Source organism: Frisingicoccus sp., from assembly GCF_048388605.1.
Taxonomy (GTDB): domain Bacteria; phylum Bacillota; class Clostridia; order Lachnospirales; family Lachnospiraceae; genus Frisingicoccus.
In genome coordinates, this window is the sequence record NZ_DBGCTU010000008.1 from 57672 (window position 1) to 106434 (window position 48763).

General features: G+C 45.6%; 47 protein-coding genes and 1 tRNA gene (1 of these 48 running past the window's edge). 42 read left to right on the forward strand and 6 right to left on the reverse strand.

The genetic code is table 11. The annotated features are described in order from the left end of the window. The 5 genes from ACMN7X_RS01910 to xerD form a co-directional block, all read left to right on the forward strand. Positions 1 to 467, forward strand: the 3' portion of a protein-coding gene (locus ACMN7X_RS01910) for a YebC/PmpR family DNA-binding transcriptional regulator (protein WP_418745815.1). 262 nt of this gene lie to the left of the window's left edge; 467 of the gene's 729 nt are visible here — the last part of the coding sequence; its start codon lies beyond the left edge, outside the window; the stop codon is at positions 465 to 467. Positions 468 to 568: 101 nt separating this feature from the next. Next, entirely contained in the window at positions 569 to 1363 is a 795-nt protein-coding gene (proC, locus tag ACMN7X_RS01915; RefSeq protein ID WP_418745816.1) for a pyrroline-5-carboxylate reductase, read from the forward strand. 57 nt (positions 1364 to 1420) lie between these two features. Further along, positions 1421 to 1957: an NUDIX hydrolase gene (locus ACMN7X_RS01920; RefSeq protein WP_418745817.1), complete on the forward strand. Its 537-nt coding sequence runs from the start codon at positions 1421 to 1423 to the stop codon at positions 1955 to 1957. Between the two features lie 100 nt (positions 1958 to 2057). After that, a complete protein-coding gene (locus ACMN7X_RS01925) occupies positions 2058 to 2582 on the forward strand; it encodes a hypothetical protein (RefSeq protein WP_418745818.1) in 525 nt (174 codons plus the stop codon). A gap of 162 nt (positions 2583 to 2744) precedes the next feature. Further along, positions 2745 to 3629 (forward strand): site-specific tyrosine recombinase XerD, encoded by an 885-nt coding sequence (xerD, locus tag ACMN7X_RS01930; protein ID WP_418745819.1) that lies wholly within the window; start codon positions 2745 to 2747, stop codon positions 3627 to 3629. Between the two features lie 101 nt (positions 3630 to 3730). Here the strand turns inward: xerD and ACMN7X_RS01935 are convergent, their stop codons facing one another. After that, positions 3731 to 4765, reverse strand: coding sequence for a 3-deoxy-7-phosphoheptulonate synthase (locus ACMN7X_RS01935; protein WP_418745820.1), 1035 nt, complete (start codon positions 4763 to 4765; stop codon positions 3731 to 3733). Positions 4766 to 4891: 126 nt separating this feature from the next. Here ACMN7X_RS01935 and ACMN7X_RS01940 point away from each other — a divergent pair, with 126 nt between their 5' ends. Genes ACMN7X_RS01940 through scpB form a run of 3 tightly spaced genes read left to right on the forward strand, consistent with a single transcriptional unit; the run spans position 4892 to position 6909 of the window. Beyond that, positions 4892 to 5539: a hypothetical protein gene (locus tag ACMN7X_RS01940; protein WP_418745821.1), complete on the forward strand. Its 648-nt coding sequence runs from the start codon at positions 4892 to 4894 to the stop codon at positions 5537 to 5539. Positions 5540 to 5547: 8 nt separating this feature from the next. After that, entirely contained in the window at positions 5548 to 6330 is a 783-nt protein-coding gene (locus ACMN7X_RS01945; protein ID WP_418745822.1) for a segregation and condensation protein A, read from the forward strand. A 3-nt stretch (positions 6331 to 6333) separates the two neighbouring features. Further along, the gene (scpB, locus tag ACMN7X_RS01950) at positions 6334 to 6909 is read left to right on the forward strand and encodes an SMC-Scp complex subunit ScpB (protein WP_418745823.1); all 576 of its coding nucleotides are present in this window, start codon (positions 6334 to 6336) and stop codon (positions 6907 to 6909) included. A 50-nt stretch (positions 6910 to 6959) separates the two neighbouring features. Here scpB and ACMN7X_RS01955 read toward each other — a convergent pair whose 3' ends face one another. Next, positions 6960 to 7757, reverse strand: coding sequence for an HAD family hydrolase (locus ACMN7X_RS01955; protein ID WP_418745824.1), 798 nt, complete (start codon positions 7755 to 7757; stop codon positions 6960 to 6962). A 155-nt stretch (positions 7758 to 7912) separates the two neighbouring features. Here ACMN7X_RS01955 and ACMN7X_RS01960 point away from each other — a divergent pair, with 155 nt between their 5' ends. From ACMN7X_RS01960 to ACMN7X_RS01985, 6 genes are all read left to right on the forward strand, one after another. Further along, positions 7913 to 9085 (forward strand): D-alanyl-D-alanine carboxypeptidase family protein, encoded by a 1173-nt coding sequence (locus tag ACMN7X_RS01960; protein WP_418745825.1) that lies wholly within the window; start codon positions 7913 to 7915, stop codon positions 9083 to 9085. A 65-nt stretch (positions 9086 to 9150) separates the two neighbouring features. Then, a complete protein-coding gene (locus ACMN7X_RS01965) occupies positions 9151 to 10608 on the forward strand; it encodes an acyl-CoA carboxylase subunit beta (protein WP_418745826.1) in 1458 nt (485 codons plus the stop codon). A 14-nt stretch (positions 10609 to 10622) separates the two neighbouring features. After that, on the forward strand, positions 10623 to 11039 hold the full coding sequence (locus ACMN7X_RS01970) for an OadG family transporter subunit (protein ID WP_418745827.1): 417 nt from the start codon (positions 10623 to 10625) through the stop codon (positions 11037 to 11039). A gap of 19 nt (positions 11040 to 11058) precedes the next feature. After that, a complete protein-coding gene (locus tag ACMN7X_RS01975; RefSeq protein ID WP_418745828.1) occupies positions 11059 to 11439 on the forward strand; it encodes a biotin/lipoyl-containing protein in 381 nt (126 codons plus the stop codon). 23 nt (positions 11440 to 11462) lie between these two features. Continuing rightward, complete coding sequence (locus tag ACMN7X_RS01980; RefSeq protein WP_418745829.1) at positions 11463 to 12614, forward strand: sodium ion-translocating decarboxylase subunit beta; 1152 nt, start codon at positions 11463 to 11465, stop codon at positions 12612 to 12614. A 30-nt stretch (positions 12615 to 12644) separates the two neighbouring features. Further along, the gene (locus ACMN7X_RS01985; protein WP_418745830.1) at positions 12645 to 14057 is read left to right on the forward strand and encodes an oxaloacetate decarboxylase subunit alpha; all 1413 of its coding nucleotides are present in this window, start codon (positions 12645 to 12647) and stop codon (positions 14055 to 14057) included. Positions 14058 to 14133: 76 nt separating this feature from the next. Here the strand turns inward: ACMN7X_RS01985 and ACMN7X_RS01990 are convergent, their stop codons facing one another. Continuing rightward, positions 14134 to 16503, reverse strand: a complete 2370-nt coding sequence (locus ACMN7X_RS01990; RefSeq protein WP_418745831.1) for a ribonucleoside triphosphate reductase — start codon at positions 16501 to 16503, stop codon at positions 14134 to 14136. Positions 16504 to 16964: 461 nt separating this feature from the next. On the opposite strand from ACMN7X_RS01990, the gene ACMN7X_RS01995 reads away from it, so the two are divergent. From ACMN7X_RS01995 to ACMN7X_RS02015, 5 genes are all read left to right on the forward strand, one after another. Continuing rightward, on the forward strand, positions 16965 to 18143 hold the full coding sequence (locus ACMN7X_RS01995; RefSeq protein WP_418745832.1) for an acetyl-CoA C-acetyltransferase: 1179 nt from the start codon (positions 16965 to 16967) through the stop codon (positions 18141 to 18143). Positions 18144 to 18271: 128 nt separating this feature from the next. Next, entirely contained in the window at positions 18272 to 19522 is a 1251-nt protein-coding gene (locus ACMN7X_RS02000) for an NAD(P)/FAD-dependent oxidoreductase (RefSeq protein ID WP_418745833.1), read from the forward strand. Beyond that, the gene (gene cmk / locus ACMN7X_RS02005) at positions 19512 to 20189 is read left to right on the forward strand and encodes a (d)CMP kinase (protein ID WP_418745834.1); all 678 of its coding nucleotides are present in this window, start codon (positions 19512 to 19514) and stop codon (positions 20187 to 20189) included. Before ACMN7X_RS02000 ends, cmk begins: the two co-directional genes overlap by 11 nt. Before the next feature lie 7 nt (positions 20190 to 20196). Beyond that, on the forward strand, positions 20197 to 22119 hold the full coding sequence (locus ACMN7X_RS02010) for a bifunctional 4-hydroxy-3-methylbut-2-enyl diphosphate reductase/30S ribosomal protein S1 (RefSeq protein WP_418745835.1): 1923 nt from the start codon (positions 20197 to 20199) through the stop codon (positions 22117 to 22119). 79 nt (positions 22120 to 22198) lie between these two features. Then, a complete protein-coding gene (locus tag ACMN7X_RS02015) occupies positions 22199 to 22975 on the forward strand; it encodes a hypothetical protein (protein ID WP_418745836.1) in 777 nt (258 codons plus the stop codon). On the opposite strand, the gene ACMN7X_RS02020 is transcribed toward ACMN7X_RS02015, so the two are convergent. After that, the gene (locus tag ACMN7X_RS02020) at positions 22955 to 23974 is read right to left on the reverse strand and encodes a ribonuclease H-like domain-containing protein (RefSeq protein WP_418745837.1); all 1020 of its coding nucleotides are present in this window, start codon (positions 23972 to 23974) and stop codon (positions 22955 to 22957) included. The genes ACMN7X_RS02015 and ACMN7X_RS02020 overlap by 21 nt on opposite strands. Before the next feature lie 131 nt (positions 23975 to 24105). Here ACMN7X_RS02020 and ACMN7X_RS02025 point away from each other — a divergent pair, with 131 nt between their 5' ends. The 12 genes from ACMN7X_RS02025 to ACMN7X_RS02080 all read left to right on the forward strand — a co-directional run bounded on the left by ACMN7X_RS02025 (position 24106) and on the right by ACMN7X_RS02080 (position 36454). Further along, on the forward strand, positions 24106 to 24987 hold the full coding sequence (locus ACMN7X_RS02025) for a putative ABC transporter permease (RefSeq protein WP_418745838.1): 882 nt from the start codon (positions 24106 to 24108) through the stop codon (positions 24985 to 24987). A gap of 1 nt (position 24988) precedes the next feature. Further along, positions 24989 to 25597 (forward strand): Holliday junction branch migration protein RuvA, encoded by a 609-nt coding sequence (gene ruvA / locus ACMN7X_RS02030; protein ID WP_418745839.1) that lies wholly within the window; start codon positions 24989 to 24991, stop codon positions 25595 to 25597. Positions 25598 to 25609: 12 nt separating this feature from the next. After that, complete coding sequence (gene ruvB, locus ACMN7X_RS02035) at positions 25610 to 26611, forward strand: Holliday junction branch migration DNA helicase RuvB (RefSeq protein WP_418745840.1); 1002 nt, start codon at positions 25610 to 25612, stop codon at positions 26609 to 26611. Positions 26612 to 26694: 83 nt separating this feature from the next. Continuing rightward, a complete protein-coding gene (gene zapA, locus ACMN7X_RS02040) occupies positions 26695 to 27099 on the forward strand; it encodes a cell division protein ZapA (protein WP_418745841.1) in 405 nt (134 codons plus the stop codon). Positions 27100 to 27173: 74 nt separating this feature from the next. Then, positions 27174 to 29573 carry a DUF3656 domain-containing U32 family peptidase gene (locus ACMN7X_RS02045; RefSeq protein ID WP_418745842.1) on the forward strand — a complete coding sequence of 800 codons (2400 nt, stop codon included), beginning with the start codon at positions 27174 to 27176 and terminating at the stop codon, positions 29571 to 29573. A 17-nt stretch (positions 29574 to 29590) separates the two neighbouring features. Continuing rightward, positions 29591 to 30946, forward strand: coding sequence for an FtsW/RodA/SpoVE family cell cycle protein (locus ACMN7X_RS02050; protein ID WP_418745843.1), 1356 nt, complete (start codon positions 29591 to 29593; stop codon positions 30944 to 30946). Continuing rightward, on the forward strand, positions 30900 to 32723 hold the full coding sequence (locus tag ACMN7X_RS02055) for a peptidoglycan D,D-transpeptidase FtsI family protein (protein WP_418745844.1): 1824 nt from the start codon (positions 30900 to 30902) through the stop codon (positions 32721 to 32723). Before ACMN7X_RS02050 ends, ACMN7X_RS02055 begins: the two co-directional genes overlap by 47 nt. Positions 32724 to 32796: 73 nt before the next feature. Beyond that, a complete protein-coding gene (locus ACMN7X_RS02060) occupies positions 32797 to 33249 on the forward strand; it encodes an NUDIX hydrolase (protein ID WP_132087507.1) in 453 nt (150 codons plus the stop codon). Between the two features lie 104 nt (positions 33250 to 33353). Continuing rightward, positions 33354 to 34862, forward strand: a complete 1509-nt coding sequence (gene pap / locus ACMN7X_RS02065; RefSeq protein ID WP_418745845.1) for a polyphosphate:AMP phosphotransferase — start codon at positions 33354 to 33356, stop codon at positions 34860 to 34862. 39 nt (positions 34863 to 34901) lie between these two features. Next, positions 34902 to 35666, forward strand: coding sequence for an N-acetylmuramoyl-L-alanine amidase (locus tag ACMN7X_RS02070; protein ID WP_418745846.1), 765 nt, complete (start codon positions 34902 to 34904; stop codon positions 35664 to 35666). 128 nt (positions 35667 to 35794) lie between these two features. After that, the gene (locus ACMN7X_RS02075; RefSeq protein ID WP_418745847.1) at positions 35795 to 35968 is read left to right on the forward strand and encodes a type II toxin-antitoxin system HicA family toxin; all 174 of its coding nucleotides are present in this window, start codon (positions 35795 to 35797) and stop codon (positions 35966 to 35968) included. 63 nt (positions 35969 to 36031) lie between these two features. Then, complete coding sequence (locus ACMN7X_RS02080) at positions 36032 to 36454, forward strand: type II toxin-antitoxin system HicB family antitoxin (protein WP_418745848.1); 423 nt, start codon at positions 36032 to 36034, stop codon at positions 36452 to 36454. Between the two features lie 170 nt (positions 36455 to 36624). Here ACMN7X_RS02080 and ACMN7X_RS02085 read toward each other — a convergent pair. After that, positions 36625 to 36696: transfer RNA gene (locus tag ACMN7X_RS02085), tRNA-Arg, on the reverse strand. Between the two features lie 140 nt (positions 36697 to 36836). Here ACMN7X_RS02085 and ACMN7X_RS02090 point away from each other — a divergent pair. The 8 genes from ACMN7X_RS02090 to ACMN7X_RS02125 all read left to right on the forward strand — a co-directional run bounded on the left by ACMN7X_RS02090 (position 36837) and on the right by ACMN7X_RS02125 (position 44549). After that, entirely contained in the window at positions 36837 to 37682 is an 846-nt protein-coding gene (locus tag ACMN7X_RS02090) for a hypothetical protein (protein ID WP_418745849.1), read from the forward strand. Positions 37683 to 37760: 78 nt separating this feature from the next. After that, positions 37761 to 38468 (forward strand): pseudouridine synthase, encoded by a 708-nt coding sequence (locus ACMN7X_RS02095; RefSeq protein ID WP_418745850.1) that lies wholly within the window; start codon positions 37761 to 37763, stop codon positions 38466 to 38468. Next, on the forward strand, positions 38461 to 40446 hold the full coding sequence (gene ligA / locus ACMN7X_RS02100; protein ID WP_418745851.1) for an NAD-dependent DNA ligase LigA: 1986 nt from the start codon (positions 38461 to 38463) through the stop codon (positions 40444 to 40446). Before ACMN7X_RS02095 ends, ligA begins: the two co-directional genes overlap by 8 nt. A 52-nt stretch (positions 40447 to 40498) precedes the next feature. Beyond that, entirely contained in the window at positions 40499 to 40948 is a 450-nt protein-coding gene (locus tag ACMN7X_RS02105; RefSeq protein ID WP_418745852.1) for an RrF2 family transcriptional regulator, read from the forward strand. 25 nt (positions 40949 to 40973) lie between these two features. Next, positions 40974 to 42161: a cysteine desulfurase NifS gene (gene nifS / locus ACMN7X_RS02110; RefSeq protein WP_418745853.1), complete on the forward strand. Its 1188-nt coding sequence runs from the start codon at positions 40974 to 40976 to the stop codon at positions 42159 to 42161. Positions 42162 to 42173: 12 nt separating this feature from the next. Continuing rightward, positions 42174 to 42611 (forward strand): Fe-S cluster assembly scaffold protein NifU, encoded by a 438-nt coding sequence (gene nifU / locus ACMN7X_RS02115; RefSeq protein ID WP_418745854.1) that lies wholly within the window; start codon positions 42174 to 42176, stop codon positions 42609 to 42611. A 3-nt stretch (positions 42612 to 42614) separates the two neighbouring features. Further along, entirely contained in the window at positions 42615 to 43706 is a 1092-nt protein-coding gene (gene mnmA, locus ACMN7X_RS02120) for a tRNA 2-thiouridine(34) synthase MnmA (protein ID WP_418745855.1), read from the forward strand. 21 nt (positions 43707 to 43727) lie between these two features. After that, positions 43728 to 44549, forward strand: coding sequence for a DUF975 family protein (locus ACMN7X_RS02125; protein ID WP_418745856.1), 822 nt, complete (start codon positions 43728 to 43730; stop codon positions 44547 to 44549). Here ACMN7X_RS02125 and ACMN7X_RS02130 read toward each other — a convergent pair. Further along, positions 44515 to 45390 (reverse strand): histidinol-phosphatase HisJ family protein, encoded by an 876-nt coding sequence (locus tag ACMN7X_RS02130; RefSeq protein ID WP_418745857.1) that lies wholly within the window; start codon positions 45388 to 45390, stop codon positions 44515 to 44517. The two genes, ACMN7X_RS02125 and ACMN7X_RS02130, sit on opposite strands and share 35 nt — an antisense overlap. Before the next feature lie 164 nt (positions 45391 to 45554). Here ACMN7X_RS02130 and gap point away from each other — a divergent pair, with 164 nt between their 5' ends. The 3 genes from gap to tpiA all read left to right on the forward strand — a co-directional run bounded on the left by gap (position 45555) and on the right by tpiA (position 48625). Continuing rightward, a complete protein-coding gene (gene gap, locus ACMN7X_RS02135) occupies positions 45555 to 46571 on the forward strand; it encodes a type I glyceraldehyde-3-phosphate dehydrogenase (RefSeq protein ID WP_418745858.1) in 1017 nt (338 codons plus the stop codon). Between the two features lie 82 nt (positions 46572 to 46653). Further along, entirely contained in the window at positions 46654 to 47862 is a 1209-nt protein-coding gene (locus tag ACMN7X_RS02140) for a phosphoglycerate kinase (protein WP_418745859.1), read from the forward strand. A 13-nt stretch (positions 47863 to 47875) separates the two neighbouring features. Then, complete coding sequence (tpiA, locus tag ACMN7X_RS02145; RefSeq protein ID WP_418745861.1) at positions 47876 to 48625, forward strand: triose-phosphate isomerase; 750 nt, start codon at positions 47876 to 47878, stop codon at positions 48623 to 48625. Positions 48626 to 48763 lie beyond the last annotated feature (138 nt).

Here is a 48763-nt window from a genome sequence, read left to right on the forward strand (position 1 = left end):
AGGGATATGGACCGGGCGGTATTGCGATCATTGTCGAAACATTGACGGATAACCGTAATCGTACAGCTTCCAATGTTCGTAATGCCTTTACAAAAGGCGGCGGTTCTGTCGGCACGATGGGCTGTGTTTCCTTTATGTTTGATAAAAAAGGTTTGATCATTGTTGATAAAGAAGAATGTGATATGGATGCCGACGATCTGATGATGGTTGCGCTCGATGCCGGCGCGGAAGACTTTGCCGATGAAGAGGACAGCTTTGAGATCACAACGGCACCGGAAGATTTCAGTACCGTGCGTGAAAATCTTGAAAAAGAAGGTATCCCGATGGCTTCCGCAGAGGTGACGATGATTCCGCAGACATGGGGCACCCTGTCCGGTGAAGAAGACATCAAAAAGATGAATCGTATTCTGGATCTGCTGGATGACGATGATGATGTGCAGAATGTATATCATAACTGGGATGAATAATTGTATGGACAAGGCAAAAGGGCATTTGAAGATTTCAAGTGTCCTTTTATGTTATATGCGCCGCCGGGTTCAGCGGTGAAGGACAGATAAGGAGGACAGAGATGAAGACATTAGGATTTATAGGAATGGGCAATATGGGACAGGCCATGCTGAAAGGCTGTCTGAATGTGTTTAAGGCGGATGAGCTTGTGTTTAATGCGCTTTTGGAAGAAGAGTGCCGGGCAGTCAGCGAGAAAACGGGCGTCGGCTATGTGATGGATGCGTCGGCCTGTGCGGCGGATGTGAAATATCTGGTGCTGGCGATCAAACCTCAGGTGTATCCTGAAATCTTTAAAGTGCTTTCGGGAAAGATCCGTGAGGATCAGATCATTATCTCCATTGCTCCGAGTTATTCAATTGCCCAGGTCAAGGAGGGACTTGGGAATAAAGTCCGGGTCGTACGGGCGATGCCGAACACTCCGGCGATGGTCGGCGAGGGTATGAGCGGTATTTGCTTTTCCGGGGATGTTTACAGTGATGAAGAAAAGCAGATGGTTCAAACCTTCTTTTCTTCTTTTGGAAAAGTGGAAGTTGTTCCCGAGCATCTTATCAATGCGGTGACAGTGGCCAGCGGAAGTTCTCCGGCCTTTGTTTATATGTTTATTGAGGCACTGGCGGACGGCGCGGTAAAATATGGTATGCCGAGAAATCAGGCGTATACCTTTGCGGCTCAGGCCGTTTTGGGCTCTGCGAAAATGGTGCTTGAGACGGGTGAACATCCGGGAAGATTAAAAGATAATGTATGCTCTCCGGGAGGAACGACGATAGAAGGTGTCGCGGTGCTTGAGGCCAGAGGAATGAGGAGCGCTGTGATCGAAGCGGCATCGGCGGTTTTTGATAAATGCAATCGGATGTAGACATGGATCGGCAGATATGAATTGATGTCAGAAAAACTTGAGAAAGGCGGAGTATTCATGGAAGAGTGTAAACGGATTCGAAGAGAATTGATGTACCATGGAGTTGTTGTGGATTTTTATAAGGATACGATGCGGATGCCGAATGGGCATGAGGTGGACTGGGATCTGATCTCCCATAAAGGCGCGGCGGCTGTGGTTGCCGTGCGGGATGACGGCAGGCTTTTTATGGTTCGCCAATATCGGAATCCTCTGGAGCGGATGACGTTGGAGCTGCCGGCCGGGGGACTGAATTTCAGAGAGGAACCGCCGGAGGTATGCGCCCGCCGCGAACTGGAAGAGGAGACCGGGTATCTGGCCGGGAAGATGGAACATTTGATCGATATGTTTACGACAGTAGCCTTTTGTGATGAAAAGATTTCCATCTATGTGGCCTCCGATCTGAAACCGACAAGGCAGCATCTGGATGAGGATGAATTTCTGGATGTGTGCGCCTATCCGGTGGAAGAATTGATTCAGATGATTTTTGACGGAAAAATCCAGGACAGCAAAACAATCTGCGGCTTAATGACTTATTATCAGAAATATTGTAAATAAGCCTGTGAGGTATATGTCCTCCGACCGGTTCATATAATGATTTTGGGGATAGAACAGGTCGGGGGATGATTTTATTTTCAGGGACAGATATAAAACAAAAATGTGGGCTTTGCTCATTTTGTCGGGCGTTGTGCTGGGAACGCTGCTTTTAAATGTGACGATGGAATTTTGGGGGACGACCCTGACAGAGCAGGTGGAGCAGTACCACCGTCTTCTTCAGGGGCAGATGGAGCCCTCTGTTGGGCTGTTTTTGAGAATATGCTTTTACCGGTTGGGGATCATGCTGATTTTGATGGCCTGTATCCGGCTGACCGGTAATTATTATATCTTTTATCCGACGGTTTTTTTGATGAGCCTTTCCTTCGGATATACTTTGTCCCTACTCAGCTTTCGTTATGGGCTGAGCGGAATTTTATGTATGCTGGCTTATTTATGTCCACAATATTTGGTCTATATTCCATTGCTTGCTGTTATTCTGAGAGAAATCTCATCCCAAATGGACAGGGCTTTTTCAGCCAGTTTTCGGCGTTCAGTGGTGATCTTTGTTCTGATTATGGGCGGATGTGCCCTGGAAAGCTTTATCAACCCTGTATTTTTAAAAATTGTTTTAAAAATTTTTTTTTAAAAAAAATCAAGATATGGGGCGGATACTATGTAAACAAACCGTATCTTGTATTTTGTTACAAAAAATGAAATTTTGCGTAATATTTTCGTAAAAAATCTATTTGATTTTCTGAACAATTATGATTATAATTAGGATAGTTATAATACAAATGAGGGTGGCGGTATGTACGAAATGGTAGATGAATTTGTGACCTATTTGACGGATGTTAAAAAGTCTTCGATGAATACGGTCGTTTCTTATCGACGGGATTTGATAAAATTTAATAAATTTATGGAGACTCAGGGGGTTACAGATGTGCGGAAGGTTAATCCGACAAATCTGAATTCGTATATGATTCATATGGAGAAAGAGAAGTTCGCCACATCAACTATATCCAGAAATGTTGCCACATTGAAAGCCTATTTCGGATATCTTTATCGCGCCGGTTATATTGGGACAGACCCTACAATTCAGCTGAAGGCGCCAAAGATTGAGAAGAAAATGCCGGAGATATTGACGCCGAAGGAAGTGGATCTTCTCTTAAGCCAGCCGTCTATGAAGACAAATAAAGGGATCCGGGACAGGGCGATGCTGGAACTGCTCTATGCAACGGGAATTCGTGTCAGCGAGCTGATTTCATTAAAACTGTCGGATGTGAATCTCAGCGCGTCTTATATTCATTGCCAGGATGTGAACCGGGAGAGGATCATTCCGTTCGGCAGTATGGCTAAAAATATTTTAAAGATTTATATTCGGGAGGCGCGCCCGGCGATGGTGGATAATGAGGCGGAAGAAGTTTTGTTTACAAACTGTAATGGAACGCCGATGAGCCGTCAGGGCTTCTGGAAATTATTAAAGAAATATGCCAAGAATGCGGGGATTCAGACAGATATTACGCCTCATACCCTGAGACATTCCTTTGCGGCCCATCTGGTGGCCAACGGTGCGGATCTGCGCTCTGTTCAGGAGATGCTCGGCCATTCGGATATATCGACGACTCAGATTTATGCCCGTATGAATAACCGCCGTATTAAAGAGGTTTATTCAAAGGCGCATCCGAGGGCTTAAATTAAAAAAGTGCGTCCAACAGCATTTTAATAAAATACAAAAGATAAAAGGCGAAATCACTCAGATTAAATATCTGTTTGATTTCGCCTGATTTGTTTCTATCAGCATCTCTCTGCAATTTCGTACAACAGGTTTTCTGAATCTTCCCATCCAAGGCAAGGATCAGTGATCGATTTGCCGTATACGTGAGGCTGACAGCCGATTTTCTGATTGCCTTCCACCAGATAGCTTTCAATCATGACGCCTTTTACCAGTTTCTGGATATCTGCGGAGAGGGAACGGCTATGAAGGACTTCCTTCACGATTCGGATCTGTTCCTTAAATTGTTTGTCCGAATTTGAGTGGTTGGCATCCACAATGGTTGCCGGGAATTTCAGATTTCTTTCCCCGTACATATCATGAAGCTTGATCAAATCTTCATAATGGTAATTCGGACGGGAACGGCCGTATTTATTGGTCGAACCGCGCAGGATCGTATGGGCATAAGGGTTGCCTTCTGTGTTCACATCCCAGCCGCGGTAAATAAAGTTGTGAGCGCCCTGGGCGGCTACAACGGAGTTTAACATTACGGAAAAATCGCCGCTGGTAGGATTTTTCATGCCGGCCGGCACATCGAAACCGCTGGTGACAAGCCGGTGCTGCTGATCCTCAACAGAGCGGGCGCCGATGGCAACATAGGAAAGAATATCTGCCAGATACCAGTAGTTTTCCGGATAGAGCATTTCATCCGCGATCGGCATACCATAGGTTTCCAGCGCATGCATGTGTAATTTACGAATGGCGATGATCCCCTGAAGTAAGTCCGGGGCTTTTTCCGGGTCCGGCTGATGGAGCATTCCCTTATAACCTTCGCCTGTGGTTCTCGGCTTATTCGTATAAATACGCGGAATAATAATCACCTTATCTTTGATTTTTTCCTGAACTCGTACCAGGCGTTCAATATATTCGCAGACAGATTCTTCATTATCTGCGGAGCATGGACCGATAATAGCCAGAAATTTGTCGGATTTTCCGGTGATAACGTCAATAAGTTCCGCGTCCAGCTTTTTCTTTTTTTCTGCAAGTGCGGGACTAACCGGATAAAGTTCTTTGATTTCTTTTGGAACAGGTAATTTTTTCTTGAATTTAAAACTCATTTTATAGTCTCCTTATTTTTCCTTTGATCATATAGTGAGAATGTCTTTGATTTTTTATTATAATACAACGCTTTTTGATTGTCAAAATAAAAGCTTGCATTATAAATAGAAAATGGGTACAATGAAATGAGTTTAAAATATAAGGAATTGGGATATATGGAATACATTATTGAAATTGCGGCGGTTTTGGCGGCCTCGGCCCTGGCGATGATCTTACATGAATTGCCGAAATCGATTATTTATGTGCTGACCGGGCGCCATTGTGAGAAAAAGGATAAATACAGGATTTTTAAGCTGTACCGCTATGTTGACCCGGTGGGACTGATTCTTTTTTTGACATGTCATGCCGGATGCAGCCGTCCTTATCCCTACCGGTTGAAGGAGAAGGATACGAATGTGGCGATCGGGATGACGGGCTTTTTATCATTGGGCGTGATGCTGATAGCCGGATACGCTTTTTACCATATGGTACTCCCGCGTCTTCCGATGATTCTTGGAATGAACCCGGGAGACAGCGGAATGATTTTTCTTATTCAGGCCAGCTGGTATTTTATCTATGCAGTGTTTGTACTTTTTATCGTCAATTTATTTCCGATGATCTCATCGGATATCTTTCTTATTATTGTTGCCATATCGCCGAAGCGGCTTATTCCGCTGATGAAAAATGATACCCTGATCAAGGGGCTGCTTATTGTTTGTATCGTACTTGGCGGTATTTCGGCTTTGGCCGTGCAGGGAATGAACGGTATGGAACAGTTTTTGGGCTTTGTGTAGGAGGTATTATGGCACTTGCGGTGAAACTTCAGGTGTTTGAGGGGCCGTTGGACTTGCTGCTGCACCTGATTGATATAAATAAAATCGATATATATGATATTCCCATTTCGCTGATAACAGATCAGTATCTGGAGTATATCCGGCAGATGCAGGCGCAGGATATGGAAGTGATGAGCGAATTCCTTGTTATGGCGGCGACGCTGCTGCGCATTAAGTCGAAAATGCTTCTTCCGGAGGAGCCGAAGGATGAAAATGTTTCGGAGGATCCGAGGGAAGAACTGGTGGAGCGGCTTTTAGAGCATAAAATGTATAAATATATGGCGATGGAATTAAAAGACCGTCAGCTGGATGCATCGAAAGCGATGTTTAAAGGGACCACTCTGCCGGCGGATATGGTTTATGAAGAACCTCCGGTGGATCTGGATGCGCTGGTGGGCGATATGGATTTTCAAAAGCTGCATGAGATTTTTTTGGACGTGCTGAAACGGCAGGAAGATAAGATCGATCCGATCCGAAGCCGTTATGGCCGAATCGAGCAGGAGGAAGTCAGCCTGTCCGATCGGATTGAATATATTTTAGGTTATGGAGAAAAGTATTCCAGATTCCGTTTCAGAGAATTGTTGTCGAAGGGGCAGAGTAAAAATTATGTTATCGTTTCATTTTTAGCCATTCTGGAGTTGATGAAGGGCGGCGTTGTGCGCATATCTCAGGAAAAGATTTTTGGAGATATTGAAATAGAGATGACCGGGCAGGGAACTGTGCCGGAGGAAATAAGTTTTGAAGGAGCGTAATGTATGGAGATTAAGGCCATGGAAGCGGCGGTGGAGGCTTTGCTTTTCGCAATGGGCGAGGCCATACCGGCGGCGGATATTGCTCAGGTTTTAGAGGTGAGCGTGGAAGATGTGCGGAAACTGGTACGGCAAATGATGGCGCGTTATGATGAAGAAAATCGCGGCGTGCAGATCATCGAGCTGGAGGATGCTTTTCAGATGTGTACGAAACCGTCCATGTATGAGTATCTGATTAAAATGACCCATCGGCCAAAGAAACATACTTTGACGGATGTGGCGTTAGAGACTCTTTCAATTATTGCTTATAAGCAGCCGGTAACCCGGGCCGAAATTGAAAAAATCCGCGGTGTAAATTCGGATCATGCCATCAACCGGCTTGTGGAATATAATCTGGTATGCGAGACCGGGCGGCTGGATGCTCCGGGGAAACCGATTCTTTTTGGAACGACCGAAGAATTTTTGAGGACCTTCGGTGTGCGTTCACCGAAGGATCTGCCGGTGCCTGACCCGGAGAAGGTCGAAGAATTCAAAATGGAAGCGGAAGAAGAAATAGAACTTGGAATCGAAGAGGATTCCTGATGAAAAAGAAACCTGGCAGGCGGAATGTCGCTGTGCCAGGTTTTCTGTATTTAATTGACTGCCGGAAAGAAAGTATTTAAAACCTTCAGTACACCATTATTTTCAACCGAATCGCAGGTAAACCGGGCCGCATTTTTCACTGAACAGCCCGCATTTTTCATGGCGTGGCTGAAATAAGCCTGCTTCAGCATTTCGATATCATTCGCCTGGTCGCCAAAGGCGATGGTTTCATGAATGGTGATGCCCAGGCGTTCCTGGAGTCGGGAGAGGGCGCTGCCTTTATTCGTACCCTGGGGAATAAAATCAATCCAATGTGTTCCGGAAATGGAACATTTGCAGATCTTGTTCCACTTTTTAAGCAGATTTTGGTCAAAATTCAAAACATTCTCCGGGTGATAAATGGAAAATTTAATAATATCATTGCCAAAATCCTCGGGAGATGCGCATCGCGTGACATGATAGCCGTAATCTTCAGTCAGAATCCGGGTGAATTCCGGATCCGGGCAGGATGTATAGGCAGCCTCCGGGGCTTCGGCCATAAATGGGTAAGGCTCAAGAGCTTTGAAATCAGAGAAAAGTTTTTGACAGACATCCTTCGGCATATAGGAAACAGACATTTTTTTATGACATGTCCCGGTATAAGCGCCGTTGCTTGTAATATAGAAAATATCTTCTTTTACCGGGGCAAATATTTTTTCAATGCTGCATTTGTGCCGGCCGCTGGCAACGGCAAAATAAATGCCTTCTTTTTTTAAACGGCGGATAAGTTCAAAAAGCTCCGGATTTATATGATTTGTTCCCTCGGGCACGAGGGTTCCGTCCACATCAGATACAATTAATTTAATCATGAGAAACTCCTTTCGGCAAAAGTGTCCGATATTCCTGTTATTTCCTTCAGTCATATCTGAAAATTATATACGAAGAAAGGGGAATACGTCAAGGACAAGCATAAAACTTCTGTCAGAAAAATAAATTAAAATGAAATAAACACTGGAGTGGCGGCGTGGAACGTTTTATAAAAATTTTTTTGACTTTGATATTGTCCTGTGTTATCGGACTGGCGGGGAGTTTATGGGTACATGGGGAAGAAAGCGGAGAGGATGAGGAAAGTCTTTCGGGGCTTTACGCAAGGGCGGCGGTCTTGGCAGATGGGGAGAACGGACGGATTCTCTGGGGAAAAAATGAGGATGAGCCTATGGCTATGGCGAGTACCACAAAAATAATGACCTGCCTGGTTGCTCTTGAGAATGCACAATTATCCGATTTGGTGGAGATATCCGAGTATGCGGCCGGTATGCCGGATGTTCAGCTGAATGCGGTGGCCGGGGACAGTTTTTACCTGGGGGATTTATTGTATGCCCTGATGCTGGAATCGGATAACGATGTGGCGGTTGCCATTGCGGAGCATGTGGGAGGCAGTGTGGAAGCTTTTGCCGAAATGATGAATGTCAGAGCCGAAGAGCTGGGGTGCACTCAAACCTGTTTCGTCACACCCAATGGATTGGACGCGGAGGGGCATTGTACGACGGCGGCCGAGCTGGCTAAAATTGCATCTGAGGCTATAAAAAATGAGACTTTTGTAAAGATTATTAATACGGAGTCCCATAGTTTTTCGAATATTGAAGGAACCAGACAGTATCAGGTGAATAATAAGGATGCCTTTCTGCAGTTGATGGACGGGGCCTTCGGCATTAAGACCGGATTTACCGGGGATGCCGGTTATTGCTTTGTCGGCGCATTAAACAGTGAAGGACGAATCTATATTTCTGTTGTCCTCGGCAGCGGATGGCCCCCGAATAAGAGTTATAAATGGAAAGATACGGTAAGCCTTATGAATTATGGGATAGAAAAATATGAAAAGCAGCGGATCGGAAACGAGGCGTTGGACGTCGGAACAATTACTGTCAACGGCGGCTGCCGCAGGGAGGCGGTGTTGAAGGCGGACTGCCCGGAAAGAGAGTTTTTGATGGGGAAGGATGAAGAGGCTGAGATTTGCATCGTTAAAGATTTATCTGTCGAGGCGCCGCTGGCTGAAAATACCCGGGTCGGATGGGTTTATTATAAAGTGGGAGGGGAAACGGTGGAGCGTTTTCCGATTCAGACGGCCGAGAGAGTGGACACGAAAAGCTTTGGATATTGTCTGAAAACGATGATTCGACAGTGGCTGACCTTTTAGCTTGCAATTCAGGAAAAACTGTCATATAATTAGTGAAGAAATTAACAACGTTTGGAGGAAAACAGATGAGTATGGCTACACAACTGTCTGCCAGAGAGCGGATTGCGGGACTGTTTGACGACCACAGCTTTGTGGAAATCGGTGCGATGGTCCATGCAAGGAATACGGATTTTAATATGGCAGAGCAGGATACACCAGCGGATGGTGTTCTGACCGGTTATGGAACAATTGATGGAAAACTTGCCTATGTTTACAGTCAGGATATCCGTGTCATGGGCGGTTCGGTTGGTGAAATGCACGCAAAGAAAATTGTGCGGATGTATGATATGGCATTGAAAATGGGAGCGCCGGTGATCGGGTTGATCGATTGTGCCGGAATGCGGCTTCAGGAGGCAACGGATGCTTTGGATGCTTTTGGTGCGATTTATTATAAACAGACAATGGCTTCCGGGATGATTCCCCAGATTACGGGGGTATTCGGAACCTGCGGCGGCGGTATGTCCCTGGTTCCGGCACTGTCGGACTTTACTTTTGCGGTGGCGGGAAAAGGAGAGATTTTTGTCAATTCCCCGGATGCTCTGGATGAAAATCGCAGTGAAATATGTAACACGGCGGCATGTGATTTCCGCAGTAAAGTCAGCGGTGATGTGGATGGCGTTTGTGGGGATGATTCGGAAGTCCTTTTAAAGATTCGTCAGCTCGTATCAATTCTGCCGTCCAACAATAAAGAAGATGCTTTTTGTATGAGCGAGGCTTCCGATGATCTGAACCGGGAAAATCCGTCGCTTGGTATGACAAAGGACACGGCATTTATTCTCCGTGATATCTCGGATCATGGCGCTTATTTTGAGGTGAAGCCGGATTATGCCGGTGAGATGGTCACCGCCTTTATTACCCTGAATGGCAATACAGTAGGGGCTGTGGCAAACAGGGAAGAAGTTCTCGGGGAGGACGGCACAGTCGCTGAACGTTATGAACCGGTGCTGACGGTGGCCGGCATCAGAAAAGCGGAAAGCTTTATTCGTTTCTGCGACGCTTTTTCCATTCCGGTGCTGACCCTTGTCAATGTGGCCGGATTTAAGGCGACAGTGGAGGAAGAGCAGTACATGGCTTCGGCGTCGGCAAAATTGACTTATGCCTACGCCAGCGCAACGGTCCCAAAAGTTTCCGTGGTGATCGGCAAAGCTTTCGGCAGCGCTTATCTCTGCATGGGAAGCCGTCATATCGGCGCGGATCTGATGTATGCGTGGCCGGAAGCCAATATTGGAATGATGGCCGCGGAATCGGCGGTGAAGATCATATACTCTGATGAGATTGGAAAAGCCGAAGATCAGAAGGCGTTTATTCAGGAAAAATCGGCGGCATATGACGCTCTTCAGAACAGTCCGGAAAGCGCGGCGGCAAGAGGCTATGTGGATACGGTGATTCTTCCGGCGGCAACGAGAAAACGTGTGATCGCTGCCTTTGATATGCTGGCGACCAAAAGGGAGCCGGGCATGGATAAAAAGCATGGGACCGTATAGGCGAGGTGACTGTTATGATGAAAAAGATAGCATTGATCATATTCACTTTGATGACGATCATCGGATGCACGGCCTGCGGGCAGACACAGCGTGATCTGGGCGACGTAATGAAAAAAGCCGCGATGAATACGGTGATGGGTATGGGAACGGTGTTTCTTGTACTGATACTCATTTCAATCATTATTTATTTTTTAGGCTTCATCGGAAAAGCCGGAAATAAGAATAAGACGGTAAAAATGCCTGAGAAGGCGCCGGAAAAGGAAATCGCTGTGGAAGCTGCAGCGGCAGTACCGGAAGATTTGACAGATGATTTTGAGCTGGTGGCAGTCATCGCGGCGGCAATCGCGGCGTCGGAGGGCGTTCCGGCGGACAGTTTGATTGTTCGTTCGATTCGGCGTAAGACATCGCCAAACCAGTGGAAAAATGTTTAGCGGGAGGATTTAAGTTAGGATGAAAAATTATACAATTACAGTCAATGGCAAAGTTTATGAAGTTACGGTGGAAGAAGGATTCAGCGGACAGACACAAAATGCGGCAGCACCGGTCAGCGCGCCGGCGGCGCCTTCAAGTGCTCCGAAAGCGCCGGCAGCGCCAGCGCCTCAGGCGGCAGCGGCAGGCGCAGTCACAGTTTCAGCGCCGATGCCCGGAAAGATTCTGGATGTCAGAGTCAGCGCGGGACAGGCTGTAAAACGCGGAGATGTTTTAATGATCCTCGAAGCCATGAAGATGGAGAACGAGATCGTGTCTCCTCAGGATGGTACAGTCGCAAGCATCCAGGTGTCTGTCGGAAGCGCAGTGGAAGCGGGAGATACGCTGGCGTCGCTGAATTAATCCGGATGGCAGGAGGTTATTAAATGGAGTACATTATAGAAACGATGGGACATCTCATCCACCAGACAGCCTTTTTTAATTTGACATGGGGCAATTATGTGATGATACTGGTTGCCTGTGTTTTTATCTACCTTGCGATCGGACGGGGCTATGAACCATTGCTTTTGCTGCCGATTTCTTTCGGTATGCTTCTTGTCAATCTGTATCCGGATATCATGATGTCCGTGGAGGAATCCTCCAACGGCATCGGCGGTCTTTTACACTATTTTTATCTGCTGGATGAATGGGCGATTCTTCCTTCGCTGATTTTTTTGGGTGTCGGAGCGATGACGGATTTTGGACCGCTGATAGCCAATCCGATCAGTTTTATTCTGGGAGCGGCGGCTCAGTTTGGTGTTTTCTTTGCATATATTGCAGCAATTTTAATGGGATTTAATGATAAAGCGGCAGCAGCTATTTCCATTATCGGAGGTGCGGACGGGCCGACATCGATTTTCCTGGCAGGAAAACTCGGACAGGGGGATTTGATGGGACCGATTGCCGTGGCGGCTTATTCGTATATGGCCCTTGTGCCGATCATTCAGCCGCCGATCATGCGCCTTTTGACGACAAAAGAAGAGCGGGCTATAAAAATGGAACAGCTTCGCCCGGTTTCCAAACTGGAAAAAATATTGTTCCCGATTGTTGTTACGATTGTTGTTGTTTTGATCCTGCCGACAACGGCGCCGCTGGTCGGCATGCTGATGCTCGGAAATCTTTTCAGGGAATCCGGCGTTGTTAAGCAGCTGACGGAAACGGCGTCCAATGCCCTGATGTATATCGTTGTTATTATTCTTGGGACAAGTGTCGGCGCCACAACCAGTGCGGAGGCATTTATCAATCTTCAGACATTGGGCATTGTAGCCCTCGGCTTGATTGCGTTTGCCATAGGAACCGCATCCGGTGTGCTTTTCGGAAAGCTGCTCTGTAAGCTGACCGGCGGCAAGATTAATCCGCTGATCGGTTCAGCCGGTGTTTCCGCTGTGCCTATGGCAGCCCGAGTATCTCAGAAGGTCGGGGCGGAAGAGGATCCGACAAATTTCCTTTTGATGCATGCTATGGGACCAAATGTGGCCGGCGTTATCGGTACGGCAGTCGCCGCCGGTGTATTTATGGCGATTTTTGGTGTTATGTGATGACAAGCGGTTTATACAGGAGGTAGAAAAATGTCAGAACAAGTGAAAAAACCGGTAAAGATTACCGAAACTGTATTGAGAGATGCACATCAGTCTCTGCTTGCCACCCGGATGACAACAGAACAGATGCTGCCGATCATAGATAAAATGGACAAGGTGGGGTATTATTCCGTTGAATGTTGGGGCGGGGCCACCTTTGATGCGTCCCTTCGGTTTTTAAAAGAAGATCCGTGGGAACGACTCAGAAAACTCCGTGACGGTTTTAAAAACACAAAACTTCAGATGCTGTTCCGGGGACAGAATATTCTTGGATATCGTCATTATGCCGATGATGTGGTCGATTATTTTGTCCGCAAATCGATTGCCAACGGTATTGATATTATTCGAATTTTTGATGCCTTAAATGATCTGAGAAACCTGGAAACATCCGTTAAGGCGACCGTGAGGGAAGGAGGACATGCCCAGGTGGCTTTGTCTTATACCCTTGGCGATGCCTATACGTTGGATTATTGGAAAGATATTGCAAAACGTATTGAGGATATGGGCGCCAACTCCATCTGTATCAAAGATATGGCCGGACTTTTAGTGCCTTATGCGGCAACGGAACTCGTTACTGCGCTGAAAGAATCTACGGATCTGCCGATTCAGCTGCATACCCATTATACGAGCGGCGTGGCCTCGATGACTTATATGAAGGCCGTTGAGGCGGGCTGTGATGTCATCGATACGGCGATGTCGCCGCTGGCGTTGGGAACCAGTCAGCCGGCAACGGAAGTGATGGTGGAAACCTTTAAGGGAACACCGTATGACACGGGGCTTGATCAGAGCCTCTTGTCGGAGATTGCCGAATATTTCCGGCCGATTCGGGAAAATGCATTGGATAGCGGTCTCTTAAATCCGAAGGTACTCGGAGTAAATATCAAGACATTATTATATCAGGTTCCGGGCGGTATGCTCTCGAACCTTGTATCCCAGTTAAAGGATGCCCATGCTGAAGATAAATATTATGAAGTATTGGAAGAAATTCCGAGAGTTCGTAAAGATTTTGGCGAGCCGCCGCTCGTTACACCGTCCAGCCAGATCGTGGGAACCCAGGCGGTGCTGAACGTACTTATGGGCGAGCGGTATAAGATGATCACCAAAGAGAGCAAGGCCCTCTTAAAAGGCGAGTACGGCCAGACAGTCAAACCGTTTAACCCGGAAGTGCAGAAGAAGGCCATCGGTGATGAAGAACCGATCACCTGCCGTCCGGCCGATTTAATTCCGAATGAGCTTGAAAGCCTTGAGAAAGAAATGGCCCGTTACAAATGTCAGGATGAGGATGTATTATCCTACGCTTTATTCCCACAGGTAGCAACAGAATTCTTTAAGTACCGGGAAGCTCAGAAAACAAAAATCGACGCCGCAAAGGCGGACACCGAAAACAAAGTTTATCCGGTGTAAATAATACTAAAAAAGCGGGTGCCCAAAATCCTTAAAGGACGTTGGACACCCGGTTTTTATATTCTAAAACTGTTTTTCAGGCGTGATCCTGAATGAATTTTTTGATGTTGGATGCGTTGGCATATTTTTCCACATTGCCGTCATGGAGAACGACCAGTGTCGGGGCCTGACGGATGTTAAATTTCTGGCTCAGATCCGCATGGGTCTCCGCATCGATTTTTTCAAAATCCACATGGGCTTTCGTCAGCCAACTGTCGGCCATTTTACAGTTCGGGCAGGTTGCCGTTGTGAAAAGAAGAATCTGATCCTTAGAGGCAGCGTTTTCTTCCTTTGGCTGGGCTTCATCATAGAGAATCTCTTTTGGTTTTAAAATAGAAGTTTCTATATTATAAACTTTACGGTCTTTAAATTCCTTTGCCTTACCTTCATTCCAGTTTTGAACCGGGCGGTAGTAGCCGGTGATCCGACTGTATACTTCGGTCTTCCCGCCGCAGATCGGGCAGGTGTACTGTTCGCCGCTGAGGTATCCATGGTCCTTACATACAGAGTAGGTTGGCGATAAAGTATAATATGGAAGCCGGTAATTTTCGGCAATCTTTCGTACCAGATTGGCTGCGGCTTTCCAATCCGGAAGCTTTTCACCGAGGAAGGCGTGGAATACGGTGCCGGAAGTATAAAGCGTCTGCAGTTCATCCTGAATATCCAGAGCTTCAAAAATATCTTCAGTATATCCAACCGGAAGGTGGGAACTGTTTGTGTAATACGGCATTGAGGTATCATCGCTGGCAGTAATAATATCCGGATACTGTTCCAGATCATGTTTGGCAAGACGGTAAGCGGTGGACTCTGCCGGAGTGGCCTCGAGGTTGAACAGATCACCATAGAGCTCCTGATAGTCCGAAAGCCGTTCGCGCATATGATTTAAAACATCTTTGGTGAAATCCTGGGCGGCCTTATGGGTTAAATCCTGCCGGAGCCATTTTGCATTCAGGCAGGCTTCGTTCATGCCGAGAAGGCCGATCGTTGAAAAATGATTTTCAAAGCTGCCGAGATATCTCTGAGTATATGGATAAAGTCCTTCATTCAAAAGCTTGGTGATAATGGTACGCTTTGTGTTCAGAGAACGGGCGGCGATATCCATCATTTTATCCAGCCGTTTATAAAATTCCTTTTCATCTGCGGAAAGATAAGCGATCCGAGGCATATTGATCGTGACAACGCCAACCGAACCGGTGCTTTCACCGCTTCCGAAAAATCCTCCGGATTTCTTACGGAGTTCTCTCAGATCCAGGCGGAGACGGCAGCACATGCTCCGAATATCGCTTGGGGCCATATCACTGTTAATATAATTGGAAAAATACGGTGTTCCGTATTTTGACGTCATTTCAAAGAGAAGACGGTTGTTTTCAGTGTCTGACCAGTCAAAATCCTTTGTGATCGAATAGGTAGGGATCGGATACTGGAATCCGCGGCCGTTGGCATCACCCTCGATCATGACTTCGATAAAGGCTTTATTGATCATATCCATTTCTTTCTGACAATCCTTATATTTAAAATCCATCTCTTTGCCGCCGACAATAGCGTTCAATTCAGCCAGATCATCCGGGACAACCCAGTCCAGCGTAATGTTGGAAAACGGAGACTGAGTTCCCCAACGGCTCGGCGTATTGACGCCGTAGATAAAGGATTCAATACATTTTTTTACAGCATCGTAGCTTAAGTTATCCGTTTTAACAAATGGCGCAAGATATGTATCAAAGGATGAGAAAGCCTGTGCGCCGGCCCATTCGTTCTGCATAATTCCGAGGAAGTTGACCATCTGATTGCAGAGCGTTGCCAGATGTTTGGCCGGAGCCGAAGTGATCTTGCCGCTGACGCCGCCCAGACCTTCCTGGATCAACTGTTTTAAAGACCAGCCGGCACAGTATCCGGTCAGCATGGACAGATCATGCAGATGGATATCCGCATTTCGATGGGCGTTGGCGATTTCTTCATCATAAATTTCAGACAGCCAGTAATTGGCGGTAATCGCGCCGGAGTTGCTTAAGATCAGTCCGCCGACAGAATAAGTAACCGTGGAGTTTTCTTTGACACGCCAGTCAGTGACTTTGACATAGCTGTCCACAACTTCCTTATAATCGAGAATTGTGGATTTCATGTTGCGGATTTTTTCACGCTGCTTTCTATATAAAATATAGGCTTTGGCGACTTCCGTGTAGCCGGCCTGGACAAGCACCTGTTCCACACTGTCCTGAATGTCTTCGACCTGAATCTTATCCTCTTTGATTTTTGGTTCAAAATCTGCTGTTACTTTTAATGTTAAAAAATCAATGATATTCGGATTATAATTTACTTCTTTAGCTTCAAAGGCACGGGTGATTGCCACATTTATTTTAGACAGGTCAAACTCGGCAATTTTTCCGTCCCGCTTAATTACCTGGTACATAATAAAGATCCTCCCTATAACTGAAAATAATCAAGATATTTGATATTGTATAACATAATCTGGCAGATGTCAATCAGAAAAACAATATATTGTGCTTATCAAACAAAAAAATTACAATATATTGTGATAAACTTGAAGAATATCACAATGTTTCGTTAAAACTCTTCAAAGAATAAGATAAATAATTAACAAAGAATACAAAAATTGGATGATAAATAATTAGCACGCAAATAAAAATAGACATAAAGATTTGCCAAAATTTGTATAATTTGCCGAATTGTCAAATAGTACTTTACAGTTTTTAATAAATATGTCATAATAATGTTCATGAGGGATATCGGTTAAAATATTAACACTAAAAGTTATTATTTGATTCCAAAAAGTAATCAATTATCACAATTCTGGCCCTTCAGAGCGTGATATAAACAACGAAAATCTAATAACCAAAAGGAGAAGGACGTATGAAAGAAGTAGTAATTGTAAGTGCATGTAGAACACCTATTGGCTCATTTGGAGGCTCTTTGAAATCAATTTCAGCAGCAGATTTGGGCGCGATCACAGTGAAAGAGGCGATTAAGAGAGCTGGAATTGCTCCGGAGCAGGTAGAAGAAGTTGTTTACGGTAACGTATTACAGGCTGGACTTGGTCAGAATGTAGCACGTCAGGTTTCCATTAAAGCCGGACTTCCTGTAGAGACAACAGCAGTGACCATCAATATCGTTTGTGGTTCCGGGCTTAAAACTGTAGCTATGGCTGCACAGGCTATCAAAGCCGGCGATGCGGACATTATCGTTGCAGGCGGTACAGAAAACATGAGTGCTGCACCTTATGTGCTTCCGGCAGCAAGATGGGGCGCAAGAATGAACAACACAACAATGGTTGACGCTATGGTTAACGATGGTTTGTGGGATGCTTTCAATCAGTATCATATGGGTATCACTGCTGAAAACGTAGCAGAGCAGTGGGGTATCACAAGAGAAGAACAGGATGCATTTGCAGTTCGCAGCCAGAATTATGCTGAAGCAGCGATTAAAGGCGGAAAATTTAAAGATGAGATCATTCCGGTTGAAATTCCTCAGAAGAAGGGTGATCCGGTGATCTTTGATACAGATGAATATCCAAAATTCGGTGCATCCATTGAAAAGATGGCTAAATTAAAACCTGCTTTCAAAAAAGGCGGCACAGTAACAGCAGCTAACGCTTCCGGTATCAATGATGGTGCTGCGGCATTGGTTGTAATGTCTAAAGATAAGGCAGAAGAACTCGGCTTAAGCTGGTTATGTGAAATCGTAGCTTATGCTACCGGCGGCGTAGACCCAAGTATCATGGGTGTCGGACCTGTTGCTTCCTGCAAAAAAGCTTTAGCTAAAGCGAATATGACCATCGATGATATGGATCTTATCGAAGCAAATGAAGCTTTCGCGGCTCAGTCCATCGCAGTTGCCAGAGAACTCAAATTTGATATGGATAAAGTAAATGTTAACGGCGGCGCTATCGCATTGGGTCATCCGATCGGCGATTCCGGCGCAAGAATTCTCGTTACATTGATCTATGAAATGATGAAGAGAGACAGCAAGACTGGTTTGGCTACACTGTGTATCGGCGGCGGCCAGGGCCAGACAATGATCATCAAGAGATAATCGAGTGTCGAATGATTATGTAATATGATGGAACCTGTGGTATTCTGTAAAAAAAAGCGGAATACCGCAGGTTTTCTTTTTGGGAATTTTGTGATATGATACAAGGTAGCATATTGCAAGGAGAAAATATGAAAAAGTGCATGATCATCGGCGGCGGAGCTGCCGGAATGTTTGCGGCGGTGACGGCTGCATCCGGGGGGATGAAGGTATCTCTCTGGGAAAAGAACGAAAAACTGGGAAAAAAATTATTTATTACCGGAAAGGGCCGATGTAATCTGACAAATAACTGTGAGACGGAAGCTTTGTTTCAGAATGTGATGACAAACAGTAAGTTTCTTTACAGTGCTTTTTATCAGTTTAACAGTCGGGATTTGATGACTTTTTTTGAAACGGAAGGGCTTCGCCTGAAGACGGAAAGGGGAAATCGGGTATTTCCCGAGTCGGACAAGTCCTCGGATGTCATTCGTACACTGGAGAGGAAACTGAAACAGCTTGGCGTGTCCGTGGAGCTGAACCGCAGGGCTGAAAAACTCATAGTGGAAGAGAATATTTGCCGGGGAGTTATCGATTCCGACGGCCGCAGGGAGAAAGCGGATTTTGTTTTGATTGCCACAGGCGGTTTGTCCTATGCGTCTACCGGTTCCACCGGGGACGGTTATCATATGGCGGAGGAGGCAGGCCATACTCTGGCAATGCCGCGGCCTTCCCTTGTTCCGATGGAGACGGAGGAAGACTGGTGCCGGAAATTGATGGGCTTATCCCTTCGAAATGTATCTGTCGTTTTAAAAAAAGGTAAGAAAAAAATATATGAAGATTTTGGCGAGATGCTCTTTACTCATTTTGGGATCAGCGGGCCATTGATTTTGAGTGCCAGCGCCCACTGCGGGAGATTAAAGGATTTTCAGGATGTGACACTCACTCTCGATTTAAAACCGGCTCTGACGGCAGAACAGATAGATGGACGTCTGCTTCGCATATTTGAAGAAAATAAAAACAAACAGTTCCGAAACAGTCTTGGCGGACTGCTTCCAAATAAAATGATTCCGGTCATCATAGAACTATCGAAAATAGATCCTTATAAACAGGTGAATCTTGTATCAAAAGAAGAACGGGCCGGGCTCGGCTGCTTATTGAAACATCTGGAGATACATATCCGGGGACTCCGGGGATTTAACGAAGCCATTATTACCGGGGGCGGTATAAAGGTTAAGGAAGTCAATCCGGGGACCATGGAATCGAAAATAATTAAAGGATTGTATTTTGCCGGTGAGATTCTTGATGTGGACGCTTTGACCGGAGGATTTAATCTGCAGATTGCCTGGTCAACGGCATGGCTGGCAGCAAAAAACATGTTGGAGGTTATGGAAAATGAGCTTTAATATTGCCATCGATGGACCGGCGGGCGCCGGCAAAAGTACGATCGCGAGGGCGGCAGCCCGAAGCCTTGGATTTTTATATGTGGATACGGGGGCTATGTACCGTGCGATAGCCCTGCATTTGCTTCGAAATCATGTGGATGCAGAGGATTCACATCGGATTGAGGAACTTCTGGCTGATATGACGATTCGCATTATTTATTCCGGCGGTGAACAGCAGATTATTTTAAATGGTGAAAATGTGACCGGTCAGCTTCGCAACGAGGAAGTAGGCAATATGGCCTCTAAAAGCGCTGCCAATCCCCGGGTGCGTGAAAAACTGCTCCAGCTTCAGCGGGATATTGCCCGGGATAATGATGTTATTATGGACGGGCGGGATATAGGAACCTTTGTTCTGCCGAAGGCGGATGTGAAGGTGTATCTGACAGCCAGTGTGGAAGAACGGGCAAATCGGCGTTATCTGGAATTAAAAGAAAAGGGATTGGATGCGGATATAAGTAAAATAGAGGAAGATATCCGTACAAGAGATTTTCAGGATATGAATCGCAGCATTGCCCCTTTAAAGCAGGCAGAGGACGCTGTGGTTATCGACAGTTCCAGATTGTCCATTCCGGAGGTTATGGATCGAATCGTCGATGCATTTCAGGAATCATTGAAATTGAAAGGATAGAAAACAGATGGAAGTTATGCTGGCAAAAAGTGCCGGGTTTTGTCCGGGGGTCAAACGGGCAGTGGATATGGTGTATACATTAACGACAGAGCAGCATCGTAAGGGCGAGCCGGTTTATACTTACGGGCCGATCATTCATAATGATGAGGTGGTCAGGGATCTGGAATCAAAGGGCGCAAAAGTCATTCATTCGCCGGAGGAGCTGGACGGACTTCCGAAAGGGACGGTCGTCATCCGTTCCCATGGGGTTGCCCGTGCGGTGTACGAAGCGATCGAGGCCAGAGGGTTTCAGATTGCTGATGCGACCTGCCCCTTTGTAAAACGGATCCACAAAATTGTGGAGGAACAGGGAAAAGAAGGAAGAAATATCATTATTATCGGGAATCCGGAACATCCGGAAGTTCAGGGAATTCAGGGATGGTGCCTGACACCGTCCGTTGTTATCCAGGATATTGACGAAGCGGAACAATTTTTTCCGAAGGATTCGGAAAAGCTGTGTATAATTTCGCAAACGACATTTAATTACAATAAATTTAAAGAATTAGTTGAAATTCTTTCCGAAAAGGGTTATGATATAAACTGTGTAAACTCGATTTGTAATGCAACGGCTGTTCGGCAGGAGGAAGCCAGGGAGATTGCATCCCATGTGGAGGCGATGATTGTTATTGGTGATAAAAGCAGTTCGAACACCCAAAAGCTCTACGAAATCAGTAAAAAAGCATGCGAAAATACTTACTATATACAGACACTTGTTGATTTAGACTTAACTGCTTTTGAATCTATGAGGTATGTAGGTATTACGGCCGGGGCATCAACCCCAAATAATATTATCGAGGAGGTTCATACTGCTATGTCAGAGATGAGTTTTGAACAATTATTGGAAGCGTCTTTAAAGACAATTAGAAATGGGGAGGTCGTTGAGGGTACTGTTATCGACGTTAAAGAAGATGAAATCATTCTTAATATAGGTTACAAAGCAGACGGGATCATTACACGTAACGAATATTCGAATACAGCAAACCTTGACCTCACGACAGTAGTTAATGTGGGAGACACCATGCAGGCAAAAGTCCTGAAGGTAAACGACGGCGAAGGCCAGGTTTTGTTAACCTATAAAAGACTTCTTGCCGAAAGAGGAAACAAGAGATTGGAAGAAGCATATAACAACAAGGAAGTGCTTACGGCAAAAGTTGTCAATGTACTTGATGGCGGCCTGAGTGTTGTTGTTGAGGAAGCGCGGGTATTTATTCCTGCAAGTCTTGTTTCCGATACTTATGAAAAGAATCTTGGAAAATATGACGGACAGGAAATCAGTTTCGTTATCACTGAGTTCAATCCAAGAAAACGTCGTATTATCGGCGACAGAAAACAGCTTCTTTTAGCTGAAAAAGCCCAGAGACAGAAAGAGTTATTCGAGCGCATTAACATTGGTGATGTGGTTGAAGGAAAGGTTAAGAATGTTACAGATTTTGGCGCATTTATCGATCTCGGCGGTGCTGACGGCCTTCTTCATATTTCTGAAATGTCCTGGGGACGTGTTGAAAATCCGAAGAAGTTATTAAAAGTCGGCGATGATATCACGGTATTGATCAAGGATATTCAGGGTGAAAAGATTGCCCTCAGCCTTAAGTTTGCTGATCAGAATCCGTGGCTGACAGCCGCTGAAAAATATGCAGTGGGCAATATCGTTGAAGGTAAAGTGGCCAGAATGACTGATTTTGGTGCATTTATTGAATTGGAGCCGGGTGTTGACGCGCTGCTTCATGTTTCTCAGATTTCCAGAGAACATGTTGAAAAACCGGCAGATGTTCTTCAGGTTGGCCAGATCATTACAGCAAAAGTTGTTGATTTCAATGAAGAAGAAAGAAAGATCAGCCTTAGCATTAAAGCTATGGAGATGCCGGCCAGAGAAGAAACCGCAGAGGAATAATTTGACGGACATATGGATGCAGGAATATACCGATTGTATGTTCCTGCATTTTTAATCTAAGCAGAAGGTGATATTTTATATGGATACCTTTAAACTTTTAAAATTGAAAAGCTATTTTATCCATCTTGTGGCCGGAACGCTGGCGGTCCTTTTTGGCGCCGGTATTTTTCAGGCAATTTTGGTGGAAGTGTTCAAAGAATACGATGCAGGTTCAAAGGCTGCCTATATTTGTGGCCTGATAGCCAGCGGCGCTATTGTATTGTACGGCGTGTATGAGGTGTTTCGGGCCTTCAATTATGAGCGGCGTATTTTGAAAAACCTGGAGCCGGGAGAACGGCGGGAATTTATTGCTGAATTGTCGGGGAATATTGAGATGTCAATTCCGGGGCAGGTTGTTATGACGCGTCATTATCTTATGGTGCCGGTTTATGGCGGGGGATCCAGCCGGGTGATCGCCAGGAACCGGATGATCGGATGCTTTCAGCCGGATGCCCACCGGGAGGAGGCGGCAACCGAGGTTCAGATGATCGTGTATGATACAGATTTTAAATCTATACGTGTGGATATTCGGGGGAAAGGAAGCTCGGAATCGGCATCAAAGCTTTATGAGAGAATATGCGGTGATATGCCTTGGATTTTCCATGAAGATTATGACAGCTTCCTGGCCCAGGCGCAAAAGAGCGGCTATCGCAGAAAGCTGATCAAGCAGATGCGGGATGCCCGGATACGTTATGAAAGCGGATATGACAGCGAGTCAGAGGCGGAGGAAGAGCTTGAGGCTATGTCCCAGGATGTCCGGGAACGGCTGAATCCGGAATCTTTTTTAAAACGTTTTTCATCGAGAAAAACCAAATAAACGGAAAATCATCTGTATGTAGGCCCGCTGGTGTTCCGGCTGATTAAAAAAGGCTTCATCCGGAAGAAACCAGGTATAGCAGTTCTCCCGGCGGGCCCTTTGCCAGTGGCTTTTATCGATGTAGGCCGTCATAGATTTATGGAGGGCATAGTCTTCCTCTGGCAGATATACATAATTTTTGATATCGCTGTAATAAAAACGCAGTCCCCGTGCATATAATGGAACGCGCAGGATTATTTCTTCCGGTCGGACGGATAAAGAACAGTCAAAGGCAGTAAAAGTTACGGGCGCAGGAAGAGATACTTCCGGTTTCAGATAAAAAGAAAGGGCATTGTCTGCGGAGGTGAGGCCGGCCGGGGCGTAGGCCCCTGAAAAAAGGCGGACATAGTTTTGAACCGGCATAAGGGAAGCCAGAGCTTTTAAGTCATCGCTGTTATGGAGAAATAAAAGATTCATTGTTTTTGAATCTTTTATTTTTATGTATTGATGGTAGGCATTGATCAATCGGCGGCCTTCCGGCGCCGTATTATAGGTATAGCCCGCCCACATGCCCATTGTTCTCAATTTCATATTCCGAGTGGGCCAGAAGTTTTTTAACGGTAAGAATTCCCTGTACAAATCAATGAATCTTATGTTCAGGGAATCCAGAGGGGATGAAAGACCACACTGGATATAACGGCTTTTAAGAAACGGAAGGTCAAAGTTCTGCCCGTTGTAGGTGAACAGGCAGGTCTTTTCATGACAGGCGGCGTATTGCCGAAGCCATTGGGAGAAGGCGGTCAGAATATCCTGTTCTCCGGATAATTCCAGGGTGTCTGCAAGCCATTGGATAAGAAAAAGATTTTCTCCTTCAATATAAGCGCAGCCGATCATAAAAATGGCGGACACATCGGGAGAAAAACCTGTCGTTTCAATGTCCAGAAGCACAGGGACTTCCCGATCTGAAATATCCTCCGGGTTAAAATATTTATTTGGAAAGGTTTGAGTGCGTGTCTGCATGGTGTCTGCTCCTTTTCATCAATGTTATATGTATCTATTATAGACCGAAAAAAAGGGTTTCGTAAATTGATTTTTAGAATAAAATCGTGTATAGTATACCCATATAAAAGACTTCATGGAGGCATGGCTATTTGAATTTACATACAGATTTTTATCATATTTTATGGTTTTTTATTATTTATTGTGTTTGCGGCTGGATCTGGGAAAGCTCCTTTTGTTCTATAAAAGCCGGAAAGTGGATCAACCGGGGATTTTTGATGGGACCGTATATTCCTATTTACGGCTGCGGCGCGTTGGTCGTTTATCTGACGCTTTATCCTCTGAGGGGGGACTTGTGGCTTGTCTATATCGGCGGTGTTGTGTTTCCTACGATCCTGGAATTTTTTACCTCATGGATCATGGAACGTCTTTTTGCGGCCACATGGTGGGACTACAGCAATGAAAAATTTAATATTCAGGGCAGAGTCTGCCTGAAGGTATCCCTTTTCTGGGGATTTTTTTCGCTTGTTATGGTATACATTCTGCATCCGGCCGTATTGGAGTTTATAGATAAACTGCCGAGAACCGTCGGCCAGGCGTTGGGCGGTATATTTGTTGTTGTTTTTACCGGGGATTTTGCGAATACGGTTGCAGCCACACTGGATGTCAAGAAAACTTTGGCGAAAATGGAGGGTATCCGGGAAGATATTTTCCAGTTTCTGGATATCCATAACCTGGGACAGGAATATCGGGAGTTGTCCCCGTCCTATATGGCGGCCCGCTTAAAAGAGCAATGGGAGGAACGGAAAGAGTATCTTGAAAATATACCTTTAACCGGGACAATTAATGAATACCGGGAAGAACTGGAAGGGAAGCTGTCTGCTCTTGTAGAACGTTATGAAGAGAGCAAACTTAAACATCGGGCGGTATTCCGTCACCATATGGCGGCTTATCCGAATTTTAAATCCATTCGTTACGCAAAGCCGTTGGAAGATCTGAAAAATCGTTTGGAGAAACTGAGAAAGGAAAAATAAAATGCTTGCTTTTATCAAAGGCCGTCTCATTGAGACGGGAACGGATTATGTGGTTTTGGATAATCAGGGCATTGGTTATCTGATCTATACGCCCCTGTCTGTTCTGGAAAATCTGCCCCCGATAGGGCAGAATATAAAAATGTATACTTATATGTATGTCCGGGAGGATCAGCTGACACTGTATGGATTTTTGACCAGGGATGATCTGAAGATATTTAAACTGCTGATCGGGGTGAGTGGAATCGGGCCTAAGGGCGCATTGGGGCTTTTGTCCCGGATCTCGCCGAATGAATTTCGATTTGCCGTGATGTCCGGGGATTCAAAGACAATTGCCAAAGCGCCGGGGATCGGCCCGAAAACGGCTCAGAAGCTGATCATCGAGTTAAAAGATAAATTAAAACTGGAAGATATGTTTGAGGGAGATCCTGGGGAAAATGCGGATGCGGCCCGCGGCGGAAGCAGCGCGGAAAAGGAAACCATTATGGCGCTGGCTGCTTTGGGGTATTCGGAGACAGAGGCTTTCCGGGCAGTGCAGAAGGTGGAGGCGTCATCGGATATGGACAGCGAAACCTTATTGAAACTCGCTTTGAAGCAGATGTTGACCTTTTAGGGGCATGGAGATATGAATAAAAGAATTATAACAACGGAATTTATTGAAGAAGATATTAAAACAGAAAATCATCTTCGGCCGGTCTGGCTGAAGGATTATATCGGTCAGCCAAAGATTAAAGAGGTTTTGGACATTTATATTCAGGCCGCAAAACAGCGGGATGAGGCGTTGGACCATGTATTGTTCTATGGTCCGCCGGGACTCGGAAAAACGACGCTGGCAGGCATTATTGCCAATGAGATGGGTGTCCACATGAAGGTTACTTCCGGGCCGGCCATTGAGCGTCCCGGCGAGATAGCAGCCATATTAAACGGCCTGTCTCAGGGGGATATCCTTTTTATCGATGAGATCCATCGTTTAAACCGGCAGGTGGAGGAAGTGCTCTATCCGGCGATGGAAGATTTTGCCATTGATATTGTGATCGGCAAAGGGGCGACAGCCCGCTCCATCCGCCTGGATCTGCCCCAGTTTACACTGATTGGCGCGACGACAAGGGCAGGAATGTTGACGGCGCCTTTGAGGGATCGTTTTGGCGTGATCCAGCGGCTGGAATTTTACTCTCCGGAGGAATTGAGCAAGATTATTCTTCGCTCTGCGGATGTGCTTCATATGGAAATGGACGCCGCCGGAGCAATGGAGCTGGCCCGCCGTTCAAGAGGAACGCCGAGACTGGCCAACCGGCTTTTAAAGCGGGTCAGGGATTATGCCCAGGTGAAATATGACGGGCGGGTGACGGAGAGTGTTGCCAGAGAGGTGTTGGATATCCTTGAGGTGGACAGGTACGGCCTGGATTCGGTGGACCGGAATATTTTGTGGACAATGATTGAAAAGTTCGGCGGAGGCCCGGTCGGGCTGGATACGCTGGCGGCTTCGATTGGCGAGGATGCGGGAACACTGGAAGATGTTTATGAACCCTATTTGCTCCAGAATGGCTTTTTGCAGCGAACACCGAGGGGGCGCATGGTGACCCCGGCGGCTTACAGGCATCTCGGATTGCCCGTCGGAGAAAAGTAGGGGGCTTTCATAAGATTTAGTCTTGTTTTTGTCCATTGGAGCGATTATAATAAGTATAGTAATTGCGGACTGGAGGGAGAAAGATGGCTGCGAAAAAGGATATACAGGTGTTGATCGGCGGCAAAGTTTATACGCTGAGCGGCTATGAAAGTGAAGAATATTTGCAGAAGATTGCGTTGTACATAAATAATAAGATGGAAGAGATGGACCAGGTTCCAAATTACCGGCGGATGAGTATGGATATGCAGAAGACATTGCTGGAATTAAATATGGCGGATGACTATCATAAAGCCAAGAAACAGGTGGAGATGCTGGAAGCCGATATGGAAGAAAAGGATAAGACGGAATATGATTTAAAGCATGAATTGATCGGCGCCCAGATTCATCTCGAGGAAGCGGAGAAAGAGATCGAACAGCTGAAAGCCGAGATCAATGATTTGCAGAAGCAGATTGTCAAGCTGGAAACCAGAGCATATCAAAAACAATAAAAGGATTGTCAGACGGGAAATGTTGAGTTTCCCGTCTTTCTGGTTTCATAGATGCAAAAATGGGAGAAATGCAGATGTACCTGGAAAAATCAATTGAAATATTAGCTCCGGCCGGCTCCTTGGATGGAATGAAGGCCGCTTTTCACGCCGGGGCGGATGCGGTTTATATGGGCGGCAGCCGTTTTGGCGCCAGAGCTTATGCGGATAATCCGAATGAAGAGGATTTGAAGCGTGCCATCGATTATGCCCATATCCATCATAAAAAGATATATTTAACATTGAATACCTTACTCAAGGATAATGAACTGGAAGGGATGGTTTTTGATTTTTTAAATCCTTATTATGAAGAGGGACTGGATGGTGTGCTTATCCAGGATTTCGGCCTGCTGTCCCTGCTGCGTCAGAGTTTTCCGAAACTTCCGGTACATGCCAGTACACAGATGACGGTCACCGGTGTGGAGATGGCAAAATGGCTGGAAGTCCAGGGAATGGAGCGGGTCGTGCTCTCCCGGGAGCTTTCTTTGACGGAAATTAAAAAAATACGGCAGCATACCCGAATGGAACTGGAAGTGTTTGTTCAGGGTGCTCTTTGCTATTGCTATTCGGGCCAGTGCCTGATGAGCAGCTTTATCGGGGGCCGCAGCGGCAATCGGGGGCGGTGTGCTCAGCCGTGCCGCCTGCCTTATCAGATGGAGGGTGAGAGGGAGAGTCGTTATCTTCTCAGCCCAAAGGACATGTGCGCTCTTTCGGATATTCCGGATCTGGCGGACTGCGGTGTGGATTCCCTGAAGATTGAGGGGCGGATGAAAAAGCCGGAATATGCTGCTTTGACTGCCTTTCTATATCGCTATTACAGAGATTTGTATATGGAATACGGCAGAGATAAATTCCGGGTGGATGCAAAGGATGTAGAGCGCCTTATGGATTTATATAACCGGGGAGGATTTTCCAACGGTTATCTTTATCAGAATAACGGAGCAGATATGATGTGCATGGAACGGCCGAATCATATGGGAGTTCCGGCGGGGATTGTGACAAAAAGGGGCGATATTCGTGCCTGTACGGATCTGAGGCCGGGCGATGTTCTTGAAATCCGTGAAAAAGACGGTAAAAAAATAGTGGAATGGACAATAAATGAGCCGGTTCCTGAAAAAGGTTTTTTTAAACCGGGAAATGGTAAAAACGGCGGGACAAAGCGAAAACTTATTCCGGGAACAACTGTCTTTCGAATGAGAAATCCGTCATTGATCGAGGAGCTTCATGAGAAATACCTGCGCCGGGAACTGAAAGAAAATATTCAAGGAACATTAAGGGTTATGAAAGATTTTCCTGTTATGCTCACATTAACATGGGCGGATATTTCGATTTCTCTGGAGGGAGAAAGAGCGGAGGCGGCCAGGAATCAGCCGATGTCCGGGGAACAGTTAAAGAGGCCGATTCAAAAAACAGGGGGCACGGCGTTTGCGTTTGATAAACTGGAAGTTGAGACCGACGGCCTGTGTTATGTGCCGAATCAACAGCTGAATGAGCTGCGGCGGCACGGGCTCGAGGCGCTCGAAAACGCCTGTCTGAAAAAATATAAAAGAAGTGCAGGTTTTCCGGTCTCACGGCCGGCGGCAAAGGCGGCGGAGGAAAAGACGGATATTTCTGTTCAGAAAATCCCCGAACTTCATGTCATGCTGACGGGGGCGGATACTTTGAAGCGGGGTCGCATACTGGCGGAAATTGAAGAAGTGGGACGGGTTTATGCGGAACTCCACGAAGCGGTACAGGAGAATTTTGTGACAGTCCGACGGTTAAAATTTGCGGGAAAGACCATTTATTTTTCTCTTCCGGGGATTATCCGGGACAGGGACAGAGAAAAACTGACAGATTATATCAACGCGGCTGCTGAGTATGCGGACGGATGGCTGGTGCGGAATATCGAAGCTTTTTTGCTGGTGAAATCAATGTTTCCCAAAGCGGCTTTTATGTTCGATGCGAGTATATATAGTATGAACCTGCGATCTAAAAATTTTTTGTCGGGACTTGGAACTGTGAAATTGACAGCGCCGGTAGAATTGAATTATTCCGAACTTAAAAAAATTGGCTGTACCGATATGGAACTCATTGTCTATGGACATCAGCAGCTTATGATTTCTGCCCAATGTGTAAAAAAAACGCAGGGTGGTTGTACAAAACAGCCGGAAATGATACAATTAACCGATAGGCAGCATAAACATTTTTATGTATATAATGAGTGTGAGTTCTGCTATAACCAAATTTACAATGGACTTCCGACAATGCTGTTTGATAAGAAAAAAGAGATTTTTGAATTGTCGCCCGCCTCTGTGCGTATTCATTTTACTATGGAGAAAGAGGCGCAGATGAAGGCGCTGCTCCAAAGTTTTGTGTCGATTTACAGAGAAGGACGGCCGGAGAAAAATGTCCTTAAAGATTTTACCCGCGGTCATTTTACCCGTGGGATAGAGTGAGGAGTTGATAGATTCATATGGTTAATGTCATTATTCATGTGTCAAAATATATACTGGCGATTCTGGCAGCTTCCTATGCGATGAAATGTTTTACTGTGTTCAGTGACCGCCATGAATATGACCGGGGAAGCGTTTATACCACTCAGAATGTATTGATGTTTCTTATCCATTTTATTTGTTATCTGATTATATATCTTATGACAAAGGATGTGAAGATGCTGTATTTTTACGGTGCACAGTTTGTGCTGTTTCTTTTGACGCTGATCATTTACGGCACAGTTTATAAAAATGCCTCCCGTCTGATCGTCAACAATATGTGCTATCTTCTGATGGTCGGCTTTGTCATTCTGACACGGCTGGACTTTGATATGGCGGTGCGGCAGTTTGTGATTGCCGTGGCGGCAGCCTGTGTCAGCCTTGCGATTCCGGCCTTTATGCTTCGCGTGCGGATGGTGGACCGGTGGGGTATTTTTTTAGGCGTTTTTGGATTTTTAATGGTGGCTTCGGTTTTCGTGTTGGGAAAAAGCATGTACGGTGCAACAAACTGGATTTCTATCGGCGGCTTCAGTCTGCAGCCGTCGGAGCTGGCAAAAATTATCTTTGTTTTCTTTGTGGCGGCTATGCTGGCCAGGGATACCAGTTTTAAGCGGATCGTTATTACGACGGCAGCGGCAGCGGCTTATGTACTTGTGCTTGTTGTTGAGAGAGATCTTGGCGCCGCTGTAATTTTCTTTGTGACTTATCTGGTGATGCTCTATGTGGCGACGCGCCAGTTTCGATATATGGCGCTGGGCCTCGGGGCCGGTTCTGCTGCCGCGGTAGTGGCTTATAAACTTTTTGACCATGTAAAGACCCGCGTGGTAGCATGGAGCGACCCGTGGGGAAATTATAACGATGCCGGATATCAGATTGCCCAGTCGCTGTTTGCCATAGGTACCGGAGGCTGGTTTGGCATGGGACTTTTTAAAGGCAAGCCGGACACTATTCCTGTTGTCGTCAGCGACTTTGTTTTTTCGGCGATTGCGGAGGAAATGGGAGCCTTGTTTGCTATTTGTCTGATCTTGGTTTATTTTAGCTGTTTTTTGATGTTTATAAATATTTCTCTGCAATTAGTAAAGCCGTTTTATAAACTGGTGGCAATGGGGCTCAGCACATCCTATGGTATTCAATTGTTTCTCTGTATCGGCGGGGTGACAAAACTGATTCCCCATACGGGTGTTACGATGCCGTTGATCAGTTACGGCGGAAGCAGCGTATTATCAACAATTATAATCTTTGCAGTCATCCAGGGGCTTTACCTGCTGCGACAAAGAGAGGTGCGTATTCTTGAAGCAAGACAAGAAGAGCGAGACGACGAAGAAGAGCGTCCGTAAAATAAATATTGATGATTTACCAAATGAATCCGTCAGAAAAAGTTCCGGAGATATTCGGAAGGATTCAATGGGGGAGACAAAGGTATTCCGGGATCTGCCCGTAAATGACGATGAAGATTTTGAATTTGAGCCGGATTTTGACGAGATGAATTTTTTTGATGAAGAGATGATCCCGGGGAATGAAGTCGAAGAAGAGGGAACGGAAGAGAGAGCGGCGCGCCGGGAAAGACGCCGACGCCCGGATGCAGATTCGATCCAGGAGGAGATGGAAGAAGAGATACTGGAGGAGGAAGTGCCCGGAAAACGCCGGGTTAAGAAACTGCGTTTGACGCCGGAGGAGATTCAGGAGAGGAAGGCCGTGCGCAAAAAACGCCGCAGCCAGAACCCGGAAATCCTGGCGGTAACCTATGTGTTTGCCTTTTTATTTGTTCTAATGATCGGATACTTTGTTTATTTTAATGCCTTTGTCAGCAAGAATGTTATTAACAGTGCATACAATGTGCGTGTAAATTCCTTTGCGGATACAATTGTCCGGGGTGATATTATATCCGGCGACGGCACTGTTCTGGCGGAAACGCTGGTTGATGAAAACGGCAATGAGACCCGCTACTATCCGATGGGACGGATTTTCTCCCATGCGGTGGGAACTTCCGCAATAAACCAGTCGGGGATTGAGCTGTCGCAGAATTTCTATATGCTTCAATCCAATAGCAATCCGATTTTAAATGCCCTTCAGGATATCCGCGGGCAGAAAAATCAGGGAGACCGGGTCGTAACAACGTTAAATGCAGCGCTCCAGGAAGCGGCTTACAATGCGCTTGGATATAATGACGGGGCGGTGATCGCCGTTGAACCGGCAACGGGCCGGGTTTTGGCAATGGTTTCTAAACCGGATTATGACCCGAATACGCTGGTGCAGGATTATGAATCCATTGTCGCGGAGGAAAATAATGACAGCCTTTTGAATAAGACGACCTTCGGTCTTTTTGTTCCGGGTTCCATTTTTAAGACGTTGACAGCCCTGGCCTACATTCGCTCCGGCGCGGATTATAACAATTACAGTTATACCTGTGAGGGGCAGATCAATCTGGGGGGTGACGACTATATTACCTGCTTTGATCAGACAGTGCACGGCACGGAGAGTTTTATGGATTCTTATGCTTATTCCTGTAATTCTTCTTTCGGCAATATCGGTTTAAAGCTGCCGGATAATCTGTTGAAAGACACATGTGAAGCCTTGTTTTTCAATGAAGAACTGCCTACGGAAATACCGCACACAAAGAGTTTGTTCAGCCTGGCGGCGGATGATACGGACTGGCAGACGGCGGCGACGGCGATCGGGCAGGGTCATACTCAGGTAACGCCGCTGCAGATGGTAATGATCGCGGCGACGATCGCCAATGGCGGGAATATGATGAAGCCTTATATGGTGGACGCAGTGGAGACGGCCGGCGGCGGACACCGGGTAAAAAAATACATGCCGGATTCCTACGGACAGATACTCACAACCCAGGAAGCGGACCAGCTTGCCCAGCTTATGGAGGCGGTTGTCAATTATGGTACGGCCACATCTCTGTCCGGTTACGGATATTCGGTGGCCGGCAAAACGGGAACAGGCGAGGTCAGCGGCAAGGGCGATAACTCCTGGTTTATCGGTTACGCGCCGGCGGAGCAGCCTCAGATTGCCATCTGTGTTCTTGTGGAAAACGATGAAGGATATTATGAAAGCGCATTGCCTGTGGCCAACGCGGTGCTTCAGGCCTATCTGGGGCAATAATTTAAGGTTGTATTTATCTTTAAATGGTTGTATACTTATTTCAGGAAACACACCATAAAATGGAGGTACAGCCATGACAGAGGCAACAAGCTGCGGCGGTGTGGTTATATTCAGAGGCAAGATCCTTCTGCTTTATAAAAATTACAGGAATAAGTACGAAGGATGGGTTTTGCCAAAAGGAACTGTTGAGGAAGGTGAAGAGTATAAAGAAACAGCTATCAGGGAGGTACGTGAGGAGACTGGGGTCAGCGCTTCGATCATTAAATATGTGGGAAAAAGTCAATATACCTTTAATACCGCGCAGGATTTAATTGTAAAAGACGTACACTGGTATCTGATGATGTCCGACAGTTATCATAGCAGACCACAACGTGAAGAATATTTTGTGGACTCAGGGTATTACAAATATCACGAGGCTTATCATTTGTTAAAATTTACGAATGAGAAACAGATACTCGAAAAGGCATACAGTGAGTATGTTGAATTGAAAAAGAGTAATCTGTGGGGCAATAAGAAATATTTCTGAGGAGAATTGTAAATCAGGGTTCCGAATGGAGGGAATCCTGGTTTTTTCTTTTTAAAATGCTTTTAAAGGGGAATACTAGAAAAATCAAGGAAAGAAGGTAGTTTATGCTGGAAAAAATTAATCTTTCGAGAAAAATGTCCAAAAAGGAATGTAAGGTGCTGATGGAGCAATTGGAGCCCCAGTTATCCCTGCTGCAGCGGAAATTAAAGGAGTACAGAGTCCCGGTGGTGATTTTGTTTGAAGGTTTCGGCTCATCGGGCAAGGGTACGATGATCAATGAGCTGATCCAGCCGATGGATCCGAGAGGCTTTAAGGTATATACGATCCAGAAGCCGACGGAAGAGGAGAAAATGCGGCCTTATTTATGGAGGTTCTGGACGAGACTTCCGGAAAACGGAAGGATTCATTTGTTTGATCGGAGCTGGTATACAAAAATAGTGGAAGATCGGGCGGAAAAACGGAAAAATCGAGAAAAGACAGAAAATGCCTATAATGATGTTCTGAATTTTGAGCAGGAACTGGCCAGAGACGGTATGCTGATCATTAAATTCTTTCTCCATATTTCAAAAAAAGAGCAGAAAAAACGTTTTCAGGCTTTAGAGGATAATAAGGAAACAGGCTGGCGCGTGACCGAGGAAGATAAGAAACATAATAAAGCTTATGATGACTGGCTGGAAGCTTTTGAAGAAATGATTCAGAAGACAGATACATCCTTTGGAAGCTGGACAATTGTGGAGGCCACGGACAGGGAATATGCCAAAATAAAAATTATTTCCACGGTTGTGGATATTTTTGCGGACCGCCTGGCAAAGGAAGAGGCAAAGGCGGCAAAAGAGGCAAAAGGCAAAAATGTACCGGCGCCGGAAACCGTTGATGAAACCGGTAAAACATCCTTTGGTTCTTCAGTGTTGGATGCAGTGGATTTATCAAAATCTTTGACTAAAAGTGTTTACAAGAGGGAATTGGCAGATCTGCAGAAGCGGATGGCCCTGCTGCACAGTGAACTCTACAGGCAGCGGATACCGGTGGTTATCGGCTTTGAAGGTTGGGACGCAGGCGGAAAGGGCGGCGCCATTCATCGGCTGACAAAAACAATGGATCCGAGGGGCTATGAGGTGATACCGACAGCCGCGCCGAACGATATCGAGAAGGCCCATCATTATTTATGGCGGTTCTGGAATCATATGCCGAAGGCGGGCCATGTGGCTATTTTTGACAGGACATGGTATGGCCGGGTGATGGTGGAACGAATAGAAGGTTTCTGCACGGAGGATGAATGGCGCAGAGCTTATAACGAGATTAACCGGATGGAGGCCCAGTTGGCGGATGCCGGGGCGATTGTTTTGAAATTCTGGCTTCATATCGATAAAGAGGAACAGAAAAAACGATTTGAAGAGCGGATGGAGAATCCGAACAAACAGTGGAAGATCACGGATGAGGACTGGAGAAACCGGGAAAAATGGGATGAATATACAAAGGCTGTGGATGAGATGATCCTTCGCACATCGACAACCTATGCCCCATGGATCGTTGTTGAGGGCAACGATAAGCTTTATGCCCGGATCAAAGTACTCCGCACAGTGGTTGAAGCCATCGAGAAACGATTGAAATAAAACTGCATAGGATAGATAGAAAGAACCTTTGGAGTTTTTATGGCTTATAAAATTATGATTGATGCGGGACACGGGGGTCGTGATCCCGGGGCCGTTTATAACGGACGGCAGGAAAAGGATGATGTATTGGAACTGGCGCTGGCTGTGGGGCAGATTCTGGAGGATGCGGGACTGGATGTTGAGTATACCCGGACAACAGATATTTATGAATCGCCGAGTGAAAAGGCGAGGGAGGCCAATAATGCCGGCGCCGATTTTTTCGTATCTATTCATCGCAATTCGTTTCCAAGGCCGAATGAAGTATCCGGTGTGGAAACGCTTGTTTATGATGCCGGTGGGATCAAAAATCAGATGGCGGAAAATGTGAACCGGCAGCTTGAAAATATCGGTTTCCGGAATTTGGGTGTGAAGGAGCGGCCAAATCTCACCGTGCTGCGGAGAACCCAGATGCCGGCCATATTGGTGGAAGCAGGATTTATCAATTCGGATATAGATAATCGATTATTTGACGAGAATTTTCAGGCGATTGCCCATGGAATTGCGGATGGTATTCTGGAAACGATCGGCATAGGCTCTTCGGGCACGATGGAGCAGGTCTATACGGTTCAAACGGGGGCTTTTCGAAATGAAGAATACGCCGGACAAATGCTTGACAGCCTTTTAAGCCGGAATTATCCGGCCTTCATTTCAGAGGGCGGCGGTTATTACCGTGTCCAGGTTGGAAGCTTTGGAAGCCTGGCAGAAGCCCGGAGCATGGAGCAGAGACTTCGCCAGGATGGTTATCCAACGGCAATCATCGGGTGATTCAGAACTTATGGAAATTTGTAGAGTTAAGTTCATAAGAAATACGTATAAAATACGCAACACATATTGACAAAACACTGAATAAGGCGCATAATATACGCATAATCAAGCAAAGGAGAAATAGTTTAATGAAGCGTAGGGAATTAGTTAAACTGCTTGAAATGAACGGATGGTATAAGAAGAGAAATGGTGGTAATCATGATTTATATACAAATGGAAAAGATACGGAACCCATTCCAAGACATTCGGACATTAATGAGCGATTGGCGAGAGCAATCATTAAGAAACTGGGGCTGAAATAGTCCCAGGGTCTCTTAAGATTTTCATTAGGCTATATATAAAGAAGCATTATGGAGGCAATCACTATGAAGGAGATTTACAAAAGGAAAGGAGCATATCCAATCGTAATATCTAAAGAAAATGATGGAACGTATTTTGTATCAATACCAGATTTTAATACGTTTACTCAAGGAATGGATATTGCAGATTCTATGGAAATGGCCAGAGATGCCATTGGGCTAATTGGAATTGATTTGGAAGATGAAGGAAAAAGTATACCGGAACCCAATTCGGTAAAATATTCAAAAGAGAAAGGAGATATTGTCACGTTAGTTGATGTCGATTTTTATGAATATAGAAAAAAAGTCGATAATAAAGCTGTCAAAAAAAATTGTACAATTCCTTATTGGTTAAACGTTGAGGCTGAAAAGGCTGGTGTGAATTTTTCGCATGTGTTACAAGATGCACTTATCAGTGTTCTTGGCATACACAAAGGTAATGTTAACTAATTCTCTATATACATTTTTTTCAAAACGTCCTGTAGAAATATAGGGCGTTTCCTTATATTGGAATCTATGATTAGATCGTGGTGGCACTATGGAGGACATGCTCCTGTAATGAATGAGGATGCTCTTGCGAAAGCAAAGAAGAATTATGAAAATTACATGAAATTAAAAAATGCACCCGACGGGAATTGAACCCACGCACATGGCTCCGGAGGCCATTGCTCTATCCACTGAGCTACGGGTGCAAATAGTATTCTACTATAATAGGAAAAAATTTGCAATGATTTTTTTGAAAATTTTCCATATTGTTTCTCAAAAAAGCCATTATAGTTGACGGAAAGCCCTTTTTTTGATAAAATAAAGAGAATTGAAAAGGAGGATTACTATGAAGACAAGCCGTAGTAAATTAATACTTATTATTCTGTTGTCAGTGGTTGTCATTGCAGCGGCCATTGCCGGCGTTGTATTATCCATGAAGAATAAATCGGAAGAAAAACAGGCTCCGGCTGCAAAAACTTCGGAGAGTATTGTTATCGATGAAGATGAAATATCGAAAGATCGTTTGTTAAAGGATAAGTATCCGGAAGTCAATGATTTGATTAAAAGATACCGTGAAGCATTGACGAATGGCGATGTGGAGGCGTTGAAGGCGATTTATAATACGCAGGATGAGATCAGCGCCGATGTTCTTACATCAACATCCAAGATTATTGAAGGCTACACAGATACGGTATGCTACACGAAGAAGGGATTAGAGGATAAGTCTTATTTTGTGTTTATTTATGACAAATTGAAGATCAGCGGTATCAATACACCGGCCCCGAATCTGACAATGGTTTATGTGAAAAGCACAGCCGATGGTACATATTATATCTATCGCGGAGAGCTGAACGGCGCGACGGCAACTTATGAATATGACGCGGAAACGCAGGCTTACATCGCAAAACTGTATGAGGACGATGAGGTTAAGGATCTGATGGCGACGGTATATCAGGAAAAGGAAGCTGCCTGCGCAAAGGATGAAGCGCTTCGCAACTTTATCGATGGACTGTCCTCGCCGACATCCGATGTGACTGATGAAACATCGGCTGAGGCAGAAGGTGAGAATGTCGGGAGCGACAATCCCGAAGGCGATAATGTTGAAGGACAAAATGCCGGAGACGGGGAAGGCGGAGAAGCAGAAAGCCAGGGCGAAGAGACTCAGCCGGCGGAGACCGATGTCGTCGGATAAACATTTGAGAGCGTAAGATAAAAGGTTTCTATTACCGGGGGTAGTAGAAACCTTTTGTTGGGATAAAGGAAGATAAGAATGGAAAAAGTGAGATTAAATAAGTATTTAAGCATCCAGGGGGTATGTTCCCGAAGAGAAGCAGACAGGTATATTGAAGCCGGAAAAGTCACCATCAACGGACGGGCAGCCGCTATGGGAGAAAAGGTGGACGGCACGGAGGAAATTCTTTTTGACGGAAGGCCGGTCAGCGGGGTGAAGGAGGAGAAAATCGTGCTGGCGATGAACAAGCCGGCGGGCATTGTCTGCTCCAGCAAGGAAAAAGATAATATTGTTGATTATATGAAATATCCTCAACGGATATATCCGGTGGGACGCCTGGATAAGGATTCTACGGGTCTTATTTTGCTGACGAATGACGGCGAATTAATGAATGAGATTTTAAAGGCCCGGAATTTCCATGAAAAAGAATATGAGGTCCGGGTCCGGGAACGGATAACGGCGGATTTTATTCGGGGAATGAGCGAAGGGGTATGGCTCTCTGAACTGGGCGTAAAAACCCGGCCATGCAAGGTGAAAAAGGTGGATGCCTACACCTTTCGGATTATTCTCACACAGGGGCTGAACCGACAGATAAGGAGAATGTGCGCATATTTTAATTTTCGTGTGGTTACATTAAAGCGTATACGGATTATGAATATCCGTTTGGGAGACTTAAAAGAAGGCGAATGGCGGGAGATTAAAGGCCGTGAACTTGAAGAACTGCGGGGAGGGATCGATCATGAATGATCTGCTGAGAGAAATGAAAGATTTGATTCATAAATTGAATGAAGCTTCGAAGGCTTATTATCAGGAAGCCCGGGAAATCATGAGTAACTATGAGTATGATGCCCTGTATGACCGGCTTCTTGAGTTGGAGAAGGAAACGGGAACGGTTCTGGCAGACAGTCCGTCAATTCATGTGGGTTATGAGGTACTCAGCGAGCTGCCGAAGGAGAAACACGATTCGCCGATGCTTTCTCTGGATAAAACAAAGGATGTTCAGGCGCTTCGGGCCTGGATTGAGGGCCATGAGGGACTTCTTTCCTGGAAACTGGATGGCCTGACTATCGTACTCACCTATCAGAAGGGAGAGCTCTATAAAGCGGTTACCCGGGGAAACGGGATTGAGGGTGAAGTTATCACAAATAATGCCAGAGTGTTCAGAAATATTCCTCACAGGATTCCTTATGCGGGTGAATTGATCCTCCGGGGAGAAGCCCTGATCAAATATTCCGATTTTCGAAAGTTAAATGAGAGCATTGAAGATGTGGATGCAAAATATAAAAATCCCCGGAATCTCTGCAGTGGTTCGGTCCGCCAGTTGAATAATGAGATCACAGCACAGAGGGGCGTTTATTTTTATGCTTTTACGCTGGTGAAGGCCGGCAATGTGGACTTTAAAAATTCCCGAAGAGAACAAATGGAATGGCTGCGCCGCCTTGGCTTTGAGACAGTAGATTATAAGATGGTAAACGCTTCAAATATAGAGACGGAGGTTCAATGGTTTTCGGAACATATCAGGGAAAACGATCTGCCTTCTGATGGCCTTGTGCTTACATTGGATGATATCGAATATAGCCGTTCTCTTGGAACGACGGCAAAGTTTCCACGGGATTCCATTGCCTTTAAATGGGCCGATGAGACGGAAAAAACACGGCTTTTAGAGGTGGAATGGAGTGCATCGCGGACCGGGCTTATCAATCCGGTTGCCATTTTTGAGCCGGTCCAGCTGGAAGGAACGACAGTGTCCCGGGCGAGTATTCACAATGTCAGCATTGTGGAGAGCCTGGAACTTGGGCTTGGGGATGAATTGATGGTCTATAAAGCCAATATGATCATTCCCCAGATCAGTGAGAACCTTACCCGCAGCGGCACTCTGGAAATTCCGAAAGTCTGCCCGGTATGTCATCATCCGACGGAGATTTTGCAGGAAAATGATGTTAAAGTGCTGACTTGCCCGAATCCGGAGTGTGAGGCGAAGCATATTAAGGGATTATCCCTTTTTGTATCCAGAGATGCTTTTAATATTGAAGGACTGTCCGAAGCAACGTTAGAGAAGTTTGTCCAAAGGGGCTTTATTCACAGCTTGCAGGATGTATTTCATCTGGATGCTCATAAAGAAGAGATCATCGATATGGATGGGATGGGAGAAAAATCCTATGCGAACCTTATTCAGGCGGTGGAAAAATCCCGAAATATAGCGACGGCCCGATTTGTATACAGTCTTGGAATTCCGAATGTGGGACTTTCCAACGCCAAACTTTTGTGCCGGTATTTTAAGGATGATATATCTGCCCTGATGTCGGCTGATGCGGAGGAGATTGGGACGATTGAGGGTATTGGGCCTGTGATCGCGAAAAATGTGGAAAATTTTTTCTCGGATGTGAAGATGCGGGAACGGGTAGAGGCGCTTCTTACGGAAGTTCATCTTGAAAAAGAAGAGATCGCTGAGGATGAAATGATATTTAAAAATATGACCTTTGTCATCACGGGAAGTGTTCATCATTTTGCCAATCGAAATGAGGTCAAGGCACTGATCGAGTCCAAGGGGGGCAAGGTGGCCGGTTCCGTATCCTCTAAAACCCGCTATCTGATCAACAATGATTCGACTTCTTCTTCATCGAAAAATAAAAAAGCGAAGGAACTTGGAGTTCCGATTATAACAGAAGATGAATTTTTGGAACTTATTGAGAAAAATCGTATTGACAGTTCCGGGGTTCAGTGATATTCTATGAACATAAATCCGAGTAAATTACTCGGATATAAGAGGTGAGAGTATGAAACTTTCAACAAAAGGCCGGTACGGCCTGAGAGCAGCGGTGGATTTGGCTTTATTTTCAAAGGATGGACCGATTTCAATCAATACCATTGCCTCGAGAGAAAACCTGTCTGAAAGCTATCTTGAACAGTTATTTGCCAAATTAAAAAAGGCGGGACTGATTTTAAGTATTCGGGGAACAAACGGGGGGTATCAGCTGGCGAAACCGGCCGGTGAGATTTCTGTCGGAGATGTCCTCAGGGCTTTGGAGGGTGAGATGGTTGTGGTTGACTGTCCGGACAGCGAAGGTAAATGCGCTAAATTTGACTCCTGTGTCACAAAATATGTCTGGAAGCGTATTAATAATAGTATTAATGAGACGATGGATTCTATGACACTGGAGGAAATTATTGCAAACAGTCATGGCGCTGCGGAAGAAAGCGGTCAAAAAGCATATTGCTCAAAATAATATAAATGAATGGAGAGAAGATAAGATGGATAAGAAGATTATTTATCTGGATCATGCGGCAACAACGGCGACACGTCCCGAGGTTGTGGAAGCTATGCTGCCTTATTTTACTGAAAATTATGGAAATCCTTCCACGGTTTATGACCTGGGGGCAAAAAATAAAGCTGTCGTTACGGAAAGCCGTGAGACGATTGGAAAAGCGTTGGGAACAGATGCTGCGAATATTTATTTTACAGCCGGAGGTTCCGAATCGGATAACTGGGCTCTTGTTGCAACGGCGGAGGCCTATAAAAACAAAGGAAATCATATCATTACATCTAAGATTGAACATCATGCCGTTCTTCATACCTGCGAATATCTTGAAAAGGAGCGGGGTTACGAAGTAACTTATGTGGATGTGGATGAAAACGGCGTGATCAAGCTGGATGAATTAAAGAAGGCTATTCGCCCGACAACCATTTTGATCTCCGTAATGTTTGCCAATAATGAGATCGGAACCATCCAGCCGATTAAAGAGATCGGCGCTATTGCCCATGAACACGGTATTCTGTTCCATACGGATGCGGTACAGGCTTTCGGACAGCTTCCGATCAATGTGGATGAGCTGAATATCGATATGCTCAGCGCCAGCGGCCATAAATTAAACGGCCCGAAGGGTATCGGCTTCTTATATATCCGTAAAGGCGTGAAGATTCGTTCTTTCATTCATGGGGGAGCCCAGGAAAGAAAGCGCCGGGCCGGAACAGAAAATGTACCGGGAATTGTCGGACTTGGCAAGGCGGTGGAAATCGCGATGGCGACTATGGAAGAGCGGACGAAAAAAGAAACCGAATTGAGAGACCATTTGATCGACAGGATTCTGGCTGAAATTCCTTATACACGTTTGAATGGTGACAGAGACAGTCGTCTTCCGAATAATGCAAATTTCAGTTTTCAGTTTATCGAGGGAGAATCGCTGCTGATCATGCTTGATATGGCAGGAATCTGCGGTTCCAGCGGTTCCGCCTGCACTTCTGGCTCTCTGGATCCGTCTCATGTCCTTCTGGCCATCGGCCTGCCTCATGAGATCGCCCATGGCTCTCTCCGGCTGACATTGGGAGAAGATAATACAATGGAAGAAATGGATTATGTGGTTGACAAAATCAAGGGTATTGTAGCACGCCTCAGAGAAATGTCACCGTTATATGAAGATTTTGTAAGAAAGAACAAATAGGAGGAGTTTAATATGTACAGCGAAAAAGTAATGGACCATTTTCAGCATCCGAGAAATGTCGGCGAAATTGAAAATGCCAGCGGCGTAGGTACAGTTGGCAATGCAAAATGCGGCGATATTATGCGTATTTATTTTGATATTGATGAAAATCAGGTGATTCAGGATGTGAAATTTAAAACCTTTGGCTGCGGAGCGGCTGTGGCGACAAGCAGTATGGCAACAGAGATCGTCAAGGGGAAAACAATTTATGAAGCGCTTGAGGTGACCAACAAAGCGGTTATGGAAGCGCTTGACGGGCTGCCGCCGGTGAAGGTACACTGCTCTCTGCTGGCTGAGGAAGCCATTCATGCGGCTCTTTGGGATTATGCGGAGAAAAACGGTATTAAAATCGACGGCCTTTCAAAGCCGAAATCAGACATTGGTGAAGAAGAAGTTGAAGAGGATTATTAATCCATGAAGAATAAAAAAGTCATTGTTGGAATGTCCGGCGGAGTGGATTCTTCCGTAGCCGCTATGCTTTTAAAAGAGCAGGGCTATGATGTGGTTGGCGTGACCATGCAGATCTGGCAGGATGAGGAGACGGCCATTCAGGAGGAAAATGGCGGCTGCTGCGGGCTGAGTGCCGTGGATGACGCACGCCGGGTAGCCGGCCGGTTGGATATTCCATACTATGTGATGAATTTCAAAAAAGAATTCAAAGAATGGGTGATGGATGATTTTGCTGCGGAATATTTTCGCGGCAGGACGCCGAATCCATGTATTCGATGTAATCGTTATGTTAAATGGGAGGCTCTTTTGCATCGGGCTATGTCCATCGGAGGAGACTATATTGCCACCGGGCATTATGCCAAAGTGGTTCAGCTGGAAAACGGCCGGTACACTTTGAAAAAGGCGCCTTCCAGAAAAGATCAGACCTATGCCCTCTATAATCTTACCCAGGAGCAGCTCTCAAAAACGCTGATGCCGGACGGTGATTATACAAAAGAGGAAATTCGCCGGATGGCGGAAAATATGGGACTGCCTGTGGCCTTTAAGCCGGACAGTCAGGATATTTGTTTTATTCCTGACGGTAATTATCAGAAGTTTCTCTATGAATATACGGGGAAAAAACTTCCGAGAGGGAACTTTGTGGATAAGACCGGGAAGATTCTTGGTATCCATGAGGGGATTACCCATTACACGGTGGGGCAGAGAAAGGGGTTAAACCTTTCCATGGGGCACCCGGTATTTGTCACTGAGATCCGGCCGGAGACAAATGAGGTAGTCATCGGAGAGAGTGAAGATGTATTTAAATCGGCGTTGACGGCATCCCATGTCAACTGGATGTCGATTCCTGAGCCGGAACCGGGAGAAAAAATCCGGGTACACGCAAAGGTTCGCTACGCCCATGCCGGGGCTTCGGCTACAGTCTTCAGAAAAACCGATGGGATGCTTGTCTGTGAGTTTGATGAGCCGCAGCGGGCAATTACACCGGGACAGGCACTTGTTATGTATGACGGGGATTATGTTGTCGGCGGCGGCGTCATTGAGCAGATTGAAGGGTGAAAGCTGTAAGGAGGAAAGCCTATGTGGGTAAGAGCGGAATTAAAGCAGCGGGCAAAACAAAATTTAAAGAGATATTATTGGCCGGCGGTGATCGTATGCTGTATATTTTTTATACTTCAATATGCGACCGGGGTAAACAGTAATTCTGCGCCGAACCCGGGCGGTTCATATGACGAAGAAGTGACGGAATATATTGGCGATAATGATATTTCTTATGATGTGGAAAATGATACGCTGCCGATGCTCGAAGAATATGCAAAGCGATATTTTTATTCGGAGAGCGGCGCCGGAATGTTTACGACGGTTGTCACTTCCACCGTGTTGTTTTACGGAATTTTGCTGGCACTGCTCCGTGTCTGTCTGAATTATTTTATTCTCAATCCGATTCAGGTGGGAATGGCCAGTTTCTTTTATCGGAACCGGACAGAAAAGACCAGCGTTGGAGAGCTGGCCTTTGCCTTTAATCGAAATGACTTTCTGCCGGTTGTAAAGACGATGTTTTTGCGGGGACTTTATATTTTCCTTTGGACCTGGCTGCTTGTTATTCCGGGCATTATCAAAGGTTATGAATATCGGATGGTGGACTATATTCTTGCGGAACATCCCGATATGCCGACGCGGGAAGTATTAAGGTTGAGCCGTCAGATGATGATGGGGCACAAGTGGAACACCTTTGTTTTGGACATGTCCTTTTTCGGATGGGCCTTTTTGGGAGCCCTTGTACCTTTTGGATTGTTTAATCTGTTTTGGACATATCCTTATATGAGAGCCACGGAAGCCGAGCTGTATGAGGCATTGAAATCCCCGATTACAGTGGAAGCATCACAGGCTGACGTTTTTTAAATACGGTATAATATTTAAAGCCGAGGGTTTTTAAAAGCTCTTCGGCTTTTTTAAAATCATAGGCAATGTGCTCCGGCTTATGAGCATCGGCGCCGATGGTTATTTTTTCACCGCCAAGTTCCAGATAGCGTTTTAAAATATCCGCCTGGGGATTCGGCTGGCCGAGCCCGTATTTATAACCGGCTGTGTTGACCTCCAGGGCCAGATCATGTTCAATAATGGTGTTTAATGCCTTATCAAGAACAGCGGCATGTTTTTCATAAGTATAGCCCTTATTTTTTTTCGGAGCATAGCGGATCAGATAATCGATGTGGGCATAGGTGTCAAAATTTTGATAAGCGGCAATATTATTGACGATTGTCTGAAAATATTTATCGCAGATATCCTCCACGGTGCGTCCTTCCCAGAATTCGGTTTCATAGGGGTCCCCATGAATCATATCCTTAGGAGCGCTCCCATGTTCCCGGATATATTCTAAATCCTTTTTGTACCATGGCGCGGGAATCAGGTGGGAAGAACCGATAATGAAATCAAAGTCATGGGCATCGGCGACAGCGGCATAGCGGTCGGCCAGATGGGGCAGGAGACCGAATTCAATCCCGAAGAGAACTTCTATATCGTTTTTATATTTATTTTTCAATTCAAATAATTTCTTTTCATAAGCCGCCATATCTACCTCAAACAGAACTGTACCGTCCGCGGAAGGATATTCATAATCCAGATGTTCGGTAAAGCAGATCGTTTTTAATCCTCTGGCAGCAGCGCCCTGAATCATGCTTTCCATGGGTGATTCGGAATCGGAAGAGAAGGATGAATGCATATGTATATCACTGGTAATCATTTTTTTGCCTCCATTTCATATATTTCAAGCTAAATATAATAGAAAATCGACGATTTGTCAAATAAATAACAAATATTATCGGAATTTAACTTGAATTTTATCCCGTAATTGGGTAAAATAGAATCATAGTAAAAATACAATCTAATTTAGGAGGAACTAAAATTATGGCAGTAAGAGTAGCAATTAATGGTTTTGGCCGTATTGGCCGTCTGGCATTCCGTCAGATGTTTGGGGCTGAAGGATATGAAATTGTAGCGATCAACGATTTGACAAGCCCGAAAATGTTAGCTCACTTATTAAAATATGATTCTTCACAGGGAAAATACGCATTGGCTGATAAGGTTACAGCAGGAGAAGATTCCATCACTGTTGATGGCAAGGAGATCCGTATCTACGCTTTCCCGGATGCAAATAACTGCCCATGGGGAGAATTAAAGGTTGACGTTGTTCTTGAATGTTCTGGTTTCTATACATCCAAGGACAAAGCACAGGCTCATATTAATGCCGGTGCCCGCAAAGTTGTTATTTCTGCTCCGGCAGGCAACGATCTGCCGACGATTGTTTATAATACCAATCATGAAACATTGAAAGCAGAAGATACTATCATTTCCGCAGCATCCTGTACAACAAACTGCCTGGCACCGATGGCTGACGCTTTGAACAAATATGCGCCGATCCAGTCCGGTATCATGTGCACGATCCATGCTTATACAGGCGATCAGATGACTTTGGATGGACCGCAGAGAAAAGGCGATCTGAGACGTTCACGTGCAGCGGCAGTGAATATCGTTCCGAACTCCACAGGTGCAGCAAAAGCGATCGGCCTTGTTATTCCTGAATTGAACGGCAAATTGATCGGTTCTGCGCAGCGTGTTCCTACCCCGACAGGTTCCACAACGATTTTGACAGCCGTTGTTAAAAAGGAAGGCGTTACAAAAGAAGGAATTAACGAAGCTATGAAAGCCGCTTCCAATGAATCCTTTGGATACAATACAGATGAGATCGTTTCTTCCGATATCGTTGGAATGAATTATGGTTCTCTGTTTGATGCAACTCAGACAATGGTTTGCCAGATCGCAGATGATTTATATGAAGTACAGGTTGTTTCATGGTATGATAATGAGAACAGCTATACAAGCCAGATGGTTCGTACGATCAAATACTTCTCTGAATTGGCATAAGATTCAGTAAGACCTTAAAGGTCCGGTCTTTTGGACCGGGCCTTCTTTACTATGATATGCAAAATATATGGAGGCGATAATCATGGGATTGAATAAAAAATCAGTAGATGATATTAATGTAAAAGGCAAACGTGTGCTTTGCCGCTGTGATTTTAATGTACCTTTAAAAGATGGCGTGATCACGGATACAAACCGTCTCACGGCAGCACTCCCTACAATTAAGAAATTGATCAATGATGGCGGAAAAGTCATTTTATGCTCTCACCTCGGAAAACCGAAGGGTGAGCCGAAGCCGGAGCTTTCTCTGGCCCCTGTTGCGGTAAAGCTCTCGGAACTTCTCGGACAGGAAGTGAAATTTGCAGCAGATAATGAGGTTGTCGGCCCGAATGCCAAAGCGGCTGTGGAAGCGATGAAAGACGGCGATGTTATTTTGCTTGAAAATACCCGTTATCGCATTGAAGAAACAAAAAATGGCGAAGCTTTCAGCAAAGAACTGGCTTCCCTCTGCGATGTTTTTGTAAATGACGCTTTTGGTACGGCTCACCGGGCACATTGCTCCAATGTGGGCGTGACGGAATATGTGGAGACAAGCGCTGTCGGTTATCTGATGCAGAAAGAGATCGATTTCCTCGGAAATGCGGTCAATAACCCGGTACGCCCGTTTGTTGCTATTTTGGGCGGCGCAAAGGTAGCGGATAAATTAAACGTTATTTCCAATCTTCTGGAAAAATGCGATACATTGATCATCGGCGGTGGTATGGCTTATACATTCCTCAAAGCGAAAGGCTATGAGATTGGTACATCTTTAGTTGATGATTCCAAACTGGATTACTGTAAAGAAATGATGGAAAAAGCTGAGAAACTCGGTAAGAATCTCTATCTGCCGATTGATACGACGATTGCAAAGGATTTTCCGAATCCGATTGACGCGGAGATTCCTGTAACCGTCGTTCCTTCGGATGCAATTCCGGCGGATATGATGGGACTTGATATCGGTACGGCAACGGCTGAAAAATACGCGGAAGCAGTGAAAACCGCAAAAACGGTTGTATGGAACGGCCCGATGGGCGTATTTGAGAATCCTGTCCTTGCTAAAGGAACGATTGCCGTGGCAAAGGCTTTGGCGGAAACTGATGCGACAACAATTATCGGCGGCGGCGATTCGGCAGCTGCGGTAAATCAGCTTGGATTCGGAGATAAGATGACACATATTTCCACCGGCGGCGGCGCTTCCCTCGAATTCCTTGAGGGCAAGGATCTGCCGGGCGTTGTGGCAGCAGATGATAAATAGGAGAGGAATAGAGATCATGCGTAGAAAAATTGTTGCAGGAAACTGGAAAATGAATATGACACCTTCACAGGCTGTTGCTTTGATTGAAGAATTAAAACCGCTTGTTGTCAGTGAAGATGTGGACGTTGTATTTTGTGTGCCGGCCATTGATATTATTCCGGCGGTTGAAGCTGTAAAGGGAACGAATATCCATATTGGCGCTGAAAATATGTATTTTGAGGAAAAAGGCGCATTTACCGGTGAGATCGCACCGGATATGCTCACCGATGCGGGCGTGGAATATGTCATTATCGGTCATTCGGAGCGCCGTGAATATTTTGCGGAAACCAATGAAACGGTCAATAAGAAGGTGCTGAAAGCCTTTGAACACGGTCTGACGCCGATCATCTGCTGTGGTGAATCCCTGACACAAAGAGAACAGGGAATCACGATCGACTGGATTCGTCAGCAGATTAAGATCGCTTTCTTAAATGTAACGGCGGAACAGGCAGCAAAGGCAGTGATCGCCTATGAGCCGATCTGGGCGATCGGCACAGGAAAGGTAGCGACGACCGAACAGGCACAGGAAGTTTGCTCTGCGATCCGTGTCTGCATAAAAGAGCTTTATGACGATGCGACGGCGGAGGCTATCCGTATTCAGTACGGCGGCAGCGTATCCGCTTCCAGCGCGCCGGAACTCTTTGCCCAGGCTGATATTGACGGCGGACTTGTCGGCGGCGCCAGCCTTAAAAAAGATTTTGGAGCTATTGTAAATTATCGTTAAATATGAGCAGGATCCATTGAAAGGGGCTGTAAAAAAAGTCCTTAATTAAGAAACGCCAGTTCCGGTAAATGCCGGATCTGGCGTTTCTTTGTATATTACATCAAATATTCTGATAAATGTTACTTGTTTTGGTGAAAA

Coding starts and splice junctions, on each gene's coding strand:
- cmk (WP_418745834.1), top strand. CDS start 19,512: ATGAGCTTTAATATTGCCATCGATGGACCGGCGGGCGCCGGCAAAAGT.
- ACMN7X_RS01940 (WP_418745821.1), top strand. CDS start 4,892: ATGAGTTTAAAATATAAGGAATTGGGATATATGGAATACATTATTGAA.
- gap (WP_418745858.1), top strand. CDS start 45,555: ATGGCAGTAAGAGTAGCAATTAATGGTTTTGGCCGTATTGGCCGTCTG.
- ACMN7X_RS02060 (WP_132087507.1), top strand. CDS start 32,797: ATGACAGAGGCAACAAGCTGCGGCGGTGTGGTTATATTCAGAGGCAAG.
- ACMN7X_RS02105 (WP_418745852.1), top strand. CDS start 40,499: ATGAAACTTTCAACAAAAGGCCGGTACGGCCTGAGAGCAGCGGTGGAT.
- pap (WP_418745845.1), top strand. CDS start 33,354: ATGCTGGAAAAAATTAATCTTTCGAGAAAAATGTCCAAAAAGGAATGT.
- ruvB (WP_418745840.1), top strand. CDS start 25,610: ATGAATAAAAGAATTATAACAACGGAATTTATTGAAGAAGATATTAAA.
- ACMN7X_RS02050 (WP_418745843.1), top strand. CDS start 29,591: ATGGTTAATGTCATTATTCATGTGTCAAAATATATACTGGCGATTCTG.
- ligA (WP_418745851.1), top strand. CDS start 38,461: ATGAATGATCTGCTGAGAGAAATGAAAGATTTGATTCATAAATTGAAT.
- ACMN7X_RS01975 (WP_418745828.1), top strand. CDS start 11,059: ATGAAAAATTATACAATTACAGTCAATGGCAAAGTTTATGAAGTTACG.
- ACMN7X_RS01965 (WP_418745826.1), top strand. CDS start 9,151: ATGAGTATGGCTACACAACTGTCTGCCAGAGAGCGGATTGCGGGACTG.
- ACMN7X_RS01985 (WP_418745830.1), top strand. CDS start 12,645: ATGTCAGAACAAGTGAAAAAACCGGTAAAGATTACCGAAACTGTATTG.
- ruvA (WP_418745839.1), top strand. CDS start 24,989: ATGCTTGCTTTTATCAAAGGCCGTCTCATTGAGACGGGAACGGATTAT.
- proC (WP_418745816.1), top strand. CDS start 569: ATGAAGACATTAGGATTTATAGGAATGGGCAATATGGGACAGGCCATG.
- ACMN7X_RS01920 (WP_418745817.1), top strand. CDS start 1,421: ATGGAAGAGTGTAAACGGATTCGAAGAGAATTGATGTACCATGGAGTT.
- ACMN7X_RS01970 (WP_418745827.1), top strand. CDS start 10,623: ATGATGAAAAAGATAGCATTGATCATATTCACTTTGATGACGATCATC.
- ACMN7X_RS02130 (WP_418745857.1), bottom strand. CDS start 45,390: ATGATTACCAGTGATATACATATGCATTCATCCTTCTCTTCCGATTCC.
- ACMN7X_RS02045 (WP_418745842.1), top strand. CDS start 27,174: ATGTACCTGGAAAAATCAATTGAAATATTAGCTCCGGCCGGCTCCTTG.
- ACMN7X_RS01990 (WP_418745831.1), bottom strand. CDS start 16,503: ATGTACCAGGTAATTAAGCGGGACGGAAAAATTGCCGAGTTTGACCTG.
- ACMN7X_RS02075 (WP_418745847.1), top strand. CDS start 35,795: ATGAAGCGTAGGGAATTAGTTAAACTGCTTGAAATGAACGGATGGTAT.
- ACMN7X_RS02095 (WP_418745850.1), top strand. CDS start 37,761: ATGGAAAAAGTGAGATTAAATAAGTATTTAAGCATCCAGGGGGTATGT.
- ACMN7X_RS02000 (WP_418745833.1), top strand. CDS start 18,272: ATGAAAAAGTGCATGATCATCGGCGGCGGAGCTGCCGGAATGTTTGCG.
- ACMN7X_RS01995 (WP_418745832.1), top strand. CDS start 16,965: ATGAAAGAAGTAGTAATTGTAAGTGCATGTAGAACACCTATTGGCTCA.
- ACMN7X_RS01980 (WP_418745829.1), top strand. CDS start 11,463: ATGGAGTACATTATAGAAACGATGGGACATCTCATCCACCAGACAGCC.
- ACMN7X_RS02070 (WP_418745846.1), top strand. CDS start 34,902: ATGGCTTATAAAATTATGATTGATGCGGGACACGGGGGTCGTGATCCC.
- ACMN7X_RS02020 (WP_418745837.1), bottom strand. CDS start 23,974: ATGCAGACACGCACTCAAACCTTTCCAAATAAATATTTTAACCCGGAG.
- ACMN7X_RS02140 (WP_418745859.1), top strand. CDS start 46,654: ATGGGATTGAATAAAAAATCAGTAGATGATATTAATGTAAAAGGCAAA.
- ACMN7X_RS01945 (WP_418745822.1), top strand. CDS start 5,548: ATGGCACTTGCGGTGAAACTTCAGGTGTTTGAGGGGCCGTTGGACTTG.
- nifS (WP_418745853.1), top strand. CDS start 40,974: ATGGATAAGAAGATTATTTATCTGGATCATGCGGCAACAACGGCGACA.
- ACMN7X_RS01925 (WP_418745818.1), top strand. CDS start 2,058: ATGTGGGCTTTGCTCATTTTGTCGGGCGTTGTGCTGGGAACGCTGCTT.
- ACMN7X_RS02125 (WP_418745856.1), top strand. CDS start 43,728: ATGTGGGTAAGAGCGGAATTAAAGCAGCGGGCAAAACAAAATTTAAAG.
- scpB (WP_418745823.1), top strand. CDS start 6,334: ATGGAGATTAAGGCCATGGAAGCGGCGGTGGAGGCTTTGCTTTTCGCA.
- ACMN7X_RS02090 (WP_418745849.1), top strand. CDS start 36,837: ATGAAGACAAGCCGTAGTAAATTAATACTTATTATTCTGTTGTCAGTG.
- mnmA (WP_418745855.1), top strand. CDS start 42,615: ATGAAGAATAAAAAAGTCATTGTTGGAATGTCCGGCGGAGTGGATTCT.
- ACMN7X_RS01955 (WP_418745824.1), bottom strand. CDS start 7,757: ATGATTAAATTAATTGTATCTGATGTGGACGGAACCCTCGTGCCCGAG.
- ACMN7X_RS02015 (WP_418745836.1), top strand. CDS start 22,199: ATGGATACCTTTAAACTTTTAAAATTGAAAAGCTATTTTATCCATCTT.
- ACMN7X_RS02080 (WP_418745848.1), top strand. CDS start 36,032: ATGAAGGAGATTTACAAAAGGAAAGGAGCATATCCAATCGTAATATCT.
- nifU (WP_418745854.1), top strand. CDS start 42,174: ATGTACAGCGAAAAAGTAATGGACCATTTTCAGCATCCGAGAAATGTC.
- ACMN7X_RS01935 (WP_418745820.1), bottom strand. CDS start 4,765: ATGAGTTTTAAATTCAAGAAAAAATTACCTGTTCCAAAAGAAATCAAA.
- xerD (WP_418745819.1), top strand. CDS start 2,745: ATGTACGAAATGGTAGATGAATTTGTGACCTATTTGACGGATGTTAAA.
- ACMN7X_RS02010 (WP_418745835.1), top strand. CDS start 20,197: ATGGAAGTTATGCTGGCAAAAAGTGCCGGGTTTTGTCCGGGGGTCAAA.
- zapA (WP_418745841.1), top strand. CDS start 26,695: ATGGCTGCGAAAAAGGATATACAGGTGTTGATCGGCGGCAAAGTTTAT.